This window comes from Rhizobium cauense, from assembly GCF_019511525.1.
GTDB classification, from domain to species: domain Bacteria; phylum Pseudomonadota; class Alphaproteobacteria; order Rhizobiales; family Rhizobiaceae; genus Rhizobium; species Rhizobium cauense.
The window spans coordinates 169,045-213,325 of record NZ_JAEUAT010000011.1; the positions used below are offsets into that span (position 1 = coordinate 169,045).

Here is a 44,281-nt window from a genome sequence, read left to right on the forward strand (position 1 = left end):
TCACGCCGCGTACAGGTTACGTGTCGAGATCGAGAATGTTAAAATCAGCGCGCGAGGAGAAGAGCGGCCACGGCGGCCAACGCACTGGCGGAAAGGACGATGTAACGCACGGCAACAAGCTTGTTGTCAGGCTTTGCTTGAGCGATTGCAATGGCGCGGGCGCGTCGAGTGTTCCTATTCATTTGCAGGACCTCACTTCTTCTCTGGCAATACAATCCAACAAAACGGCTTGTTGGTAAAGCTCTATTTAGGAAGTGCTTTTCCATCCGTCATTAGGACAGGATGGCGCACCCAACTTAAGAACTCTTGAATCGAGCGAATTGTTTCGTGCCTACAAAGAATCACCGGCAACGAAGCCGGAAGCCCATGCCCATTGGAAGTTATAGCCGCCGAGCCAGCCGGTCACATCGACACATTCGCCGATGAAATAGAGGCCCGATACGCCCTTTGCCGCCATGGTCCGTGAATCGAGCGCCGCCGTATCAATCCCGCCAAGCGTCACCTCGGCAGTTCGGTAGCCTTCGGAACCCGAGGGCTTGATTTTCCAGCTCTGCACGGCCTCGGCCAGACGCACCAGGATCTTGTCAGAAAGATCGGCCATGTGGCCGGCGATACCCTCGCGCTCTGTCAGGTATTGCGCCAATCGCTTCGGAAGAATCTCGGCCAGCGCCGTCTGCGCGGACTGGCGACCATTGGCCTTCTTTGCCGCCTTCAGATGCTCGACCAGGTCGAGATCAGGCTCGATGTCGACGGTGATGTCATCACCTTCACGCCAATAGGAGGAAATCTGCAAAATAGCGGGACCGCTAAGGCCGCGGTGAGTGAAAAGCAGAGCTTCGCGGAATGCTGTCTTGCCGTGGCGGATTTCTGCCGGAGCGGCGATACCCGAGAGTTCCGAAAGGCTTTCGAGCGTCGCCTGGTCCAGGGTCAACGGCACAAGTCCTGGCCGTGTCTCGACCATCGGAAGACCGAACTGTTCGGCAACGCGATAGGCGAACCCGGTCGCTCCCATCTTCGGGATCGACTTGCCGCCGGTCGCGATGACAAGAGATCCGCACGTATATGCACCCTCAGAGGTCGAAATGCGAAAGCCGTCGCCGCTCTTTTCGACATCCGTGATCTCGGTGCGCAGATGCAACGCCACGCCGGCTCCCTGCATCTCGTCGAGAAGCATGCGGATAATGTCCTTGGCGCTGTCGTCGCAGAACAGCTGGCCAAGGGTCTTCTCGTGCCAGGCGATCCGGTGGCGGTCGACCATGGCAATGAAATCCGACGGGGTGAAGCGCGCGAGGGCCGATTTGCAGAAATGCGGGTTGGCAGAAAGGAAGCTCTTAGGGCTGGTGTGTATGTTGGTAAAATTGCAACGTCCACCGCCGGAAATACGAATCTTCTCGCCCGGCGATTTTGCATGATCGAGAACGATGACAGAGCGACCGCGCTGGGCGGCACGAATGGCGCACATCATGCCGGCGGCGCCCGCGCCGATGACGACTACATCGCTGTTTCGCTGCAAAACCACGTCCTTTGTCGAAAGGCGTCTTCTTTTTCCATCAAGAGGCGAAAGTCAACGTGCCTCCCCCTCGCCAATTGCCAAACTCCAGCTATGATGCCCCCACGATCAACGCAAACCGGTGTGTCATGTCCCCAAAAAAGACGACGCTGAAGCCTGCCAGAAACGTACCTGCCTCGAAGAAGACACCCCCGGACCCCGGACATCAACGCGGCGTAGCAAACTGGAAGGAAGCAGCGCAGTTCTTGCGGGCGCGTGGCATCGAAGATATCGAATGCATCACGCCTGACCTCGCCGGCGTACCGCGCGGCAAGATGATGCCGAGCTCCAAGTTCACCTCGAACACCTCGCTTGCGCTGCCTTCGGCGATCTATCGCCACACCATCTCCGGCGAATATCCTGATGAAACGGAGAGCTTCCGCTACGAGCCGCGCGACAGCGACCTGAAGCTGGTTCCCGATCTTTCGACCCTCTCAGTCGTTCCCTGGGAAACCGATCCGACGGCGCAGGTGATCTGCGACATCGTCAGCGTGGATGGGGAAGAGGTCCCTTACACGCCGCGAAACGTGCTGAAGCGCGTGCTGAAGCTCTATGCCGACCGAGGCTGGAAGCCGATCGTCGCACCCGAGATCGAGTTCTACCTCGTTGCCAAGAATGACGACCCCGACTATCCGCTGCATCCGCCGAAAGGCCGCTCGGGCCGCTCGATCCTCGGCGGTCAGGGCTACTCGATCGCCGGCATCAACGAGTTCGACGAACTGATCGACGACATCTACCATTTCTCGGAAAAGCAGGGTCTCGAGATCGACACGCTGATCCACGAGGAAGGTCCGGCGCAGCTCGAAATCAACCTGCGCCACGGCAATCCGATCGAGCTTGCCGACCAGGTGTTCCTGTTCAAGCGCACCATCCGCGAAGCGGCGATGAAGCACGGCATCTATGCGACCTTCATGGCCAAGCCGATGCAGGGGCAGCCGGGTTCGGCGATGCACATCCACCAGTCGGTGGTCAACAGCGAGACAGGCAAGAACATCTTCTCGAACCCCGATGGCTCGGCCTCCCGCGAGTTCTTCCATTTCATCGGCGGCCTGCAGAAGTACGTGCCTAGCTCGATGGTCATGCTGGCTCCCTATGTAAATTCCTACCGACGGCTGACGCCCGACATGTCGGCTCCGGTCAACAACGCCTGGGGCTACGACAACCGCACGACGGCATTCCGTGTGCCGGTGTCCGATCCGCAGGCAAGGCGCGTGGAAAATCGTCTGCCGAGTTCGGATGCCAACCCCTATCTCGCGCTCGCCGCCTCGCTTGCATCGGGTCTGCTCGGCATCATGAAAGGCATCGAGCCGACAGCGCCAACGGAAGATACGGCAAACGAAGGCTCGATCGACCTGCCGCGCGGTCTTCTCGAAGCCGTCGCCCTGATGGAAGACGAGGAAGCCTTCGAAGAAGTGTTCGGCAAGGAGTTCCTTGGCATCTATGCCGGCGTGAAGCGGGGCGAGTTCGAAACCTTCATGCAGGTGATCAGCCCCTGGGAGCGCGAATTCCTTCTACTGAACGTGTAGGGAGGGCTCAATCATGACATCGCAGGAGAGATGGCAGAGCCCCATTGCGCCCGGTATCTCGTGGTACCAGGCAACATCAGGCGAGCGACCGACCTATCCTGAAATGGACGGCTCGAAGACATGCGACGTCGCCATCGTCGGCGGCGGCTACACAGGGCTGCAGGCTGCCTACAATCTCGCCAAGGCGGGCGTCTCGGTGGTCCTCATCGAGGCCTGCAGGTTTGGCGACGGCGCTTCGGGCCGCAACGGCGGTCAGCTCGGCACCGGGCAGCGCTGGTGGCCTGAGGAGCTCGAGGAAAAGGTCGGCTACGAGCGTTCGCGAGCGTTGTTTGATCTTGCGGAGGCCGCCAAGCAACACCTCCTGGATTTTGCAACCGACCATCAGATCGACATGGATTACATGCCGGGCCAGATGAATGTGGCGCACAAGGAGAGCTACAGGGCTGATTACCAGGAAAATGCCGAGATCGCGGCGACACGCTACAATTATCCGCATGTGCGCTTCATGGACAAGGCCGAAACCCAGGAACGGCTCGGCTCGACGCGATACCACTGCGGTGTTCGCGACACCGGAACGGGCCATATCCATCCGCTGAAGTTGCTCATTGGCCTTGCCCGCGTGGCGGCCAACGCCGGCGCCCAGATCTTTGAGATGACGAAGGCCTCGGCGATCCTTCACGGCAGCAGTAAGGTGCTGATCGAGACGTCGCACGGCACGATCACTGCCGACAAGGCGCTGATTGCCTGCAATGGCTATATCGGCAACCTTGAACCGATAACAGCAAGCCATGTCATGCCGATTCGCTCTTTCATCGGCGCCACGGCGCCACTCGATCAATATCCTGATGTGCTGCCGGGTGGCGAAGCCGTGGCAGACTCGCGCTTCGTCGTGCGCTACTTCCGCAAGTCCAAGGACGGGCGATTGCTCTTCGGCGGTCGGGAAGCCTATACGGCTGACAATCCGCGCGACATAACGCAGCACATCCGCCGGCAGATTGCGGAGATCTATCCGGCGCTTGCCGATATCGAAATCAGCCATGCCTGGGGCGGCTCAGTCGGCATTACGATGCCGCGACAACCCTTCGTTCGCGAGGTGATGCCCGGCGTAACCTCGATCGGCGGTTATTCCGGCCATGGCGTGATGCTCGCCAACTACTGCGGAAAGCTCTACGCGGAAACGGTTCTGGGAAAATCGGCGGACCTCGATCTCTTCAAGTCACTCGATGTTCCGGCATTTCCGGGAGGCCCTGCCATGCGGGCGCCACTGCTTTTCCTGGCGCTCTCCTGGTTTGCGCTGCGCGACAAGTTTTAGTCAGATTGCGGATTTCATCGCGCGGCAATTCGAACTAAAACCTCTTTCCGAGAGATTCATTGCATCGCACACTGGCTTTTTTAAATCGATTAGATTAAAGAGGCCAACAACCCGTCTGATTGAGAGACATCCTCATGAGCAGCCAAATCATCCCCGTTGAACCCTTTGATTATGTCGTTTTCGGCGGCAGCGGCGACCTTGCAGAACGCAAGTTGCTGCCAGCCCTCTACCATCGTCAGATCGAGGGGCAGTTCTCCGAACCTACCCGTATCATCGGCGCTTCGCGCAGCGCGCTGACGAACGAGGAATATCGAAAGTTCGCGCAGGACGCCCTCAAGGAACACCTGAAAAAGGGCGAATACGACGAGGCCGAAGTCGCGAAATTCCTGCAGCGCCTGTACTACGTACCCGTTGATGCGCGCTCCGATGCCGGCTGGGACCAGCTGAAGAAGCTTCTCGATGAAGGCAAGGATCGCGTTCGCGCCTTCTACCTTGCAGTCGCACCGGGCATTTTCGGCGACATCTCGCAGAAGATCCATGACCACAAGCTGATCACCAAGTCGACGCGCATCGTTGTCGAGAAGCCGATCGGCCGCGACCTCGCCTCGGCGCTGTCGCTCAACGACACGATCGGCAAGGTCTTCAAGGAAGAGCAGATCTTCCGCATCGACCACTACCTCGGCAAGGAAACGGTGCAGAACCTGATGGCGCTGCGCTTCGCCAACGCGCTCTATGAGCCGCTGTGGAACGCGAACCATATCGACCACGTACAGATTACGGTTGCCGAGTCGGTCGGCCTCGAAGGCCGCGCCGGATACTATGATACGGCTGGCGCGCTGCGCGACATGGTGCAGAACCACATCCTGCAGCTCGTCTGCCTTGTTGCCATGGAAGTTCCTTCCTCGATGGACTCCGAAGCAGTCCGCGACGAGAAGCTGAAGGTGCTGCGCGCACTGAAGCCGATCAACGCGTCGAACGTCGAAATCAACACGGTACGCGGCCAGTATCGCGCGGGCGCCTCCGGCAGCGGTCCGGTCAAGGGCTACCTGGAAGAGCTCGAGGGCGGTGTTTCCAACACCGAAACTTTCGTGGCGATCAAGGCCGAGATCGGCAACTGGCGCTGGGCCGGCGTTCCCTTCTACATCCGCACCGGCAAGCGTCTTGCCGGCCGCATGTCGGAGATCGTCATCACCTTCAAGCCGATCCCGCATTCGGTCTTCGACCAGTCGGCCGGCCGGATCAACCAGAACCAGCTCATCATCCGCCTGCAGCCCGATGAAGGCGTCAAGCAGTCGCTGATGATCAAGGACCCGGGTCCTGGCGGCATGCGCCTGCGCAACGTCTCGCTGGACATGAGCTTCGCCGAGTCGTTCTCGGTGCGTAACCCCGATGCCTACGAGCGCCTGCTGATGGACGTCATTCGTTCCAACCAGACACTGTTCATGCGCCGCGACGAGGTCGAGGCCGCATGGCAGTGGGTCGACCCGATCCTGAAGGGCTGGGAATCGACCGGCCAGAAAGTTCAGGGATACACGGCCGGCACCTGGGGCCCCAGCCAGTCGATCGCGCTCATCGAGCGTGACGGCCGCACCTGGCACGACAACCTGTAGGATCAAGACGATGGCAGCGACGATGCATGCTTTTGCCAATGGCGCGGAACTGGCTCGCAACCTTGCAGACAAAGTCGCTGCGTCGCTTTCCGCAGCAATCGAGGCGCGGGGAACAGCAACGCTTGCCGTTTCCGGCGGCTCCACCCCAAAGCTGTTTTTCCAGGAGCTTTCGGCCCGCGATCTCGACTGGACCAGGGTGACCATCACACTGGTCGATGAACGTTTCGTGGCGGCGGACAATCCGCGCTCGAACCATCTGCTGGTGGCCGAAAACCTGCTGCAGAACAAGGCCACGGCGGCAAACTTCCTGCCACTCTATCAAGTGGCAGACTCGGTCGAGGATGCTGCGAAGCTTGCGACACACGCCACGGCGCCGATCGGCAATCCCTTCGATGTGGCGATCCTCGGAATGGGCGGCGATGGCCACACGGCGTCGTTCTTCCCCGGCGGCAGCAATCTGAAGGTGGCGCTCGACCCAAGCACGCCGCGTGGTATCATTACCATGGAAGCGGACGGCGCGGGCGAACCGAGGCTGACCTTCACCTTCTCCAGTCTTCAGGATGCAAGGCTGCTCGTGCTTCACATCGAAGGTGAAAGCAAGAAGGACGTCCTGGCAAAGGCGGAAGGCGCCGGCGAGGAGGCGGAAATGCCGATCCGCGCCATTCTGCGGCGTGCGACTAGCCCGGTCGACATCTACTGGGCGCCCTAGCCCTTCGGCAACACGCCGCGAACGACAATTGAAGAGCAACCAAGGCAGGATACCTCCCATGTCCGCTAATGCACGCATTTCTGCGATCACCGCCCGCATCGTCGAACGATCGAAACCAACACGCGGACTTTATCTCGAGCGCCTGCGCAACGCAGCATCGAAGAGTGTCAGCCGCTCGATTCTCGGTTGCGCCAATCTGGCCCACGGATTTGCGGTCTGTTCCCCCGCCGAGAAAGAAGCACTTGCGGGCGACCGCGTGCCCAACCTCGGCATCATCACTTCCTACAACGACATGCTCTCCGCGCATCAGCCCTTCGAGCATTATCCGGCGATCATCCGCGAGGCGGCAGCGGAAGCCGGCGGCATCGCGCAGGTCGCGGGTGGTGTTCCCGCCATGTGCGATGGCGTCACGCAGGGGCAGCCGGGCATGGAGCTCTCGCTGTTTTCCCGTGACCTGATTGCGATGTCAGCTGGCGTGGGACTATCCCACAACATGTTTGATGCCGCGCTCTTCCTCGGCGTCTGCGACAAGATCGTGCCGGGTCTCGTTATCGCCGCCCTCTCCTTCGGCCACCTGCCGGCGATCTTCGTGCCGGCCGGGCCGATGACGACGGGCCTGCCGAACGACGAAAAGTCCCGCGTGCGCCAGCTCTATGCCGAAGGCAAGGTCGGGCGTGCCGAACTGCTCGAGGCAGAGTCGAAGTCCTACCACGGCCCGGGCACCTGCACCTTCTATGGCACGGCAAACTCGAACCAGATGCTCATGGAGATCATGGGCTTCCATATGCCGGGATCCTCCTTCATCAATCCCGGCACGCCGTTGCGCGAGGCCTTTACGCGCGAGGCAGCCAAGCGCGCACTGGCGATCACCGCGCAAGGCAACGAGTTCACACCCGCCGGCGAGATGATTGATGAACGCTCCGTCGTCAACGGCGTCGTCGGCCTGCATGCGACCGGCGGCTCGACGAACCACACGCTGCACCTCGTCGCCATGGCGCGGGCTGCCGGAATCCAATTAACCTGGCAAGACATTGCCGAGCTTTCCGAAGTCGTTCCGCTGCTGGCCCGCGTCTATCCGAACGGGCTTGCCGACGTGAACCATTTCCACGCCGCCGGCGGAATGGGCTTCCTCATCAAGGAACTGCTGAAGCACGGCATGCTGCATGACGACGTCCGCACCGTCTTCGGCCAGGGCCTGCAGGCTTACACGATCGATCCCCGCCTCGGCGAGGATGGCGCGATCGTGCGCGAACCAGCGCCGGAAAAGAGCGTCGACCCCAAGGTGCTTGCCAATATCGAAACGCCCTTCCAGGCCAATGGTGGCCTGAAGATGCTTCGCGGCAATATCGGCAAGGCCGTGATCAAGATCTCGGCGGTCAAGCAGGATCGGCATGTCATCGAGGCGCCAGCTGTCGTTTTCCATAGCCAGCAGGAGCTGCAGGACGCTTTCAAGGACGGCAAGCTCAACAAGGACTTCATCGCTGTCGTCCGCTTCCAGGGTCCAAAGGCGAACGGCATGCCGGAACTGCACAAGCTGACGCCTCCGCTCGGCGTGCTGCAGGATCGCGGATTCCGCGTCGCACTTCTCACCGACGGCCGCATGTCGGGCGCCTCAGGCAAGGTGCCGGCGGCGATCCACGTGACGCCTGAGGCCGTCGATGGTGGCCCCATCGCACGGATCAAGGACGGCGACATCATCCGTCTCGACGCTATCGCCGGCACGCTGGAAGTTCTGGTGGATGCTGCTGACATGGCCGAGCGCGAGTCCGTTGTCGCCGACCTCTCAGAAAACGAATTCGGCATGGGCAGGGATCTTTTTGCACCGTTCCGCCGCGCCGTTGGCGCTTCGGATCGCGGCGCGAGCGTCCTTTTCCACTAAGGTCAAAGAACTGCGCTGAAACAACAAAGCCCGCGAGTCGCCTCGCGGGCTTTGTTGTTCTTGAGATCTTATCGATCAGGCGCGAATATCGAGCACGCGATCGCGGTGCGCCGGGTGCGTGCTGTAGACGAAGATCTTGTTCAGTTCCTTGTCATTCAGCATCCGCAGGAAACGGACCTCAATCGTATTGTTGGCATTCACCCGCGTCAGCATGCAACCGACCTTGGTGATGCGCGCATCGGGAATATCGAGATAGAACTGCTTCGGAAGGGCGTATTGCGTAAGCAGCGCAAGGACCGCGGTGCTCTTGGAGATGCGGATGATATCGCACCGCCGGGATGCCATGTGCATGACGCCCTTCTCGGTATATTCGATGCGGGCGGCGTTCATTGTGTCCTCCATCTTGAACCGCACCTCGCGGTCGTACATGAAGGATTCCTCTTTATTCAGAAAGTGTTGCCCGGAAGGCATTGGATTGGATGCAGCCACCGCCGTATTCCCTTCGATACTCAATGGGGAAATACTAGCGAGCGATGCTTAACAGAACGTGAGAACAGTTTCGACCTGACGCGCTATACACACTGAACGCGACAATCAACCTGCAAGAATAATCCTGTTTTCGATCAAATACATAACAAAGCCCGGGCAACACGTTGCGCTCCCCGGGCCTGATTTTTTCTTGCTCGTAACGAGGCAACTTTATTTACGATACGTGCGCCCTTCCGCATCGAAGAGATGCAGCTTGGAGCGATCGGCCGAGAAGTGCATCTTCTGGCCCTTCTTGATATCGTAAATGCCAGGCAGCTTGACGATGATCGGCTCACCCGGAACGAGGCCCTCGATGTAGAGCAGCGTCACTTCGCCGAGCGCTTCGACGATGGAGACCTCGCCTTCGAAAAGGTAGTCGTCGCCAGCACCGGCAATGCGTAGATCTTCAGGGCGAACGCCGAAGCTTGCCGTCTTGCCCTTCTCGGAAGCAGCCGTGGAAATGTCCAGCGTTACGGACTTGCCGCCCGTCAGCGTCACGGTCGTCGTGTTGCCGGCTTCGGTAATCGTTGACGGAATGACGTTCATGGCTGGCGAGCCAATGAATTTGGCAACAAAGAGATTTGCTGGACGTTCGTAGAGCTCCAGAGGCGCCCCAACCTGCTCGATGTTGCCTGCGGACAGAACGACGATGCGGTCGGCAAGCGTCATTGCCTCGACCTGGTCGTGCGTGACGTAGATCATCGTGGTGCCTGCCATCTGCTCGCTCAGGCGGGCGATCTCGATGCGGGTTGCGACACGAAGCGCAGCATCAAGGTTCGACAGCGGCTCATCAAAAAGGAAGACCTTCGGATTGCGGCAAATGGCGCGGCCGATGGCAACACGCTGGCGCTGACCACCTGACAGAGCCTTCGGCAGGCGATCCAGGTATTTGGTGAGCTGCAGGCTTTCGGCGGCAGCGCGCACGCGGCGGTCGATCTCCTGCTTGCTTTCGCCGGCGATCTTCATGCCGAACGCCATGTTGTCGTAGACGGTCATGTGCGGATAGAGCGCATAGGACTGGAACACCATGGCGATGCCGCGCTTCGATGGCGGAACGTCGTTCACCAGCTGGCCGTCGATATACATGTCGCCACCGGTAATGTTCTCCAGGCCGGCGATCATGCGCAACAGGGTGGATTTTCCGCAGCCCGAAGGACCGACGAACACAACGAACTCGCCCTCCTTGATCTCCAGATCGATGCCATGGAGAACGTCCACGGAACCGTAGGATTTGCGAATATCCTTGAGCGTCAGTCCAGTCATTAATTCCTCCTCCTCAAATCGTCAGGCAAGACGAGCGAAGTACGCTCCCCACGCCGGAATATCGATCTTCTCACCGTAGTTATTGCTGACGAAGCCGTGGCCCGTCAACGCCTGCCAGTCACCCGCGGGCAAAACAACGGCGCTTTCGGCAGCGCTCATGTTGAAGACGCAGAGCAGCTTCTCGTTGCCATATTCGCGCACGAAGAGCAGCACGTCGTCCTGCGGCTCGATGAACTCGATCTCGCCCTTGGCGAAGGCCGGGTGCTGCTTTCGAAAGGCGAGGAAGCGACGATAGTGCTCGAGGACTGAGTTCTCGTCGCCATGCTGAACGCTGACAGCGCGCAGAATGTGCTCGACCGGAACCGGCAGCCACGGCTTGACAGTCGAGAAGCCACCCTGGGCGACCTGGCTATCCCAGACCATCGGCGTGCGGCAACCGTCGCGACCCTTGAATTCCGGCCAGAACTGAATGCCATAGGGATCCTGCAGGTCCTGATAGGCGAGATCTGCTTCGGTCAGGCCAAGTTCCTCGCCCTGATAGATGCAAACGGAGCCACGGAGCGTCATCAGGAGCGAGGCATACTGCTTGGCAAACGCGTCGTGGTCGGCGACCAGCGATCCCCAGCGGCTGACATGGCGCACGACATCGTGGTTGGAGAATGCCCAGCATGCCCAGCCATCCGGCGCGGCGGCCGCGAAGTCCTCCATGACCTCCTCGACCCGTTCGGGCGAGAGCGGATCAGGTGCCAGGAACTCGAAGGCATAGCACATATGCATCTTGTCGTTGCCGGAGGTGTATTCGCCGACGATCTCAAGACCACGCTGGCTGTCGCCGACTTCACCGACCGCCGCAATTGCCGGAAACTCCTCGAGTACCGCGCGGAATCGCTTCAGGAACTCGAGGTTTTCCGGGCGGTTCTTATCGTAGATATGTTCCTGAAAGTTATAGGGATTGACCGCCGGAGCGGTTGAGGCGTTGCGGCGTTCCGGGGCAAGAGCCGGATTGTCGCGCAGTTCCTTGTCGTGAAAGTAGAAATTGATCGTATCGAGACGGAAGCCGTCGACGCCGCGCTTCAGCCAGAAACGGACGACGTCCAGCAGCCGGTCCTGAACCTCCGGGTTATGCAGGTTCATGTCCGGCTGCGAGGTCAGGAAGTTGTGCATATAGTACTGCATGCGCGTCGGATCCCACGCCCACGCGGAACCGCCGAAGATCGACAGCCAGTTGTTGGGCGGGGTGCCATCGGGCTTGGCATCGGCCCAGACATACCAGTCGGCCTTGGCATTGGTCTTGCTGGAACGGCTTTCCACGAACCAGGGGTGCTGGTCAGAGCTGTGCGAAATGACGAGGTCGATCATCACGCGGATGCCGAGGCGGTGCGCCTCCGATATCAGCGTGTCGAAGTCCACGAGCGTACCGAAAATGGCATCGACATTCTCGTAGTCGGAGACGTCGTAACCGAAGTCGCGCATCGGCGAGGTGAAGAAAGGCGAGATCCAGATCGCATCGGCGCCAAGGGCGGCGACATGCGGCAGGCGGGCGGTGATGCCCTTCAGGTCGCCGATGCCGTCGCCATTGGAGTCCTGGTAGGAGCGCGGGTAGATCTGATAGATCACCGCGCCACGCCACCAGTCCTTGTCGGCCGTCAAAATGGATTGGGATGCCATGCTCATGTTTCCTGTTGGATGCTCTTGGGTTGCTAACCGCCCTTGACCGAGCCCGCGAGCAGACCACGCACCAGATAGCGCTGCAAGGCGAAGAACACGAGCAACGGTACGACAATGGTGACGAAGGCCGAGGCCGTCAGGATCTCCCAGTTGCCGCCTCGCGATCCGAGCAGCGCGTTCAGGGCGCCTGTCAGCACGAGATGATCCCTGTCGGTGCCGAGGAAGACCATGGCCACAAGCAGGTCGTTCCACACCCACAGGAACTGGAAGATCGCGAAGGACGCGAGCGCGGGGAAGGACAAGGGCAGTACGATACGGGTAAAGATTTCGAAGTCGCTGGCACCGTCGACGCGAGCGGATTCGATGATTTCCCTCGGAAGGCCGGCGATATAGGCGCGCAGCAGATAAATGGCGAGCGGCATGCCGAAGGCCGTGTGGGCGAGCCAGATACCGGGATAGGTTTTCGACGGAGCGTCGAGAAGCATCCCGACCTGGTTATACAGGCGCAGAAGCGGGATCAGCGACATCTGCAGCGGCACGACGATCAGGCCGACGACGAGTGCGATCAATAGAGCACGGCCGGGGAACTCCATCCAGCTTAGCGCATAGGCGGCGAACGCGGCGATCAGGATCGGGATGATCGTCGCGGGGATCGTGACGGTCAGCGAGTTGATGAACGACTGCCCGATCCCCTCACTGGTTAGAACGTTCCGATAGTTCTGCAACGTGAATTCGGCTGGAGTGGCGACCGAAATGTAGACGCGCCGGCCGCCGTCATCCGGACCAAAGGCGGCAGGCTTGGTGTAGCGATAGCTGCCGTCACTGTTGACGGTGAGCGAGAGGCCGTCACCCAGGTCGGCCGTATCGCCCGCCTGGTAGGCGGCCGGCTGCTGGACACGCGTGCCGAACGCCCTGATCGAGCGACCCTGCTGTCCCTCCAGAACATTACCTGCAATGACGTAAACCGCGCCGTCCTGTGTCTGTTGGTCCGCCTGCCCAAGGCGAGCCGCCGCCGTTCGTGAGGACCCAGCGAAGGCCGTCCACCAGCCGGAAGAAACAAGCTGGTCCTTGTCGCGCAGCGCGCTGACGAAGATGCCGAGCGTTGGTATCAACCAAATGATGACGATCAACAGAACAGCGAAGTGAACGAAGAGGCGTGCGGGACCAATCTTGAAGAAATCTCGGGTCAACGTCATCTCAGTGGCCTCCGAGTTCGCGATTTGCGCGGCGGACGTTCCAGACCATGATCGGCGTCACGGCCAGCATGATGATCAGCGCGATGACAGCACTTCGGCCGGAGTCACCACCGCCTCGGAACAGCCAGTTGAACATCAGGTTGGCGAGCACCATCGTGTTCCACTGCCCGTTGGTCATGGTGAGCACGATGTCGAAAACCTTGAGGACGAGAATGGTAATCGTGGTCCAGACGACGGCGATCGTGCCCCAGACCTGCGGCACCATGATGCGCCAGAAGATCTGCCAGCCATTGGCACCGTCGATGACGGCAGCCTCGATCGTTTCCTCGGGGATGCCACGCAGCGCCGCCGACAAGATAACCATCGCAAAGCCCGTCTGGATCCAGATGAGGATGACCATCAGGAAGAAGTTGTTCCAGAAGGGCACCGAGATCCAGACCTGCGGCGTGCCGCCGAACAACTGGACGATGGCATTCAGGAGGCCGATCTGAGTGTCGGTGCCGCCACGGTATTCGTAGATGAACTTCCAGATGACCGAGGCGCCGACGAAAGAGATCGCCATCGGCATGAAGACAATGCTCTTGGCGATGTTCCCCCACCAGATGCGGTCGGTCATCACGGCGACGACAAGCCCAAAGAAGGTGCAAGCGGCTGGCACCACAGCCAGCCAGAGGATGTTGTTGAAGATCGACTGGCGGAATTCGCGATCGGTGAAAGCCCACTGATAGTTCGCAAAGCCGACAAACTGCTCACCTGAGCGATCATAAAAGGACAGGATCAGCGTCGCGATGACAGGGTAGACGAGGTAGACAACAAGCAGAAAAAGCGCGGGCCCGATGAACAACCAAGGGCGGATCATCGCCCGGCGGTTCAGGTTGCGCGCGGCGTGGTGGATGTCACCATCCTTCACCGGCAATGACCAATCGAGAATCTTGTTCGAGAAATAGAAATAGGCCGAGCAGGCAAAAACCGCGACGACCACAACTCCCAACGCCGAAACTATCTGCGACAGCATTCGTCCCTCCCTCTGCTACCCTGCCTATCCTGTAGGGTTTGCGCACCAATCGTCCGTCGCTCTCAGCGACAGTCGACAATGGCCGGACACTCCCAGTATCCGGCCACGCATTTCAGCCATGCCGCCGTAACCGACGGCATGGAACTCAGGCGATGTTACTTGATCGCATCCCAGGCACTCTGGATTTCCTTGCCGGTGTCTTCCGCAGACTTGCCACCAACGAAATCGACCATGCCTGTCCAGAACGCACCCGCACCGATCTTGCCCGGCATCAGGTCGGAACCATCGAAGCGGAAGGTCGTCGCGGTCGTGAGGATCTCACCTTCCCGCTTCATCTGGTCGTTGGCGTAGGCTGCCGTGTTGACGCCCTTGTACGGCGTCAGGAAGCTGGACTGCGCCATCCAGACTTCGTGTGCGATCGGCGTCTTCAGGAATTCAACGAACGCCCGGGCGGCCTTGGAGTCCTTCGTGACGGTTACGAGCGTACCAGCGCCCAGAACCGGCTTGCCGAGGTCGGCATGTGCCGCATAGGTCGGCATGTAGAAGAAGTCGGCATCCTGACCGAGCTTCGTGCCTTCTGGGAAGAAGGACGGAATGAACGAAGCCTGATGATGCAGATAGCACTTGGGCGGCACGCCGAAGAGCCCCTTCGGGCTGTCGCGGAAGTCGGTCGCGGCAACGGCTGCCACACCACCACTGACATACTTCTCGTTCTTGGCGAAGGAGCCGAACTCCTCGATGGCAGCAACCACGGCCGGATCAGTGAACTTCACTTCGTTGGTGGTCCACTTGTCGTAAACATCAGGCTTTTGCTGGCGAAGCATGATGTCTTCGATCCAGTCCGTTGCCGGCCAGCCGGTCGCACCACCGGAACCGAGGCCGATGCACCACGGCACGCCGCCGTCCTTGACGATCTGGTCCGTCAGGGCATGCAGCTCTTCCATGGTCGTCGGGACCTTGTAGCCTGCTTCCTTGAAATTCTCAGGCACGTACCAGACGAGCGACTTCACGTCGGCCTTGTATGGGAAGGCGTAGAAGGCTTCCTTGCCGTCCTTGCCCTTGTAGGTACCATAGCCAACCCAGCTGTCGCCGGCGCCGTAGTTTTCCTTCACCCAAGCAGACGTCTCATCGCCGAGCGGCGTCAGGAAGCCCTTGCCAGCGAGATCGGCGAGAAGGCCCGGCTGCGGCAGGATCGCGATGTTTGGCGGCGAGCCAGCCTGCGTATCGATGACGATCTGCTGCTCGTAGTTTTCCGAAGACGAGTACTTGGCGTCCACGCCGGTCGCTTCGGTGAAGTAGGCCAGAATGCTGCGGAAGAAGGCTTCATCTTCGCCGCGCCACGGCCCGAAGATCGTCATCTGCTCGCCCTTCAGATCGGCATGAGCAGCCTTGAAATCGTCGTAGCTCTTCCAGTTGAACTTCGAATCCTGCCCGGGGGCAAACTTCAGATCAGCAGCAGACGCAGCACCAGCTAGAAGCGCCGCCACAGCGACACCCATCAAAAACGTCTTTTTCATGTGATCAACCTCCCATCACAATCCCAACCGCGCCTTTGGCTCAATGTTCCAAAGCGCTTTGACAAAAGCACTCATTTCACTTTCGACGGAAAAGAGTCAAGCCATTTTGCTAAAAGCACAGAGAATGCGACCGTTTATCCCGCATCGTCAGCGCCATACCTTGGGAATATGGAGCGATTTTTCTTGTTTCAAGCGGCGCAACTGCTACATAATTGAAAGCGCTTTGGATGCCATTGGGAGCTGACATCCAGTGCGAGCGGAGGAAGCATAACACGTGAATCTCAAACAGCTATCGGAATTGCTTGGCCTGTCGCAGACGACGGTAAGCCGTGCATTGAACGGCTATCCCGAGGTCAATGAAGCGACGCGCGAGCGCGTGCTGCAGGCGGTAAAAGAAACCGGCTACCGCCCGAACAAGGCGGCGCAACGGCTCGCGACCGGCAAGGCAGGCTCGATCGGGCTGGTGATGCCGACCGCCCCCGACCATTATTCCGACGTGCATTTCGGCGAGTTCCTGACCGGTCTCGGCGAAGAGGCTGTCCGCCACGATTTTCATTTCGTGATCATGCCTGCGGATCCGAACGACGAGGTCGGGGCGCTCAGGCGCCTGGCGATCAGCGGCAATGTCGATGCGCTCTTTGTCGCCTATATGCGTGGCCACGATCCGCGGCTGCCAATGCTGAAGTCGCTCTCCATGCCGTTCCTCGTGCATGGCCGCTCCTTCGGCTCCGAGCCCGACTATCCCTATCTCGACATCGACAACGAGGCCGCCTTCTATGATGCCGCCCGGCTGCTGCTTCAGCTAGGCCACACCCGCTTTGCCCTCCTGAACGGACCCGAACATCTCGACTTCGCAATCCGGCGGAAAAACGGCCTTGTCGCTGCTCTTAGCGAGCGTGGACTGACGGTTGCCGAAGACTGCATGAGTCACACGTCGATGACGGACGAACTCGGCCAATCCGCAATGGAGCGATTTCTACAGATGCCTGAGAGACCGACAGCAATCCTCTGTTCAAGTACCGTGCTGGCGCTCGGCGCGATTCGCGCCGTCAACCAGGCCGGACTGAGGCTTGGAGAGGACGTTTCCCTGATCGCGCATGACGACGTTCTGCCGCATCTGAAGCCCGAGAACTTCTCCGTACCGCTGACGACGACGCGCTCGTCGCTGCGCGCCGCGGGTGTACGCATCGCCCAACGGCTGATCGGGACGGTGAAGCAGGACGGGCCATTTCCGGAGCAGGAACTCTGGAAAACCGAACTGATCGTCCGCGCCTCGACAGGCCCGGCTCCAAGGCAGGATCAGAATTTGGGCGGCGTCTGACCAGCAGCACGATGGGCTGCGATAACGGTGTTGGCCATCAGCATCGCAATGGTCATAGGACCGACCCCACCCGGAACCGGCGTGATGACATCGGCGACCTTTGAAGCCTCGTCAAAGGCAACGTCGCCTACGAGGCGCGTCTTGCCTTCGCCCTTTTCGGGGGCCGGAACGCGATTGATGCCGACGTCGATCACTGTAGCGCCGGGCTTTACCCAGTCGCTCTTGACCATCTCCGGGCGCCCCACGGCAGCGACCAGAATATCCGCGCTGCGGCAGACGGCCGGCAAATCCTTGGTGCGCGAGTGAGCGATGGTGACGGTCGCGTTGGCATTCAGCAGGAGCTGCGCCATCGGCTTGCCGAACAGGTTCGAGCGGCCGATAACCACGGCACTCAGGCCTGAAAGATCTTCGCCATGCGTGCGACGCACGAAGACCATGGCACCAGCCGGAGTGCAGGACACGAGGCCCGTTTCGAGATCGCCGGTCGCGAGCTTACCGGCATTGACGACGTGCAGACCGTCGACATCCTTTTCCGGCAGGATCGACTGTATGATCGCTTCAGATTTCAGATGCTTCGGAAGCGGCAACTGGACAAGGATGCCGTGGATCGACGGATCATTGTTCAGAGAAGCGACAAGCGCGGCCAACTCCCCTTGCGTGGTTTCGGCCGGCAGGGTGTGCTGAACAGACTTGAAGCCGCACTCCTTCGCCATCTTGCTCTTGGAATTCACGTAGGCATGGCTGGCCGGATCGTCGCCGACGATGACGACGGCAAGGCCTGTCTTGACGCCACTCTGCTTGTCCAGCGCCGATGTCGCTGCCTTCACCGTTTCGATTACGGACGCTGCAACCTGTTTGCCGTCGATCACTGTCGTCAAGACTGTCTCCTGCCCTTGCTTTCGCTTATCGTAGCGCATGGCGCTCAGCGCGAGTTGCCTGTCCACGCCCTATCCTGCCTAAAACGGCAAATGCAAGAACAATCGTGTCGTGGCAAGGTCAGGATGTAGCCGGTCGGGTGCGCAGCCTGTGGCGCATGGCGGCAAGCTCGGCGCGGATGATATCCACCTCTTCAGGTGCATTGACCCGATCCTCCGCCTGTCGTGAAGCGGCGGCCTGCACAGGCGCGGAAGCAAGGAGCGACGGCTCCTTCCTTGCGGACGCGGCCAAGGTGGCCCGCGCTCGGACGGAGATGGCGGCGAGGCCAAATGCAAGTCCGGCAAGAGCACCAAGCAGCGGAGCAAGCCAGGCTTGACCTGCCGGCAGCACGGCGACGTTCAGAGCCTTTTCCAGCCGTACTGTCCCCGCGCCGGGCGGGACGGCTCCTGTGGTGATCGCATCCTCCAGGCGCGAGCGCGCGGCGCTCGCCTTGTCGCGCAGCTCGGTGAGCTTCGCCAAATCGACACCCGTGTCTTTGCTCCGAGCAATAAGCGCGTTGCGATGGCTGTTAAGCTGGCGCTTCTCTGCCGTGACGGCCTTCACATCGTCATTTGCTTCCCGAAGCATACGATCAAGATCCTCGGCGATCGCGTTGCGCAACCCGTCGACCTCCGCCTGCTGTGCCTGCAGTCGGGGATGGCGGGGGCCGAGGTTGGCCGACAATTGTGAAAGCGACAGTTGCGCCGCCACATATCGGTCGCGGTGATCGAGAAGTGCAGGCGACATGAGGTCCGCGGCTGCGGTACCGGAGAGGATATCGCTCACCGCAGTAGGCTTCAGCCGCGCGGCCTTGTCCTGGGCACCGACGATCCGCTGTTCCGCTGCGGTCAACTCGGCATCAACGCCTGCAATCTGCTGCTGCAGGTCGGTCGCGACCTTCACATTGCCTTCACCGCTTTTCTGGGTGAAGGAGGCGAGCTCGAGGCGGGCCGCATCGTCCGCGTTCTTCAGTAAACCGCCGTCGGCAGCGGCAATCTTGCTTCCGGAACCGGCCACCACCGATGCAAGGTAACCGGCAATCCGCGTGGATTTTTCAGCACTGCCTGTCGTCACGGCCAAGCTGATCGTGCCTGCGCGAGGATCGGTCGCGGTATGGATCGCAGACGCGAGTGATGCCTCAGCGCGCGAAACAGGGTCGGCTGCCGAGCCATCTGTCGACAACAGATCGACCGCCACCTTGAATGCGTCGGACGATGCGCCTGAAAACTCCGGGTCGTGATCGAGCTTCAACGCAGCGACCGCGGCCGCAATCGTGTGGGAGGATGAAAGCGTCTTTTCGGCCGCCTTGGCGACGGCAGCATTGTCTCCACCGGCGCCGTGTATGGCGAGCGTGCCTTCAGCACTATAGAGCGCCGGTTCGACGGGGATAAGCGTGCCACTCGCAGCACCCAGCGCGCACATCAACCCGGCAACGGCGAGGTGTTTAACGCGTCCCTTCTTGGCAACCGCCTGCGTGGGGAGCGCGACCTCGGGCGAGGCTGCGGGAAGCGGATCGAGGGGTGTGGCCTCGACATCGTTTGCGGCTTCAAGCCGCTTGCCCAGTATCGTTTCGATGCGACTGACAAGCGGAGGCGCTACGACGGCATCACAGTTGGCCTGCTCTTGCTTCAGCGCACGCTCGATCACGCCCAGCAATCTCGCCTCTGCGGCCGGCATCGCCGACGCATCGAACGATGACGGCATGGGGCCGCCCGCTGGCGCCGCAGGCGAGCGGAAGGCTTGGTTTCTCGGATTGCGGTCGCGCATCGCCACATCTCACGCGTATGAACGGTCGAGCCCAGCCGCGGGGTGCGGATGGTTAACCAACCTTAAATCGTCATGGCAAAGAAATAGTTAACTGGCGTCAACCTATCGGCGCGACAAGCGACCCTTAGTAGGGTCGCTTCAATATCCGCTTACGGCGTGTCGCGCGATGGCGGAGCACGTAATACAGAAAAGCGGCCGAGCCGAAACCGTGCCGCAAGGGCTTGAGCCTGGCCATCCGAACGACCTTTGGCTCGCGCGCAAATGCGCCGGCCGTGACTTCGAACAGATCGCCGACATTGAGCACGAGTCGCGCGTGGTCCGCCCGAATGTTCTTGCGAAGCCATTTCTCCCGTGAGGGACTGCTCGTGCCGACGATAAGGATGTCGAACTTCTGCCGGTCAAGGTCCTCGACCACCACCGATGAGACCTCCTTCTCGGAGAAGCCCTCAGACACGACAACGACGTCATGCCACGGTGCGTGCCGCCGGAACTTCGCAGCCGTCTTGTTCACCGCTTCGCGCGGGCCACCGATAAGGCCGATACGTCGTGGCGGCTCCATGAAGGTCAGCAGCGCCGGCACGAAATCGGCAGCCTTGAGGCTGGCAGGAAACGGCGACCCGTGCGCCACCTTCGATGCGAGATCAAGACCCGCGCCATCAGGAAGCAGCAAATCCTGCGAGAGAACGGCACGGTATTCGCGATCGCGTAGCGCCATCAGCATTTTGTGGGCGTTGACGAACGATACGGATGTCTGCCCCGCCGGGATCGTGAGGAGTTCGTTGACGAATACGAGCGCATCGTCCCAGCCAAGATCGCAGACAGGTAGATCGAAAATTGCGCGGCGCGAGGATGGGACCGCGAAGTTCGCGATCAGGTTCATGCCGGCTTCCTGACGGTAGTGTTTCATGCTGCTGCATCCAGGGAACATCACATAGCCGCACCGGACGACTCAACATCGGCCGATCGGGTCGCCTGGGAGCGCGTGAAAGAATTCCGGAACCGGAATGCCGGTGCACGGTCAGCCCATCGACAGGGCTTGTAGCAGGGCGAGTTCAACTATCCCTTAGAGAAATGACTTCAATTTTTCGCTGCGAAGAAAGACACCGTTAACCAAGTGGGTCAGCCGGAAACGTAAAGCGGCGCCAAAGGCGCCGCTTCCGAAATGAGCCTACTTACTCGACCTTTTCCGCGACTGACGCCGGGGCCACGACGTTGACGGGCTTGGCCGTCTTCTTCTGCTGTCCGGATGCGTTCGCCTTGACGTCTTCCTTGGATAGATAGTCCAGCTGCTCCAGCATCACCTGGTCGATATAGTCCCCGCCCAGATGCTTGTTGATGTCCTTCTTGATCATCTCCCGGAAGGCATTCGGATCGAAAGACTTCATGTTGGAAATGTCGACCATCTTGTTGCCGACGAGCAGCGTGAACAGTTCGTCGGTGGTCAGCTCCGTCAGAGGCAAGGTGAGGTTCTTCACCGTCTCCTTGTTCATCATGAAGGACACCTTGCCGAGGAAATAGCCGGTGACTGCGCCATCGGCTATAATCGGCACAGTGATCGTCTCGCCCTTTACAAGCTCTAACTGGCTTTGCTTTGAATCATCGGGAGCCGGTGCAGGAGCCGTCGCCATCTGCACCGAGAAATAGACCGATGCCAGCGTGATCGCGCAAACCCAGACGCCTGTCAGAACGAGCTTAATCATCAAGCGTCACGTGCCACAAATTGCTCTTGGGAATAAGTGCCGTCGGCATCAGCATCCTGGACGGCGCTCTTCAGGAGATCGGCAACAGTGCGGACCGCTTCCAGATGAGCCTCCACGCGCCGTGCATTCAGCGCAAGCTTCTTCTTCAGGCCATGCAACTGGTCAAGGTGCGAAGCCGCCAGTTCCTTCGGATCCGTGTCGCGGAAGAGCATGGACAATTCGTAAAGGCAGCGGCTCTTATGGGTATTCGACACCTTGAGATCGAATTGCGGATCGTTGCCGATACGCGTGTTCTCGTTGTCGATGATCATTTCGAGGCGTCCAAGAACCGATTTGATGCGGTATTCGTTCGAGATTATTTCCATTTTTGTCCTCGATTCCCTCAGGCGTCATTGGCGGACTTGTTGTCCGCAGTTGGTGTACCGAACGTCTTGCGCTGGAAGTCGTCGATCATGCTCAGCGCCATATTGCGATCGTCCTGATCGGTGGAGGCGTTCGCGACCTTGCCCTCCTGCTTCTTCAGCGCGTCTTGATAAAGCTGCTTGGCGATGCCGATGCCATCACCCTTGGAAATCTCGTTGCCGAGCTGTTCGGCCATCATGCCTTTCCAGATATCGCCGGTCGCGCCCTTGCCGTAGACTTCCTCGCTGTCGTTCGGCAGCATGTTCTTGATGAAGTTCTGCAGAACCATCGCCTCGAACTTGCGGTAGGTTTCCGGCACCTCTTCCGTCTTGGTGCTGCGGTTCTTGCTGTCGCTCAAACCGGTCTTGCCCGCGGCGCGGTCGAGAATATCGACGGCAGATGTAAAGCCATTGCCTGCTTCCGCCAGGCTGTTGGCGGCAAAAGCAGCCTGGTTTGCCTTCAGTTTTTCCTGGGCTGCCTGAACCTCAAGCGGGTCGGCAGCTTTGACAACATCCAGGACCAGATCACTCGGAGGTGAAATAGCCAAGTCACAATCCTCTTGATTAAGATTGCGACGATTATGATTTTTGAAGCTTGCTGGAGGCTGGCGTACCGAATTTTTGATCGATGAGATCATAGACTGCGTTGTCGTCGGCTTCCCGGCGCTCGGTTTCAAGCGCCTCGCGCATGCCGTCCTCCAACCGGTCGCCCTTTGCCCGCTCCTGCATGACCCGCATCTCGTGGATCTGCTGCATGCCGGTCAACTGCTTGTCCTTGATGCCGAGCCGGTTGAAGCGATCGGCATAGCCCTGCGAAAAGGCATGGTGGACCGGATCCATGGAGCCAAGCGCCAGAATGACGCTGTCCATCTGTTCGTTGACTTCCGCGCGCTGGCGGCTCGTTTCGGCAAGATCGAATTCGGCCATCTGCTCGAGATGCCGCTGAACCGCGACGAGGCGCTTGAGTTTCTGGGAGCGCGTCTTGTCCGTCATACCGTTACCTGCCGATGAACACGCTGGCGAAAGATTGGGCGAACTGACTGACAAGCGCCGCAACCGAGAAGTAGAAAAGGAAGAGACCGCCGAGAAGCAGATAGGGCGTCGATATGAAGTACACCGGAATCTGCGGCGCCAGCTTGTTGATGAAGCCGATAGCGATGTTGAACATCAGGCCGTAGATCAGGAAGGGGCTCGACAGCCGCAGCATGATCATGAACGTCGATGACAATGTGTCGGAAAACGAAATGAGCGTGCTGCGCATCGGCATGACGCCGCCGAACGGCATCGAGGTGTAGGAATCCACCAGCGCTCGGAACACGACATGATGAAAGTCCATCATGAACAGGATCATCATGCCCGCGAAGGTTATGAAACCCGAAAGACTGGTTTCGAGGGTGTCTTCAAAAACATCGGCCGCGCTCGGCTGCGTGTAGCCGATCATCATCGCGATGACGCTGGCCGCGAACTGCAGGCCGAGCGTGTAGAGACGTGCCAGCATCCCGTACATGACACCAATCAGCGATTCGCTGAAGATGAAGCCGATATAGGTGGCATTCGACGTATGGACGATCGGATAGACCGTGTCCCATAGGACAGGCAGGATCGCAAGGGACAGGCCGGCGGCTATGAAAACCCTGAGCTGCGGTGGGACGCGGGCCGATGAAAAGCCCGGCATCGCCAAAACGCAGCCGCCAATCCGGCAGAAAACAAGGAAAAGCGCCAGAACAGTCCCTTGCGGGTCAGTTATCATGAAATCGAGCCCAGAATCTTTATCTCGATGCCCTTGGCCAGCTCGACATGCGACAGGACCGGGAGCGTTGCGAACAACCGTTCGATGATCATGCGCACATAGGAGCGTGTTTCCGGCGAGGTGACAAGGGCGAAAGGCAGGCCGCGGTCCATGAATTCACGGATAACGCTCGTTGCTTCTTCGCTGAATTCCTCAAGCATGCGCGGATCGATGTCGAATTCCACGACTTCGCCCTTGTTGTCGCGTTTCAGGGCCTGGTGGAAGGCGAGGTCCCACTTGCTGCCGAGTCGCAGCACGCGCAGCACACCATTGTCCGCGAGGTCGCCGCAAAGCTGCTGGGCCATACGCACGCGAACATGCTCGACGATCTGCTCGGTCTTGCGGACATGCGGCGCGAGTTCGGCTACCGCTTCCAGAATGAGATGCAGGTTGCGGATGGATACGCGCTCCGCAAGCAGAAGCTTCAGCACAGCCTGCAAGCCGGAGTAAGACATGTGCGACGAGCAAATCTCGTCCGCGAGCTTCTTGTATTCCGGATCGAGCCTGTCGATCAGCACCTTCACGTCCTTGTACGACAGGAGTGCCGGCAGGTTGTTGCGAATGACCTCGCTCATGTGGGTCAGCACGACGGACACGTTGTCGATCGGCTGGAAGCCCTCGCGTTTCAGATCATCAGCAAAAGCTTCGAGGATGGAAACGGCCGGCATGCCGAAGGCGGGCTCGCGAATTTCGTCGCCGGGAATACTCGGCTTGCGGCCTGAACCGGTGACGACGAGAACTTCACCGACACGCAGCAAGTTGGACGCGACGGTCGTACCGTGAATGCGGATCTGATAGGACTTCTCGGAGATGCCGATATCGTCGGTGACCTTGATCTCAGGAACGACGAAGCCGTACTGCGTCGCGAATTTCTTGCGCATCTTGCCGACGCGGAAGGCGAGTTCCTGGTGGGCGCCAAGCAGGCGCGTCGAAACCATCTTGCCGAGGGCGAGCTCGATTTCGGAGGTGCGCAGAACCGACTTGACGGAGTCCTTCTCAAGTTCCTTGTTCTGGACGACCTTCTTTTCTTCCTGCTCGCGCCGAGCCTTGTTCTCGGCCTCGACCTGACGCGGGATAAACCAGCTACCGAATGCGAGAAGAGCGGCAAGGAACATGAACGGGACAAACGGCAGGCCCGGCATCAACCCGAGGATGGCCATCAGCACCGCCGAAACCGAAAGTGCGCGAGGATAGCCGCTCAACTGGTTGACGACCGCCTGCTCGGTCGAGCCTACGGTGCCGCCGCGCGACACGAGAAGGCCGGCTGCGAGTGAAACGATGAGGGCCGGCATTTGCGACACAAGGCCGTCGCCAACCGAGAGCTTGACGAAGACGTCGGCGGCTTCGGAAATCGGCATGCCATGGCGGAAGTAGCCGATGATGATGCCGCCGAAAATGTTGATGCAGGTGATCAGAAGGCCGGCGATGGCATCGCCGCGCACGAACTTTGACGCACCGTCCATCGCACCGAAGAACGAGCTTTCCTCTTCCAGCTCCTTGCGGCGGCGCTGTGCTTCCTTCTCGTCGATGATGCCGGCCGAGAGGTCGGCGTCGATCGACATCTGCTTGCCGGGGATGGCATCGAGGGTGAAGCGTGCGCCGACTTCCGCGATACGCGTCGCACCCTTGGTGATGACAATGAAGTTGATGGTGATCAGGATCAGGAAGACGATCAGACCGATGACGAAGTCGCCGGACATCACGAGGCTTGCAAAGCCTGCGATAACGCCTCCGGCGGCGTCGTGACCCTGGTGCCCATGCGAAAGGATGACGCGGGTGGTTGCGATGTTCAGCGCCAATCGCGTCATCGTCGCGATCAGGAGGATGGTCGGGAAGGACGAGAAATCGAGCGGCTTCTGGATCCACAGCGCCACCATCAGGATCAGCACCGAGAAGGCGATCGAGAAAGCCAGTCCCATGTCGATCAAAAATGGTGGAATCGGCAGGAACAGGACGCAGATGATAACGATGATGCCCATGGCAAAACCGATATCACGTACGCTAAGTCCGGCTTTCGGGAGGGGAAGTGCGGGAGGTTGCGCCATTTCGATTCCGTCTCTTCATGAGAGGTGCGGGCATGATGCCCACCAATTCGGACCGAGTGTTAAATGGCGAAGCTTGCGCGAAGGTGGCTCAGAAGCCGGATTGAATGCGCGAAAACACCAGGTTGGTGAAAATCGAAATCTGCGATCCGACGAACGGAGCGGAGATGCCAATGGTGACGAGGACGGCGACGATCTTGGGAACGAAGGTGAGCGTTGCTTCCTGAACCTGTGTCAACGCCTGGAACACGGCGATGATCAGACCGATAATCATGGCCGCCGCAACCGCCGGGCCGGCAGAAACGAGAACGGTCCAGATCGCTGCCTGGAAAAGGTCAAGAGCATCAGCTTCATTCATCGCCAGGCAACCTCATATCGCCTTGCGGTTCGCCCGAGGTGGCCGAACCGCGTCATAATTGCACTCAGCTCGACGACGGAGTGTCAGTCGTCGGCGCCTTGTCGGACAGGGTGATTCCCGCCTGCACAAGGATACTCTTCCCGTCGGTCGTCGTCGCGATAATTCCGTCGGAATAGACCTTGACCGAAGCAACCGTGCCTTTGACGGTGCCGTCGGCGCTGGTCATGTACTTGCCGATGTAGCTACTGCCCTGTGTCAGGCTCGAACTCGCGAGCAAGGAGTCCAGTTTCGTGTTCGTCTGGATCGTCTGTTCGACCTGCGAGAAGCTTGCCAGCTGAGACATCTGCTCGCTGGCATCCATCGGGTCCGTCGGATCCTGGTTCTTCATCTGGGCGATGAGCAGTTGCAGGAAGCTGTCGTAGTTCAGCGTCGCCTTCGTCTGCGCGCTTGCCGTGCTCGACGAAGTCGAACTCGACGTGCCTGAAACGCCGTCTACCGCCATGGTGCAATCTCCTTGCGAATCTGCTCGACCATCGTCGGCGGCATTTCCTGATTGTTGAGGATGCTGTCTTCGATCGAATAGAGACCACGGATCGCCTTGAGTGCGTCAAACGCGCGTCCCGTCGAGACGAGGCCGTCGATGCGCTTCAGTTCGGCAAGAACCTCTTCATTCCGGAAGCAGGTCAGCAGCATGGTGATCGACTTGCGGAACATCGCAGTCGACTGCTCCTTGCCCTCAGGATTGATGAGGATCATCTGCGCGATGAAATAGAGCTGGCGCAGAGGCGTCGTTGCATCTTCCGGCTGGAGGACGTGGTTTTCGAGAAGGAACGTTACATCATTCAGGAATTCCAGCGCGACCTTGCGATCGACGCGCAGGACCGCACCGTTGATGAAGATTTTTTCCCCGGCTTTTAGCGAGATACGAAGTGTGCTTTTCATTTTAGGCCATCCCTGATGATGGTGGTAACGTCTATAATGCCTTGGTAATTCGTCGATTGCCGGCGCCTGATCCTATCGCACTCCTTCAAGATCCAGATCGCGATGGAAATGAGGTTGGCCCGCAGTTGGACCTCAAGCTGATTGTCCGTATGCTTGAGGTCTTCGATGAAGCTCACCCAAACACGCCGGGTATAGAACAATGCATCAATGGCTTCCCGGCTGTACTTCTCTTTGTCCCGCGCAATGGACAGCAGCTCGATGGATCGATCGAGAACCTGACGCTCCCGCTCCTTCGCATCGGCCACCGAGTCCTGTATGACCTCGGCGTAAGAGAACTGATACATTCATGCATCCTTCTTTGTCTTTCGTACCTCTGATCATCAAAGGTAGTTCACGAGACTCAACTGCTGGATTTTCGAGACAATGGTGTAGGCCGTCTCCAACTGGGTCTGGAGTGTATTCACCAGCGTCGACGCTTCCGACGTATCCACGCCCTGGAGATCGACGAGCTTGTTTTGAATAATGTTCGACTGCGCATCGAGTGCGTCGTTGGCCTTCTCGACCCGCTCCTGCGAAAGGCCGAGCTGGCTTGCCTGCGTGACGATGCCCGTCGTCGCCTGGGCGGCATAGCCGATCGCCTTGGAGGTCACCTTGCCCAGTGCGTCGGCACTGAGGCCTTGGCCGGCCAGCGCCGAAACAGTAATCGAAGCCAGTGCGAAGTAGCGCATGCCTTCCGAGTTCGCGTTGGTCGATGAGGTCACGACTTCCGAGTTGCTGATGCGGCTGGTCATGTTCTGATTGGAAGCGCTCGACCAGCCCGTGGTTGGATCGGTCCAGCTAGCCTCGGAGAACATCGGCTCGACCGTGCCGGTGATGAAGGTTTCCATCTCGGGGCCGGTGAGTTCGCCAACCGTCTTGCTGAGTGAGGCCGCGTAGGTGCCAAGCGCCGCCGTGATGTTGGCGGTCACCGTGGCCGACTGATCCTTCAACGGCTGCACATCGGTGTTGATACCGGAGAACAGGTATTCGCCGTTCAGCATGGTGTTGCCGGTATCCATGAGCTGCGAAAGAGCGTCGCCGGCAGACTGCATGGCCACCGTGATGCTGGTCTTGTCCTGGCTGCCCTGAAGCGCGGTCAGCTTGGAAACGAGCGCGTCACCCGCCTTCTTCATGCTGTCGAGGCCGAGCTGCGAGGCTTCAAGCCGACCGGAAACGACGGAGTTGCTGCCCTTGAGGGCTGCGATACGGCTGATTTCGGACGTGAAGTTCACGCTCTTGGCGGCCCCGGAACCCAGCGACGCGCCGATATCGGCGTAGACGCCCGTGGTTGCCTCCAGCGAAGAGGTAATCAGCTGCTTCTGCGTCTGACGGATCGTCAATCGCATTGCGTCTTGAATTGCAGAGCTAGAAATAAATGAACTTTTCATGGCTTAACTCGCTATGTCCAGCAATGACTTCAACATCTCGTCGACGGCATTCAAAATTTTCGTGGCCGCCTTGTAGGATTGCTCGATGTCGAGAAGGAGCGTCAGTTCCTCATCGAGATTGACGCCGGTCTCGTTGGAATAAGCTTCCGTCGAGCGCGAGAGTGCAGCCGACGTATTTTCGGAAGCGGTCGTTGCGTCGCTTCGGTATTGCTCGAGCCAGCCGACCGAATTCGACGCGTAGTCCATGATGTTGACATTCGACGAAATGCCCGCATCCGAAGAGAAGGTCTGAGCCTTGCCCATCTCGGTGTAGAGCGCGTCGAGATTGTCTGAAAAGCCGCTGCTGTTCGTCGTATTGAGGTTGGTGAGCCCCGAGATCGATCCATCGCGCAGCTTCATCGGGTCGCCGCCCTGGCTGGTGATGACCGCAGTGTTTACCGTGATGGTGCCCGCGATGCCGTCGATCACGCCCGTTGTCGTCGGCGTGCCACCCGGTGTTCCCGCGGCCGTACTCCAGACAAAGAGGCCTGGCTGTGTCGTTGTGGGCGTTCCACCCGTCTCCGAAAACATGGTGACCAGAGACTTCGCAATCTCGTCGAGCTGCGACTGGAACGTCGGCGCGATATCATCGCGCACCTGCAGGAGCGCCTGTAGGCTTCCCTGCGCCGTCGTCGTCGAACCCTGCCCCTTGCCGAGCAGAACGCCGTCAATATAGACGCCGTTGCCTTGCGTCTGTGCGGTATAGGTGTCCTGTGCAACGAAGGTCACGGTGCGCGGGATCGTATCGAAAACGACCGTTCCGTCCGTGGTATAGAGCGCCATGTCGCCGTTGTCGCGATCGACCGCGTTCACGCCCACGATGGAGGATATCTGCTTCAGCAGCTTGTCGCGCTCGTCCAGAGCATCGGCCGGATTGCCGCCGGTCCCCGTAGCACTCTTGACGGCGTCGTTTGCCGTCTTGAACTGGGCGAGCAGCGAGTTAAGCGTCGCAACCTGCGTTGCGATTTCCTTGTCAGCGTCCCGGCGTATCGCCTGAACGGACTTTGTCGCGTTGTTCAGCGAATTGGCGACATCCTGCGCCGCGGTAATCGCGCTTTGTGCAGCGGTGGTGCTGCTCGGCGACGTGCCGAAGGCCTGCAGTTTTTCACGAAACGTCGCAAGGTAAGTTGCCGGCGACGTTTCGTAGTCGTTTCCACCCATGATGGATTTCAGGTCGCTGAGACCGCTGAGCAGGGTCTGTTGACCACTGTCCTGGGCGCTCGCCTTCAGCCACTGCCGCAGCAGCGCGTCTTCCTGCGCGCGGCTGATCTTCACGACCTGCGAACCGTTCAGCGAAGTGCTGATCAGCGCCTGCCGGCGCACGTAGTCGCTGTTGCTGGAGTTGGCGATATTGTTCGACACCACACTGCTTTGAGTGCCGGTGTTGTTGAATATGCTCTGCGCAGTATTCAGTGCGGAAGTGAGCGACATGGCTTACCCGAACCCTACTTATCTCTTGAGGTTGACGAGAACGTCCATGATGTCGGCTCCCGTCTGGAAGACCTTGGAATTGGCGGTGTAGCTGCGCTGCGACTCGATCATCTCGGTCAGTTCGCCGGCGAGATCGACGTTCGAGCTTTCCAGTGCGCCCGACTGAATGGAGCCGAAGCCGTTGGTCTGCGGGAAGCCGGTGACCGTAACGCCCGACTGTCCGTTGGCGCTGTAGACGTTGCCGCTCATCAGCGTCATGTTGTCAGGGCTCGCAACGGTTGCGAGTGGCACGCGATAAAGCGGCTTCGACGTTCCATCCTTGTACTTGGCGTAGACCGTACCGTCCTTGTCGATCGACACGCTATCGACCGGGCTGGCTGCCTGGCCATTCGGCGTGCCGCTGCCGGCGAACTCGGATGCGAGCTGCGTGAAGCCGCTGAGATCCATGGCGATCGATCCACCCGTTACCGGGTCCGTGAGCGTCATCGCGCCGGTGGATGTGGATGCCATCTTGCCGTTTGCGTCGAAGGTCAGAGACGTAGTGCCAACTGCAGCGGACGAGTACGGGAAGGACGACGTCCCACCTGTCGCCGCGTCATCATGGCGGTAGACTGCAACTTGCCAGGTGCCGGAGGTTGCCGGCGGACCGGCCGTCGCGGCCGCTGTCTTGGTGAAGTAGAAGTCGTACTGGACCGTGTTGCCGAGCTTGTCGTAGCCGACCATCGACATCTGCTTCGTGTCGGCGGTGATCGGCGCCGTGTTGGAGCTCGGCAGGTTGCCGGTCGCAACGTTGGCATTCGAGTTCAGGTTGCCGGTGAACGTGCCCGTCGTCGACTCGATCGCAGTCAGACCGGACTGGTTGACGTTGATCGGGACGAGACCGGAGAAGCCGTTGACGACGACGGACGGCGCGCCGGAGTCGTAGGAATAGCCCATCAGCTTGAAGCCGGCGGCGTTGACGAGGTTGCCCTGGTCGTCCTTGGTAAAGTCGCCGGCGCGGGTCAGAACCGGAACGCCATCCGGGCTCTGAACGATGAAGAAGCCATCCCCTGAAATCGCCAGGTTGTAGGGGGAGGTCGTGTAGGAGATGTCACCCTGCTCGGAAACAGACTGGCGAACGGCGGACTGAACGCCACCCGAATTGTAGTTGCCGGAGGTCGATGGCAGGACCAGCGACGAGAAGGCGGTCGAAACGGACTTGTAACCCGTCGTGTTTGCGTTCGCGATGTTGTCGGCGACGGTGCTGAGGCGGTTTGCCTGGGCGTTCATGCCGGACACTGCCGTCTTCATGCTGCCAAAAATGCTCATCTGAAAACCTCGATTCCCTTAGTAGGCTTGAGAGTATTTGGTGGGCCTTGCGTGAAGCTGTCTGGGGCCGAACCGTCGTCGCGAAATAAGCGACCAGATCCGGGCGACTGAGGCCCGGTTTAAAAATCAGTTCCAGTCGATGCAGTAGCCAAGGAAGCGCTTGGAATCGACCGGATCGAAGCCGAGCTTCTTCCGCAGCTTCTTCCGCAGCTTGGAGATGTGGCTTTCAACGACGTTTTCTTCGACTTCCTCGTCGAAGATCCCGTAGATCGCGTTGAATATCTGGGTCTTGGTGACACGCCGACCGCGGTTCGCGATCAAGTATTCCAGGATTCGACGCTCGCGACGGGGAAGCGCAAAAACTTCGCCGTGAATCTCAGGATCGCGCCCGTCCGAGAACACGCGGATCGCGCCAATGTCGGTGTGGCTGGAAATCGCTTTCAGGCGACGCCGGATCGCGGCGGCACGAGCGAGGATCTCGCGGGGATGGACGGGCTTGCGTACGACGTCATCGACGCCACAATCAAAAAGTGCAAGCGTGTTTTCCAGTGACGGCTGATCGCTGACCGCAATCACCGGCGCCATGGTCCGGTCGCGGATCGCGCGCGGCAGCTCGAAAGTCTGCTGCCCCTGCCCGATCAGGAACGCCTCAACAGCCGCAATATCGGAATCCGCTGCCGCCTGAACCCATTCCCCGAATTCATTCGGATCAAAACCTGTGGAGGGAATTCCTTCCCGTCCAAAAAGTGAAGTGTATCCATCCTTCACGAGCTCACGCTCATCAACCACTACGATCATTCGTCCGCCTCCGAATCACTGGTGGTACCTCGATGCTCTATGGGTACGAATCGCGCGATTCTGGGACAAGCTGTAGGAACTCACTGGCAGAAATTAATAGTTGATTAAGAATTGAGGCGCGATTTGATCTACATGTAGTAGCAGTCGCATTTTATGCACACAAAAATTTCGTGGAAAAGTTAACAAAGCCTAAAATGTGATTTGCTTCGCCATATTGAGACAGAATCTCGCCACAATATGACACATTTCTGATTTGTTCTGTTTTCCGCTATCTTTGATTGTGTCAGTTCTGGCAGAAGTTGCTCGCATTGGGAGTCCACTTGCCGTAGCCGGTGGCGACCAGATTGGCGATGACCCGGCACACATATCGCTTCTGGGCGGGGTCGTTGTTGGGGCCGGCGTGGTAACGAGCCACGGCCATCGTCCAGGTTTCGTGCCTGTCGTGAAGGTTACGCAGGAACTTCGCAGCGTATTCCACGTTGCGACGGGGGTCGAACATCTCTTCCGCCGACTGGAAATTCTCACCATGGTAGTACTGGTTGATCTGCATGCAGCCGATGTCGATGAGCTTCGCACCCGATCTGCGCGCCACATCGACCTGCCTCAAGGCGTCCTGCTCCGAGGATGGAAAGAAGGCCTTGCCCTCGATGTTCAGCGCGTAAGGATAGAGCGAGCCCTTGCGTCCGGTCTCGGTCAGACCGACGGAATAGAGTATGCCCTCGGGGATGCCATACTTCAGCGCCGCTGTCTGGATTTCCCTCTCACAGGCGCTGTTCGAGGCCTGCGCGCTAGAGATAGACGTCGCCAGCGCGACCGCTGCCAGTGGCGCCAGAAGAAGTGCTTTCAACACTGCTTTCACCCGAGCCATTGAAGCCTCCGCCAGTTCGCTGCCCTGATTGATTTTGGCGTTCACGCGCCTCGCCGCCCTGGCCTTGCTGCGTCTGGCCCTGCGACTGGCCTTGGGCGCCGGCCTGATTGCCAGTGTCCGAGCGGTCTACGGGCGCCATGCTGATCGTCACGTTGTCGATCGCATAGCCCTGACCGCGCAATGCCTCGATGATCTTGTGGTGGTCTTCCTTGAGCTGCCTGTAGGCCGCTCCGGTCTCGACCTTCAGGTCAACGTTCAGTGCGTCGCCCTGCAGCCGCATCGTCGCCGTGACAAGGCCGAGGTCTATCGGGTTCATCTGGATCTTGAGCGTGTTCACGACCTTGCCGGTGCTGGTCCACTCAGCGGCGTTCGACAACGCGGAACTGGCCTGCATGGCATGGGCCCATTCGCGATCGCCCGATATCGCCGCGGTCACCGCTGCGGAATTGGTGTTCTGCGCAAGGCCGATGTAGCGGCGCGAGTCGAGAATGGCGACACTTTCCACGCCCGATTTGCCGCCGGATTCGGCGGCTGCGTCGTTGTCGATGCCGAGATGCATGTCCATGGACTGACCGCGACCGTCAGCGCGGCTCAGCCTGAAGGTCGCGCCCTCAATGTCGCTAGAATCCTCGGTGCCGGGGAGCTCTGCGCCCACGGTGGCCTCGAGGTTCACCGGATCGGTGTCAGTGACTGCCTCGTCCCGGAGCTTCATGCCGTTGACGGACTTTTCCTTGGCATCGACCGAGGACTTCGGGTCTACCTTCTGGTTCGTTGCTGCGGTCATTGCCGCAAATGCCGATGCGGCCGTTGCGTCGGTCGGCAACTGCTTCAGCAGGCTCAGGACATCAGAAAGCGCGCTGTCGTCGTCGGCGCCATTCTTGGCGTCGGGGGCGTCCTCCTTTGTCGGCTTGTCGCCCTTCACGGCTTCCGCCGTTACTTTATCGTCCAGCTTGTCCGAGAGATGCTCCGGCTCGGCCTTGCCAGCGTGCTTACCGCCGGTTTTCGAGTCACGCTCCGTTTTCTTCGTCTCTTTGTCGTCCAAACCTGGCGTTTTTTCTTTCGTCTCCGTCTGCGTCGCCAGCGACGCGTTACCGAGATCGATCAATGCCCTCGCGCTCGTTTGACGTGGCGCATTCGATACGCTGCCGTCATCGGCGTGCTGGCCGGACTGCCCTCCAGTGTCCTGCTTTCCGCTAGCCTTGTTCAGGACGTCAGAGAACCCGCCTGTATCCGGATCGCCGCTGTTGCCAGTTTGACGACCGACGCCGGCAACAGAGCTAGCCCCTGCTCCAGACGCTCCCCCCGAAACGCTGATATCCACCATCTCAGTTGCTTTCCTTGTTCAAGAGGCCGTCAATCTCATCCAGTTGCGATCGGCTCGACGTCACGAACGCGCTGAACGATGGATCCGCGTCCCCCTGTCCTCCCTCGGAAGGTGCGGCCGATATCGCTTCCCCCGCAACAGGAGCCGGATCAGGGTTCGGTATTTCCCCCTGCTCCGCCTCCGTCGACGCTGCTGCCTGTTCAGACGTAATTTCTTGCTCGTGAGATTTAGGGGTGGTCGCTTGCGTCAAGCTTGCCGGGTCCGGCGGACGAAGCACTTGTTCTGCAACTGCCCTTGCCGCGGCTCTTAGCGCCTTGTCGCGGGGCGACAACTCGTCGTCGGAGATCGTGGCAATGTTCTTGGCAGCCGTATCGATCTTGTCCGTCGGAATAGCCGCCATGCCACCATAGAAGTCTGCCAGCGCGCCAAAGGCGTTGTCGGAATCGCCGGCGAGTGTCTGAGCGCGAGCGGCAGCCATACGCGCGAGATCGCCCTTGCCGGCGATCGCAGCAGCGCGGGCGATGCGGAGATAGACTTCCCGCTGCCGAGGTTCATCCATGAACGAAAGGATGCTAACGACATCGTCCGGCTTCACCTCGTGATTATGGTTCACGAGCAGTTTGACGAACAGGTCCGCGAATTGGCTTGCGTAGGGCGAATGCAGGAAGCGGCGGACATAGCGCTGCGAATAGTCGAGGCCCTTGTCCACCATTCCGGCATCGACGCAAATCGATACCGAACGGCGCAGTGCCGCCTCCTCGACGATCGTGCCCGGCGCACTGAGGCGTGCCTGATCATAGAGCTTCAGCGCTTCCATAGGGCTCTTGGCGATGGTGACGTTGCCACCGACCAGGGCCAGGTAGGGACCAATTTTCTTGTCTTTGTATTCATTCGCGGTCTCGACAAGGCTCTGGGCGACCAACAATCCCTTGCCGCTCAGATACTTCCGCAAGACGTCGCTGACGCGGTTGTCGAAGTAGCCATTCACATCGCGCGAGACGAGGTATTCGAGCGTCTGCGGATTGCCGCCGCTCATCGCATACACCAGCGCCGCATCGACGTTGCGGTCGTCGTCAAACACGGACGGATCGATGGTTCTGAGGCGCTGATCGATCGTACCCAGCATGAAGCGCTGCATCTCCGCTGCCGAGTGGTCGCCGAGCACAACGGAGTCCTGGACGAACTGCAGCGAACGCAGCATCTTGTAGGGCGCAATATCCTCCTGATCCTCCGCGTAGGCCGGCGCGGCCGGGCTGGCTGCGAGACCGAGGAGCAGAAGCAGGAGATGGCGGTGGTGACGGACCATGAATTATCCCTGATCCGCCTGCAGCAGTATTTCGATACGTCTGTTGGTGGCGTTGAAGGGATCCGCCTGATCCTTCAGCTTGCGGTCGGCAAAGCCCGACACCTGGGAGATGCGCTTTTCGTCGACGCCACCACGAACGATCATGTAGTAGGCCGCCTGAGCGCGATCCATCGACAAACGCCAGTTCTCGTTTTCGCCCTTGTATTGACGGCCATCGGTATGCCCGCGAATGACGACGGCACCTGGCTTGCCCTTCAGGATCTCGCCGATCTTTTCCATCGCAAGGACCATTTCCTTGCGCGGAACGGCCGATCCGATATTGAACATTGAGTCGTCGCTCTGGTCGGAAATACTGACGAGCAGGCCACCTTCCGAAGGCGTCACCGTGAGTCCTTCGGCCAGCTTTCCGGCAACGCCGCTGATCTGCTGAGAGATTTCCTTCTGCAGGTCCTGGGCTTGCTTCTGCTCGGCCGCCTTCTGCGCTTCGGTTTGGCTGCCTTCCTTGCTTTCAGCGGCCGTCTTGGATGAGGCCGCATGCTCGGGCGTCTTGCCCTCCGCCGCTTGCTCTTCCTGCGTCTTGCCGTTTGTCAGATCCGCAGGGTTCTCGGATTCGGCCTTGGCAACTTCCGTCGCTTCTGCCGCGCTATCGGCTGGCGTGTCCTTCGACGCCGGCTGTTTCTTGTCAGCCTGCGTCACTTCCACCTGCTTGGTCCAGAAATCCGGATCGAAGGGGTCGCGGTAGGCCTCTCCGCCGTCGGCACCTGTAGCCGGACCGGACTCGCTGGCTCCGCCCTCGCCCTTGGCGCTGACATTTGCCTGCTGACCGACTTCCTGTGCGATCTCCGCCAGAACAGAATACGGGTTCTCGAAGAAGTCCGCTTCCGAGTAGTTGGTCTGATCGCCCGACGTGGACGTCTGATCGTCACCGTTTGCGGCCGATGCACCCTTGGTGGGTTCGTCCTCTTTTTCCTTCGACTTGTCCTGTTTCTGGTCGCCATCAGCCTGATCGACAGGCTTTTTCAGGCCCTTCTCCGTCGGCTTTTCGTCGGCGAGCTTGATCGGGTTGAAGTAGGTCGCGACGGACGCCTTGGTTTCCTCGTTCGCAGCATTCACCAGCCACATGACGAGAAAGAACGCCATCATCGCCGTCATGAAGTCGGCATAGGCAATCTTCCAGGCGCCACCGTGCGCACCATCGTGATCGCCGCCGCCATGCCGCTTGACGATGATGATCTCGTTTTTGCCGTGATGGTGGTTTTCGCTATCACTCATTCCAGGACTTTCTTCAAGCTGGTCGCCCAGGCCGACAGACGCGTGACAAGTACAGCGTCGCCAAATTCGGCCGTCAGGTCGACATCGCTCGTTTCATGGTGGCGCAGAAGACCCGCCTTCTCGCCAAGGGTATTCTTCAGCACCTCGAACAGGGGCGCCGGGCCCCTAACCGTCACCGTACCGACGTCTCCCTCAAGCATCGCCTCGCGAAGGATGACAGCGAGGTTTGCTGCGGCCTTTTTCGACATGACGTCGGTCATAACGGGCGCGAGGGTCGTCGCGACAGTCGCGCTGACCAGCGCTGCGATCTCGCCCGCAATGGTATCCAGTCGGGAGGCGATCAGCTCCGCCGTCTCGGCTTCGTACCGGCTGCGAAGCTCTTCGATTTCACGCTGGTGAACGAGAGCAACGGTTTGCGCCTCGAGTTCATACTTTTCCGCCAACTCCGCAGTCGCTTCGGCATGACCGTCGGCATGAGCACTGCGACGTTCTGCTTCGATATCGACGACCGGTTCAGCAGGAATGCCTGCGAAATCACCGAAATCGTGCGGGAAATCATCAGCTTCCGCGGCGGGCGCAATCACGGCGGGCTCGCCAAAATCCTTCAAGTATCGAGAAAGCAGCGCGCTCACCGAACCACCCCCGTAGCTGCAGAAATCTGCGACATGCCGCGCCCCACCATGAACTGACAACTCTTCAGGCACGGTCTCCGCACTGCGCCTTTGTATCGAAACTAGGAAGTCAAACTTGCGCGAAGATGAAGGGGCGCAGCCGAATGAAGAAGCCGGCAGCGCACCTCGCGGTTTGTCACTGCAGAAGGATCAGGACCTTGCTCGCGGCCGTGTTGAGGATCGAGATTGTTTGAACGCCCATCTGCTGCTGCGTCTGCAGTGCCTTCTGGCGGGCCGAAGCTTCGTCCATATCGGTATCGACCAGAGCGCCGACACCCTTGTCGATCAGATCCGACATATCGGCGGTGTAGTCGATCCGGTCGTTGATACGGGCACTCATGATGCCGAGGCCTGCCGCCGTTGTCGTCAAGGTCGTGAGCAGCTTGTCGACGACGGAGAGCATATCGGTGATCTGCGCCGGCGTGGTGGTGGCATCCAGCTTGATCTCGTTTCCGGCAGCCGGCACAGTCGATCCGGCGGAAAGCAGGTAGTAGTTGCGGGCCGTCGATGTGCCATCCGGGTTCAGGGTGTTGGCATCGACCGCTTTCGTCAGCAAGCCGCGGCCAGCATCGGCCGTATCGATCATCACGGTTTGATCTGCGGGATAGCTGATCGTCTGCGCCTGGTATTCGCCATTGGTCCCGCGTGTGAAGCCGCCAATCGCGCTTCGGGAGGTCGGCAAGGTCGCATCCCGGTTGAGCAACCAGTTTTCGCCGGCAATGTTGGTCGACTGCACCGTTGTTTGGAGCTGGTTTTTCAGCTCGGTCAGCGTGGTGTTGAGCTTCTCCTTGTCGACGCCAACTTCTTGGGCGGATACGAGGGTCGCGCGAATTTCGCCAAGCTGATCGATAAGACCTTCCATCGCCGTGTAGGCGGTATCGACCTTTGAGGCACCGACGCCCAGAGCGTCGTGGATGTTCTGCAGCGAACTGCTGTCGGAGCGCAATACACTGGCAAAAGACCAATAGGTCGCATCGTCCGCGGCGGTTTCGACGCGATACCCCGACGACACCTGTTGCTGCGCCGTCGCAACTTCCTTGTTGATGATGCGCAATGCTGCGAGGGCATTTACCTGTCCGGCACTCGTGATTTTATAGGTCATTTTCGGGCTCTGGCGTAGGGAAAGAGGCAGGCCGGCAGCCGGCGGCGACTGGCTTGGCATCATGCCGCCGGCTGTCATTCAGCCGGCTTGTCGCGAAAACAAATCAATTGTGAACAGAAGGTAACCAAGGCTTGCGGGTGGCGCAAGGGCCCGCCGCTCACCGGCGCAAGCCTCGCGCAATCTTGATTTTCGCTTCAAAAACAAAAAGAAAGCTGCACCCGAGGGTGCAGCTTTCGCTAGCCGTAGAGACGGCCAAGAACGTCTTAGTTCTGGAACAGGGTAAGGATGTTTTGCGCGCTGGAGTTCGCAATCGACAGCGACTGAATGGCCAATTGCTGTTGTGTCTGCAACGCCGTCAGCTTGCTCGATTCTTCTTCCATGTCCGCGTCGACCAGGCGGCCGACACCGGAGTCGATTGAATCGCTCAGGTTGGACACGAAGCTTTCCTGAAGATCGATGCGCGTCGAGATGGATCCGAGCTGGGACGCCGCCTTCGTAAGGGAGTTGAGGCCATCCTCAACGGACGTCAGAGCGAGGTTGATTTCGCCTGAGTCGAAGGCTGTGATGTCCATAGCGAAGATCGAGCCGATCGTGCCGTTGCTCGTGCCTATGATGCCGGTCGCGGTATCGATAGCACCCGTGGCCGTGACGCCGAAGAGAACGTTGCCTTGCGAGCCGTCGTCCAGCGTATATTCGGTCGTCTGCACGGAGACCTGACCGTTTGTATCGCGAACGAAGGAAGAAACGACGCTCTTTGTGGTGTTGCCCGCAACCCAGTTCTCGCCGGAGAAAGACGCCGACTGCGCAACGCTCAGCAGCTGCTGCTGGAGTTGGGAGATCTCGTCCTGGATCTTCGTCTTGTCGACGCCCTTTTCGGTTGCAGCGACGAGCTTCGCCTTGATCTCGGAGACGATGTCGATCGCGGAATCCATTGCCGAGTAAGCCGTGTCGACCTTGGCAGCACCGAGGCCGAGGGCGTCCGAGACAGCGGAAAGCGCCTTGTTGTCGGAACGCATGGTCGTTGCAATCGACCAATAGGCAGCGTTGTCCTTGGCCTCCGCGACGCGATAGCCCGAGGACACACGATTCTGCGTGTCTTCCAGGTTACCACTGATGCTGCGCAGGGTCTGGAGAGCGGACATCGCCGCGACGTTCGTCAAAATACTGGTCATGAAAATTTCGCCCCTTACTGGCAAATATCGAAAAGGGACATTCCGGTCCGCCACCGGGAACGGCAATCAGCGTCATGCCTGCTAACCGCCTCTTAAGGTTGGTTAACATACCGTTTCGTTGACGGCAGAAAACACGAGTTTGGTTAACGAGGAGTTAACGAACAATAAAAAAGCCGCTCTCGAGCGAGAGCGGCTTCCTGATGGCCGCCGGAAGACCGGCGGCTGTTTTTCCAGAACCCTTGCGGTTCCCGCTATTAGCTCCGGAACAGCGAGAGGATGTTCTGCGACGAGGAGTTTGCAATCGACAGCGACTGGATCGCCAGCTGCTGCTGCGTCTGCAGGGCGCTGAGCTTGGAAGATTCTTCTTCCATGTCAGCGTCAACGAGGCGGCCGACGCCGGAGTCGATCGCGTCGCTCAGCGAGGACACGAAGTTGGACTGCAGGTCGATGCGGGTCGAGATCGAGCCGAGCTTCGAGCCCAGTGCCGTCATCTTGGTCAGAGCGGTTTCGACGTCCGTCAGCAAGTTGTCGATGTCGCCCTTGGTGCTGGAGCTGGTGATCGTGAAGCCGACGATCGAGGAGGTCGAAGCCGTGCCGTTCGCGCCGAGGATACCGTCGGTACCGGTGTCGTCGAGCAGCAGGTCGTCAGCGGTGGAGTCGTATGCCGTGGTGTTGACAGAGATCCCGCCTGCGGCGTCGCGAACGAACGAGGAGACGACGCTCATGGTCGTGCCGATCGTGTTCTTGACCCAGTTCTGGCCGTTGAACGAAGCAGAGCTTGCGACGCTCTCGAGCTGGTCCTGCAGCTGAGTGATTTCGTCCTGGATCTTGCCCTTGTCGACGCCTTCTTCGGTCGCGGCAACGAGCTTGGCCTTGATCTGCGAAACGACGTCGATGGCGCTTTCAACAGCGGTATAGGCTGTGTCAACCTTGGCGGCACCCATGCCGAGTGCGTCGGATACGGCCGAGAGAGCGCCGTTGTCGGACTTCATCGTGGTGGCGATCGACCAGTAGGCAGCGTTGTCAGCTGCCTTTTCCACGCGCAGACCAGAGGAAACGCGGTTCTGGGTATCAGACAGGTTGCTGTTGACGTTCCGCAGCGTCTGGAGAGCTGCCATTGCGGAGTTGTTGGTCAGAATGCTTGTCATGATTAGTGCCCCTTGTTCGGCGATGTGTAGAAAGGGACATCCGGATTTTGACCGGGAACGGCGGTCAGCGTCATGCCTGTTGACGATTCTTTATTCGGTCAACTCACCGTTTCGATGGGCACATAAGACCCCAACATAGTTAAGAAACACTGAACCGAATTAAGAAAATTGCTAAAAGAATCCGTTACTTAGGTGTTAACGTTCATTAACTGCGTGTTAACGAAAATGCGGCCGGGGGATGCCCGGCCGCATAAAGTTTCGATTGTCCAGACCTTCGCCGGCTATTAGCCGCGGAACAGCGAGAGGATGTTCTGCGACGAGGAGTTTGCAATCGACAGCGACTGGATCGCCAGCTGCTGCTGCGTTTGCAGGGCGCTGAGCTTGGAAGATTCTTCTTCCATGTCAGCGTCAACGAGGCGGCCGACGCCGGAGTCGATCGCGTCGCTCAGCGAGGACACGAAGTTGGACTGCAGGTCGATGCGGGTCGAGATCGAGCCGAGCTTCGAGCCCAGTGCCGTCATCTTGCCCAGAGCGGTTTCGACGTCCGTCAGCAGGTTGTCGATGTCGCCCTTGGTGGTGGAGCTGCTGATCGTGAAGCCGACGATCGAGGAGGTCGAAGCCGTGCCGTTCGCGCCGAGGATACCGTCGGTGCCGGTGTCGTCGAGCAGCAGGTCGTCAGCGCCAGAAGTGTAAGCGGTGGTGTTGACCGATACGCCGCCAGAGGAGTCACGAACGAACGAGGAGACGACGCTCATGGTCGTGCCGATCGTGTTCTGGACCCAGTTCTGGCCGTTGAACGAAGCAGAGCTTGCGATGCTCTCGAGCTGGTCCTGCAGCTGAGTGATTTCGTCCTGGATCTTGCCCTTGTCGACGCCTTCTTCGGTCGCGGCAACGAGCTTGGCCTTGATCTGCGTGACGACGTCGATGGAGCTTTCAACAGCGGTATAAGCTGTGTCAACCTTGGCGGCACCCATGCCGAGTGCGTCGGATACGGCCGAGAGAGCGCTGTTGTCGGACTTCATCGTGGTGGCGATCGACCAGTAGGCAGCGTTGTCAGATGCCTTTTCCACGCGCAGACCAGAGGAAACATGGTTCTGCGTCTTGGACAGGTTGCTATTGACATTCCGCAGCGTCTGGAGAGCTGCCATTGCGGAGTTGTTGGTGTTAATGCTTGTCATGGTTGTCCCCAAAAACTAGATACAAAGGAGGACATTACCGGACTTTATACCGGTGATGACGGAACAGCCTCATGCCCCTCGGCCCGTTTTCCTCGGAACCAAACCCGTCATGTGAGGAGGAATGTCGCAGCCAATGTTTGAGAACTCCTTAACGTCGATCGCGGCCTAAAGGGGAAGCATTTCAATGGTTAACAGCCGATTGCTTTCTCAGCGACACCTGTTTCGAGCAAGGTTCATCGGGCAATCTGGAAGATGCGAAGCTGCGTTTACGCCATAAGTCCACCCCATGGGCGAGGCGACAGATGCACGCAAGCGCAGCATTGCCACGATTTCCGCATGGAGTTGGTCTTGAACAGCAAAGTTTCGTTCGCTACCGCATCAAAAGACTACCAGAACGGCCGCTATCTCCAGTCCCTGACAACGCTGAACACGTTGCTGGACGAACAGAAGGACGGGAAGACATACGCGCTGCTCGGCAAGAACCTCCTGCAATTGGGAATGAAGGCCGACGCGGCTCTCGCCTTCGCTCTTGCCGGGGATATGGACGGAAAGGCGGGCCTCGAACATCTGCGTCGCGCCGCCATGCTGCACTTCGAGTGCGGAAACGAAGAGGACGCCCATTTGCTGGCCCTGCGGCTGGTGGCACGGCTCCCCCAGGACGCCGACATCGCTTACATTCTTGCTTCGATCTATCTGAAGCGCGGCCGTATGGACCTGCTCAGTCCTTTCAGAAAGGTCCTCGGCGAAAGCAACAATCCGGATCACGTTCGGCTTTCGGTATATTTGCTGACCAATGATCCCCATGACAGAAGCGCCGACGCGCTCATCCGCACCCTCTTCAGGCGCTTCCCGGATATCCTGGCCCTGCGCCTGTTGTACCTGCTCCTGGTCCGCGAGACCTGTGATTTCGAAGCAACCGATAAGGGACAGCCGGCGATCGACGCATTGATCGCTCAGGGCGATCTATCGCTCTTCAAGCACGAAAGCGCATTCTACAATCTCCAATGGTGCAGGGACGAGGCGCTGAACAAACTGGCGACTGCGGGCACCACCGAGATCAGCGAAGAAGCTCGACGCGACCGGCGCACGCGCCCTCACGAATGGGCGCGCAAGGTGCGCATCGGGTATCTGTCCTCGGATTTCTGGGATGGCCACGCAACGATGAAGCTCCTGGGGCGCGTTCTCGAATTACATGATCGCGAACGGTTCGACATAACCCTCTATTGCCACACCCAGGCTGACCACCTCAAACGCAACAACACCGACCGCTCCATCTGGGGAAAGATCGTAGAGGTGGGCGGAATGTCCAACGACGAAATTGCCGGCCTGGTACGGAACCATGGCATCGACATCTTTGTCGATCTCAAAGGCCCGACCAAGTACAGCCGCTACGATGTGCTCAACCACGACGCCGCACCGCTTCACGTTTCCTGGCTGGGTTTCCCGGGAAGCACGATCAACACCGACATCGATTACGTGATCGGTGATCCATATGTGCTGCCCGACGTCGCCAAGCCGCACTATCACGAGAAATTCGCGCGGCTGCCGGAGACTTATCAGCCGAACGACCCTGTTCACAGGCCGCGCCCGATGCCTGTGACGCGCAGCCAGCTCGGGCTGCCGGAAGAAAAGTTCATCTTTGCCTCGTTTAACGCGAACCGCAAAATCACCTCTGCCGTCGTCGACATCTGGTGCAGCATTCTGAAGCGGGCACCGGACGCAGTATTGTGGCTGATGACAACATCCGCGAAAAGCCAAGAAAATCTTGCTCTGCGCTTCCGTAAGCGCGGCATCGCCGCCAATCGCGTGATCTTCTGCCAGTACGGCAAGTACGACAGCCATATAAGCAGGCTTGCGGTTGCCGACCTCGCGCTCGACACATGGCCATACAACGGCCACACGACCTCCTCGGAAGAGCTCTGGGCCGGTCTTCCTGTGCTCACACTGAAGGGCAAGAACTTCGCCTCCCGCGTCAGCGAGAGCCTTCTCAACGCAACCGGTCTACCCGAACTGGTGGCGGCCGACGAGGCATCTTATGAAGACATGGCCGTCGAACTCGCCACAAACCCAGGACGGATGGCCGAATTCAAGCAGCGGCTCAGGGAGAATGCTCGCATCATGCCGCTCTTCGATGCCGAGCGGTTCACGCTGCATCTGGAGAAGGCATACGAGATGATGGTCGAGCGTGCGAAGCTTGGGCTCGAGCCAGATCACCTCGACGTTCCCACCC

Annotated in this window: 41 protein-coding genes; 7 read left to right on the forward strand and 34 right to left on the reverse strand. The window is 59.4% G+C overall.

What is annotated here, in order from left to right; genetic code table 11:
* Positions 1–44: 44 nt before the first annotated feature.
* Both JNB88_RS20925 and JNB88_RS20930 read right to left on the reverse strand, forming a co-directional pair.
* Positions 45–182 carry a hypothetical protein gene (locus JNB88_RS20925; RefSeq protein ID WP_197066832.1) on the reverse strand — a complete coding sequence of 46 codons (138 nt, stop codon included), beginning with the start codon at positions 180–182 and terminating at the stop codon, positions 45–47.
* Between the two features lie 149 nt (positions 183–331).
* Positions 332–1,513 (reverse strand): BaiN/RdsA family NAD(P)/FAD-dependent oxidoreductase, encoded by a 1,182-nt coding sequence (locus JNB88_RS20930; protein ID WP_220357090.1) that lies wholly within the window; start codon positions 1,511–1,513, stop codon positions 332–334.
* Positions 1,514–1,638: 125 nt separating this feature from the next.
* On the opposite strand from JNB88_RS20930, the gene JNB88_RS20935 reads away from it, so the two are divergent.
* The 5 genes from JNB88_RS20935 (at position 1,639) to edd (ending at position 8,585) form a co-directional block, all read left to right on the forward strand.
* Complete coding sequence (locus tag JNB88_RS20935) at positions 1,639–3,075, forward strand: glutamine synthetase family protein (RefSeq protein WP_220357091.1); 1,437 nt, start codon at positions 1,639–1,641, stop codon at positions 3,073–3,075.
* A gap of 13 nt (positions 3,076–3,088) precedes the next feature.
* Complete coding sequence (locus JNB88_RS20940; protein WP_220357092.1) at positions 3,089–4,387, forward strand: NAD(P)/FAD-dependent oxidoreductase; 1,299 nt, start codon at positions 3,089–3,091, stop codon at positions 4,385–4,387.
* 134 nt (positions 4,388–4,521) lie between these two features.
* Positions 4,522–5,997 (forward strand): glucose-6-phosphate dehydrogenase, encoded by a 1,476-nt coding sequence (gene zwf, locus JNB88_RS20945; protein ID WP_220357093.1) that lies wholly within the window; start codon positions 4,522–4,524, stop codon positions 5,995–5,997.
* A gap of 10 nt (positions 5,998–6,007) precedes the next feature.
* Positions 6,008–6,706 (forward strand): 6-phosphogluconolactonase, encoded by a 699-nt coding sequence (gene pgl / locus JNB88_RS20950; protein WP_220357094.1) that lies wholly within the window; start codon positions 6,008–6,010, stop codon positions 6,704–6,706.
* A 58-nt stretch (positions 6,707–6,764) separates the two neighbouring features.
* A complete protein-coding gene (gene edd, locus JNB88_RS20955; RefSeq protein ID WP_037139259.1) occupies positions 6,765–8,585 on the forward strand; it encodes a phosphogluconate dehydratase in 1,821 nt (606 codons plus the stop codon).
* Between the two features lie 75 nt (positions 8,586–8,660).
* On the opposite strand, the gene JNB88_RS20960 is transcribed toward edd, so the two are convergent.
* From JNB88_RS20960 to JNB88_RS20985, 6 genes are all read right to left on the reverse strand, one after another.
* Positions 8,661–9,014: a hypothetical protein gene (locus JNB88_RS20960; protein ID WP_037139258.1), complete on the reverse strand. Its 354-nt coding sequence runs from the start codon at positions 9,012–9,014 to the stop codon at positions 8,661–8,663.
* Between the two features lie 270 nt (positions 9,015–9,284).
* Positions 9,285–10,376, reverse strand: coding sequence for an ABC transporter ATP-binding protein (locus JNB88_RS20965; protein WP_037139257.1), 1,092 nt, complete (start codon positions 10,374–10,376; stop codon positions 9,285–9,287).
* A 21-nt stretch (positions 10,377–10,397) separates the two neighbouring features.
* Positions 10,398–12,050 carry a beta-galactosidase BglA gene (gene bglA / locus JNB88_RS20970; protein WP_220357095.1) on the reverse strand — a complete coding sequence of 551 codons (1,653 nt, stop codon included), beginning with the start codon at positions 12,048–12,050 and terminating at the stop codon, positions 10,398–10,400.
* A gap of 26 nt (positions 12,051–12,076) precedes the next feature.
* A complete protein-coding gene (locus tag JNB88_RS20975) occupies positions 12,077–13,240 on the reverse strand; it encodes a carbohydrate ABC transporter permease (protein WP_037139255.1) in 1,164 nt (387 codons plus the stop codon).
* A gap of 1 nt (position 13,241) precedes the next feature.
* A complete protein-coding gene (locus JNB88_RS20980) occupies positions 13,242–14,255 on the reverse strand; it encodes a carbohydrate ABC transporter permease (RefSeq protein WP_037139252.1) in 1,014 nt (337 codons plus the stop codon).
* Between the two features lie 155 nt (positions 14,256–14,410).
* On the reverse strand, positions 14,411–15,772 hold the full coding sequence (locus tag JNB88_RS20985) for an ABC transporter substrate-binding protein (protein ID WP_220357096.1): 1,362 nt from the start codon (positions 15,770–15,772) through the stop codon (positions 14,411–14,413).
* Positions 15,773–16,046: 274 nt separating this feature from the next.
* On the opposite strand from JNB88_RS20985, the gene JNB88_RS20990 reads away from it, so the two are divergent.
* Entirely contained in the window at positions 16,047–17,093 is a 1,047-nt protein-coding gene (locus JNB88_RS20990; protein WP_220357097.1) for a LacI family DNA-binding transcriptional regulator, read from the forward strand.
* On the opposite strand, the gene folD is transcribed toward JNB88_RS20990, so the two are convergent.
* From folD to JNB88_RS21120, 26 genes are all read right to left on the reverse strand, one after another.
* Entirely contained in the window at positions 17,072–17,971 is a 900-nt protein-coding gene (gene folD / locus JNB88_RS20995; RefSeq protein WP_220357123.1) for a bifunctional methylenetetrahydrofolate dehydrogenase/methenyltetrahydrofolate cyclohydrolase FolD, read from the reverse strand. The genes JNB88_RS20990 and folD overlap by 22 nt on opposite strands.
* A gap of 118 nt (positions 17,972–18,089) precedes the next feature.
* Positions 18,090–19,712, reverse strand: a complete 1,623-nt coding sequence (locus JNB88_RS21000) for a GumC domain-containing protein (protein WP_223217272.1) — start codon at positions 19,710–19,712, stop codon at positions 18,090–18,092.
* Between the two features lie 187 nt (positions 19,713–19,899).
* The gene (locus JNB88_RS21005; protein WP_220357124.1) at positions 19,900–20,655 is read right to left on the reverse strand and encodes a WecB/TagA/CpsF family glycosyltransferase; all 756 of its coding nucleotides are present in this window, start codon (positions 20,653–20,655) and stop codon (positions 19,900–19,902) included.
* A 292-nt stretch (positions 20,656–20,947) separates the two neighbouring features.
* The gene (locus JNB88_RS21010; protein ID WP_220357099.1) at positions 20,948–21,475 is read right to left on the reverse strand and encodes a hypothetical protein; all 528 of its coding nucleotides are present in this window, start codon (positions 21,473–21,475) and stop codon (positions 20,948–20,950) included.
* The gene (locus JNB88_RS21015) at positions 21,475–21,840 is read right to left on the reverse strand and encodes a hypothetical protein (protein ID WP_037139240.1); all 366 of its coding nucleotides are present in this window, start codon (positions 21,838–21,840) and stop codon (positions 21,475–21,477) included. Before JNB88_RS21015 ends, JNB88_RS21010 begins: the two co-directional genes overlap by 1 nt.
* 17 nt (positions 21,841–21,857) lie before the next feature.
* Positions 21,858–22,424: a rod-binding protein gene (locus tag JNB88_RS21020; RefSeq protein WP_220357100.1), complete on the reverse strand. Its 567-nt coding sequence runs from the start codon at positions 22,422–22,424 to the stop codon at positions 21,858–21,860.
* A 31-nt stretch (positions 22,425–22,455) separates the two neighbouring features.
* Positions 22,456–22,869 (reverse strand): hypothetical protein, encoded by a 414-nt coding sequence (locus JNB88_RS21025; protein WP_037139234.1) that lies wholly within the window; start codon positions 22,867–22,869, stop codon positions 22,456–22,458.
* Positions 22,870–22,873: 4 nt separating this feature from the next.
* Positions 22,874–23,626, reverse strand: a complete 753-nt coding sequence (gene fliR / locus JNB88_RS21030; protein WP_220357101.1) for a flagellar biosynthetic protein FliR — start codon at positions 23,624–23,626, stop codon at positions 22,874–22,876.
* Positions 23,623–25,710, reverse strand: a complete 2,088-nt coding sequence (flhA, locus tag JNB88_RS21035) for a flagellar biosynthesis protein FlhA (protein WP_220357102.1) — start codon at positions 25,708–25,710, stop codon at positions 23,623–23,625. Before flhA ends, fliR begins: the two co-directional genes overlap by 4 nt.
* A gap of 88 nt (positions 25,711–25,798) precedes the next feature.
* Positions 25,799–26,065, reverse strand: coding sequence for a flagellar biosynthesis protein FliQ (gene fliQ, locus JNB88_RS21040; protein ID WP_037139226.1), 267 nt, complete (start codon positions 26,063–26,065; stop codon positions 25,799–25,801).
* Between the two features lie 64 nt (positions 26,066–26,129).
* The gene (gene flgD, locus JNB88_RS21045) at positions 26,130–26,567 is read right to left on the reverse strand and encodes a flagellar hook assembly protein FlgD (protein WP_220357103.1); all 438 of its coding nucleotides are present in this window, start codon (positions 26,565–26,567) and stop codon (positions 26,130–26,132) included.
* The gene (gene flbT / locus JNB88_RS21050; protein ID WP_037139222.1) at positions 26,558–27,007 is read right to left on the reverse strand and encodes a flagellar biosynthesis repressor FlbT; all 450 of its coding nucleotides are present in this window, start codon (positions 27,005–27,007) and stop codon (positions 26,558–26,560) included. Before flbT ends, flgD begins: the two co-directional genes overlap by 10 nt.
* A complete protein-coding gene (gene flaF, locus JNB88_RS21055) occupies positions 27,004–27,351 on the reverse strand; it encodes a flagellar biosynthesis regulator FlaF (protein ID WP_037139220.1) in 348 nt (115 codons plus the stop codon). Before flaF ends, flbT begins: the two co-directional genes overlap by 4 nt.
* 36 nt (positions 27,352–27,387) lie before the next feature.
* The gene (locus tag JNB88_RS21060; protein ID WP_037139217.1) at positions 27,388–28,434 is read right to left on the reverse strand and encodes a flagellar hook-associated family protein; all 1,047 of its coding nucleotides are present in this window, start codon (positions 28,432–28,434) and stop codon (positions 27,388–27,390) included.
* Positions 28,435–28,437: 3 nt separating this feature from the next.
* Entirely contained in the window at positions 28,438–29,904 is a 1,467-nt protein-coding gene (gene flgK / locus JNB88_RS21065; protein WP_220357104.1) for a flagellar hook-associated protein FlgK, read from the reverse strand.
* A gap of 18 nt (positions 29,905–29,922) precedes the next feature.
* Positions 29,923–31,212: a flagellar hook protein FlgE gene (locus JNB88_RS21070; RefSeq protein WP_220357105.1), complete on the reverse strand. Its 1,290-nt coding sequence runs from the start codon at positions 31,210–31,212 to the stop codon at positions 29,923–29,925.
* Positions 31,213–31,338: 126 nt separating this feature from the next.
* On the reverse strand, positions 31,339–32,010 hold the full coding sequence (gene rem / locus JNB88_RS21075) for a transcriptional activator Rem (RefSeq protein ID WP_037139209.1): 672 nt from the start codon (positions 32,008–32,010) through the stop codon (positions 31,339–31,341).
* 283 nt (positions 32,011–32,293) lie between these two features.
* Positions 32,294–32,878, reverse strand: coding sequence for a transglycosylase SLT domain-containing protein (locus JNB88_RS21080; RefSeq protein ID WP_197066827.1), 585 nt, complete (start codon positions 32,876–32,878; stop codon positions 32,294–32,296).
* Positions 32,799–34,202 carry a flagellar hook-length control protein FliK gene (gene fliK / locus JNB88_RS21085; protein WP_220357106.1) on the reverse strand — a complete coding sequence of 468 codons (1,404 nt, stop codon included), beginning with the start codon at positions 34,200–34,202 and terminating at the stop codon, positions 32,799–32,801. The genes JNB88_RS21080 and fliK overlap by 80 nt, the downstream gene beginning before the upstream one ends.
* 1 nt (position 34,203) lies before the next feature.
* On the reverse strand, positions 34,204–35,508 hold the full coding sequence (gene motC / locus JNB88_RS21090) for a chemotaxis protein MotC (RefSeq protein WP_220357107.1): 1,305 nt from the start codon (positions 35,506–35,508) through the stop codon (positions 34,204–34,206).
* Between the two features lie 3 nt (positions 35,509–35,511).
* Entirely contained in the window at positions 35,512–36,780 is a 1,269-nt protein-coding gene (locus JNB88_RS21095) for a MotB family protein (protein ID WP_220357108.1), read from the reverse strand.
* Entirely contained in the window at positions 36,777–37,412 is a 636-nt protein-coding gene (locus JNB88_RS21100; RefSeq protein ID WP_220357125.1) for a hypothetical protein, read from the reverse strand. Before JNB88_RS21100 ends, JNB88_RS21095 begins: the two co-directional genes overlap by 4 nt.
* A gap of 175 nt (positions 37,413–37,587) precedes the next feature.
* Complete coding sequence (locus JNB88_RS21105; protein ID WP_220357109.1) at positions 37,588–38,553, reverse strand: flagellin N-terminal helical domain-containing protein; 966 nt, start codon at positions 38,551–38,553, stop codon at positions 37,588–37,590.
* Between the two features lie 263 nt (positions 38,554–38,816).
* Positions 38,817–39,725, reverse strand: a complete 909-nt coding sequence (locus tag JNB88_RS21110) for a flagellin N-terminal helical domain-containing protein (RefSeq protein ID WP_220357110.1) — start codon at positions 39,723–39,725, stop codon at positions 38,817–38,819.
* A 254-nt stretch (positions 39,726–39,979) separates the two neighbouring features.
* On the reverse strand, positions 39,980–40,873 hold the full coding sequence (locus JNB88_RS21115; protein WP_220357111.1) for a flagellin N-terminal helical domain-containing protein: 894 nt from the start codon (positions 40,871–40,873) through the stop codon (positions 39,980–39,982).
* Positions 40,874–41,157: 284 nt separating this feature from the next.
* Positions 41,158–42,051 (reverse strand): flagellin N-terminal helical domain-containing protein, encoded by an 894-nt coding sequence (locus tag JNB88_RS21120; protein WP_220357112.1) that lies wholly within the window; start codon positions 42,049–42,051, stop codon positions 41,158–41,160.
* A 336-nt stretch (positions 42,052–42,387) separates the two neighbouring features.
* On the opposite strand from JNB88_RS21120, the gene JNB88_RS21125 reads away from it, so the two are divergent.
* The coding region (locus tag JNB88_RS21125) for an O-linked N-acetylglucosamine transferase, SPINDLY family protein (RefSeq protein WP_220357113.1) at positions 42,388–44,281 on the forward strand (1,894 nt) is incomplete at its 3' end.

Excerpts from the sequence above, each read along its gene's own strand:
- JNB88_RS20925 (WP_197066832.1), bottom strand. The coding sequence starts at position 182 with ATGAATAGGAACACTCGACGCGCCCGCGCCATTGCAATCGCTCAAGCA.
- JNB88_RS20935 (WP_220357091.1), top strand. The coding sequence starts at position 1,639 with ATGTCCCCAAAAAAGACGACGCTGAAGCCTGCCAGAAACGTACCTGCC.
- JNB88_RS20940 (WP_220357092.1), top strand. The coding sequence starts at position 3,089 with ATGACATCGCAGGAGAGATGGCAGAGCCCCATTGCGCCCGGTATCTCG.
- zwf (WP_220357093.1), top strand. The coding sequence starts at position 4,522 with ATGAGCAGCCAAATCATCCCCGTTGAACCCTTTGATTATGTCGTTTTC.
- pgl (WP_220357094.1), top strand. The coding sequence starts at position 6,008 with ATGGCAGCGACGATGCATGCTTTTGCCAATGGCGCGGAACTGGCTCGC.
- edd (WP_037139259.1), top strand. The coding sequence starts at position 6,765 with ATGTCCGCTAATGCACGCATTTCTGCGATCACCGCCCGCATCGTCGAA.
- JNB88_RS20960 (WP_037139258.1), bottom strand. The coding sequence starts at position 9,014 with ATGTACGACCGCGAGGTGCGGTTCAAGATGGAGGACACAATGAACGCC.
- JNB88_RS20965 (WP_037139257.1), bottom strand. The coding sequence starts at position 10,376 with ATGACTGGACTGACGCTCAAGGATATTCGCAAATCCTACGGTTCCGTG.
- bglA (WP_220357095.1), bottom strand. The coding sequence starts at position 12,050 with ATGAGCATGGCATCCCAATCCATTTTGACGGCCGACAAGGACTGGTGG.
- JNB88_RS20975 (WP_037139255.1), bottom strand. The coding sequence starts at position 13,240 with ATGACGTTGACCCGAGATTTCTTCAAGATTGGTCCCGCACGCCTCTTC.
- JNB88_RS20980 (WP_037139252.1), bottom strand. The coding sequence starts at position 14,255 with ATGCTGTCGCAGATAGTTTCGGCGTTGGGAGTTGTGGTCGTCGCGGTT.
- JNB88_RS20985 (WP_220357096.1), bottom strand. The coding sequence starts at position 15,772 with ATGAAAAAGACGTTTTTGATGGGTGTCGCTGTGGCGGCGCTTCTAGCT.
- JNB88_RS21000 (WP_223217272.1), bottom strand. The coding sequence starts at position 19,712 with ATGCCGTCATCGTTCGATGCGTCGGCGATGCCGGCCGCAGAGGCGAGA.
- JNB88_RS21005 (WP_220357124.1), bottom strand. The coding sequence starts at position 20,655 with ATGAACCTGATCGCGAACTTCGCGGTCCCATCCTCGCGCCGCGCAATT.
- JNB88_RS21010 (WP_220357099.1), bottom strand. The coding sequence starts at position 21,475 with ATGATTAAGCTCGTTCTGACAGGCGTCTGGGTTTGCGCGATCACGCTG.
- JNB88_RS21015 (WP_037139240.1), bottom strand. The coding sequence starts at position 21,840 with ATGGAAATAATCTCGAACGAATACCGCATCAAATCGGTTCTTGGACGC.
- JNB88_RS21025 (WP_037139234.1), bottom strand. The coding sequence starts at position 22,869 with ATGACGGACAAGACGCGCTCCCAGAAACTCAAGCGCCTCGTCGCGGTT.
- fliR (WP_220357101.1), bottom strand. The coding sequence starts at position 23,626 with ATGATAACTGACCCGCAAGGGACTGTTCTGGCGCTTTTCCTTGTTTTC.
- flhA (WP_220357102.1), bottom strand. The coding sequence starts at position 25,710 with ATGGCGCAACCTCCCGCACTTCCCCTCCCGAAAGCCGGACTTAGCGTA.
- fliQ (WP_037139226.1), bottom strand. The coding sequence starts at position 26,065 with ATGAATGAAGCTGATGCTCTTGACCTTTTCCAGGCAGCGATCTGGACC.
- flgD (WP_220357103.1), bottom strand. The coding sequence starts at position 26,567 with ATGGCGGTAGACGGCGTTTCAGGCACGTCGAGTTCGACTTCGTCGAGC.
- flbT (WP_037139222.1), bottom strand. The coding sequence starts at position 27,007 with ATGAAAAGCACACTTCGTATCTCGCTAAAAGCCGGGGAAAAAATCTTC.
- flaF (WP_037139220.1), bottom strand. The coding sequence starts at position 27,351 with ATGTATCAGTTCTCTTACGCCGAGGTCATACAGGACTCGGTGGCCGAT.
- JNB88_RS21060 (WP_037139217.1), bottom strand. The coding sequence starts at position 28,434 with ATGAAAAGTTCATTTATTTCTAGCTCTGCAATTCAAGACGCAATGCGA.
- flgK (WP_220357104.1), bottom strand. The coding sequence starts at position 29,904 with ATGTCGCTCACTTCCGCACTGAATACTGCGCAGAGCATATTCAACAAC.
- JNB88_RS21070 (WP_220357105.1), bottom strand. The coding sequence starts at position 31,212 with ATGAGCATTTTTGGCAGCATGAAGACGGCAGTGTCCGGCATGAACGCC.
- rem (WP_037139209.1), bottom strand. The coding sequence starts at position 32,010 with ATGATCGTAGTGGTTGATGAGCGTGAGCTCGTGAAGGATGGATACACT.
- JNB88_RS21080 (WP_197066827.1), bottom strand. The coding sequence starts at position 32,878 with ATGGCTCGGGTGAAAGCAGTGTTGAAAGCACTTCTTCTGGCGCCACTG.
- fliK (WP_220357106.1), bottom strand. The coding sequence starts at position 34,202 with ATGGTGGATATCAGCGTTTCGGGGGGAGCGTCTGGAGCAGGGGCTAGC.
- motC (WP_220357107.1), bottom strand. The coding sequence starts at position 35,508 with ATGGTCCGTCACCACCGCCATCTCCTGCTTCTGCTCCTCGGTCTCGCA.
- JNB88_RS21095 (WP_220357108.1), bottom strand. The coding sequence starts at position 36,780 with ATGAGTGATAGCGAAAACCACCATCACGGCAAAAACGAGATCATCATC.
- JNB88_RS21105 (WP_220357109.1), bottom strand. The coding sequence starts at position 38,553 with ATGACCTATAAAATCACGAGTGCCGGACAGGTAAATGCCCTCGCAGCA.
- JNB88_RS21110 (WP_220357110.1), bottom strand. The coding sequence starts at position 39,725 with ATGACCAGTATTTTGACGAACGTCGCGGCGATGTCCGCTCTCCAGACC.
- JNB88_RS21115 (WP_220357111.1), bottom strand. The coding sequence starts at position 40,873 with ATGACAAGCATTCTGACCAACAACTCCGCAATGGCAGCTCTCCAGACG.
- JNB88_RS21120 (WP_220357112.1), bottom strand. The coding sequence starts at position 42,051 with ATGACAAGCATTAACACCAACAACTCCGCAATGGCAGCTCTCCAGACG.